The 57671-nt window shown below is 42.0% G+C and carries 42 protein-coding genes, 2 tRNA genes and 1 pseudogene (2 of these 45 only partly in view); 13 read left to right on the forward strand and 32 right to left on the reverse strand.

The genetic code is table 11. The features are described 5' to 3' along the window. Together HXT51_RS02575 and HXT51_RS02580 are read left to right on the forward strand one after the other, a co-directional pair. Positions 1 to 258, forward strand: the final stretch of a protein-coding gene (locus tag HXT51_RS02575) for an ATP-binding cassette domain-containing protein (protein ID WP_103014076.1). Its footprint begins 1344 nt before the window's first position; the window shows 258 of its 1602 coding nt (coding positions 1345-1602); the start codon falls outside the window, past its left edge; the stop codon is at positions 256 to 258. A gap of 227 nt (positions 259 to 485) precedes the next feature. After that, positions 486 to 1058, forward strand: coding sequence for an FMN-binding protein (locus tag HXT51_RS02580; RefSeq protein ID WP_103014077.1), 573 nt, complete (start codon positions 486 to 488; stop codon positions 1056 to 1058). Positions 1059 to 1101: 43 nt separating this feature from the next. Here the strand turns inward: HXT51_RS02580 and HXT51_RS02585 are convergent, their stop codons facing one another. The 18 genes and pseudogenes from HXT51_RS02585 to HXT51_RS02670 form a co-directional block, all read right to left on the reverse strand. After that, complete coding sequence (locus HXT51_RS02585; protein WP_103084939.1) at positions 1102 to 1824, reverse strand: hypothetical protein; 723 nt, start codon at positions 1822 to 1824, stop codon at positions 1102 to 1104. Positions 1825 to 2081: 257 nt separating this feature from the next. Continuing rightward, positions 2082 to 3110 (reverse strand): amidase domain-containing protein, encoded by a 1029-nt coding sequence (locus HXT51_RS02590; RefSeq protein ID WP_103014079.1) that lies wholly within the window; start codon positions 3108 to 3110, stop codon positions 2082 to 2084. Between the two features lie 382 nt (positions 3111 to 3492). Further along, entirely contained in the window at positions 3493 to 3780 is a 288-nt protein-coding gene (locus tag HXT51_RS02595; RefSeq protein WP_004109873.1) for an addiction module antidote protein, read from the reverse strand. Beyond that, positions 3774 to 4037 carry a type II toxin-antitoxin system RelE/ParE family toxin gene (locus HXT51_RS02600; RefSeq protein ID WP_103014080.1) on the reverse strand — a complete coding sequence of 88 codons (264 nt, stop codon included), beginning with the start codon at positions 4035 to 4037 and terminating at the stop codon, positions 3774 to 3776. The genes HXT51_RS02595 and HXT51_RS02600 overlap by 7 nt, the downstream gene beginning before the upstream one ends. A 471-nt stretch (positions 4038 to 4508) precedes the next feature. Beyond that, entirely contained in the window at positions 4509 to 5927 is a 1419-nt protein-coding gene (locus HXT51_RS02605; RefSeq protein WP_421776712.1) for a class I SAM-dependent RNA methyltransferase, read from the reverse strand. A gap of 103 nt (positions 5928 to 6030) precedes the next feature. After that, positions 6031 to 6816: pseudogene (locus HXT51_RS02610) on the reverse strand (DUF3159 domain-containing protein); the annotation flags it as partial. Positions 6817 to 6985: 169 nt separating this feature from the next. Continuing rightward, positions 6986 to 7933 (reverse strand): DUF3710 domain-containing protein, encoded by a 948-nt coding sequence (locus HXT51_RS02615; RefSeq protein WP_103084936.1) that lies wholly within the window; start codon positions 7931 to 7933, stop codon positions 6986 to 6988. Positions 7934 to 8126: 193 nt separating this feature from the next. Beyond that, positions 8127 to 8993 carry an exodeoxyribonuclease III gene (locus tag HXT51_RS02620; protein ID WP_103084935.1) on the reverse strand — a complete coding sequence of 289 codons (867 nt, stop codon included), beginning with the start codon at positions 8991 to 8993 and terminating at the stop codon, positions 8127 to 8129. A 157-nt stretch (positions 8994 to 9150) separates the two neighbouring features. Continuing rightward, positions 9151 to 11175, reverse strand: coding sequence for a dipeptide ABC transporter ATP-binding protein (locus tag HXT51_RS02625; protein ID WP_421776713.1), 2025 nt, complete (start codon positions 11173 to 11175; stop codon positions 9151 to 9153). A 25-nt stretch (positions 11176 to 11200) separates the two neighbouring features. Beyond that, complete coding sequence (locus tag HXT51_RS02630; protein WP_421776714.1) at positions 11201 to 12193, reverse strand: ABC transporter permease; 993 nt, start codon at positions 12191 to 12193, stop codon at positions 11201 to 11203. Positions 12194 to 12206: 13 nt separating this feature from the next. Next, entirely contained in the window at positions 12207 to 13133 is a 927-nt protein-coding gene (locus HXT51_RS02635; RefSeq protein WP_421776715.1) for an ABC transporter permease, read from the reverse strand. A 279-nt stretch (positions 13134 to 13412) separates the two neighbouring features. Then, entirely contained in the window at positions 13413 to 15044 is a 1632-nt protein-coding gene (locus HXT51_RS02640) for a peptide ABC transporter substrate-binding protein (RefSeq protein WP_103084931.1), read from the reverse strand. A gap of 443 nt (positions 15045 to 15487) precedes the next feature. Beyond that, positions 15488 to 16570, reverse strand: coding sequence for a tyrosine recombinase XerC (locus HXT51_RS02645; RefSeq protein ID WP_421776716.1), 1083 nt, complete (start codon positions 16568 to 16570; stop codon positions 15488 to 15490). A 113-nt stretch (positions 16571 to 16683) separates the two neighbouring features. Continuing rightward, positions 16684 to 16989: a DUF6725 family protein gene (locus HXT51_RS02650; RefSeq protein ID WP_421776717.1), complete on the reverse strand. Its 306-nt coding sequence runs from the start codon at positions 16987 to 16989 to the stop codon at positions 16684 to 16686. A gap of 16 nt (positions 16990 to 17005) precedes the next feature. Further along, positions 17006 to 18199, reverse strand: a complete 1194-nt coding sequence (locus HXT51_RS02655) for a prephenate dehydrogenase (protein WP_421776718.1) — start codon at positions 18197 to 18199, stop codon at positions 17006 to 17008. 134 nt (positions 18200 to 18333) lie between these two features. After that, on the reverse strand, positions 18334 to 19125 hold the full coding sequence (locus HXT51_RS02660) for an isoprenyl transferase (RefSeq protein WP_415692528.1): 792 nt from the start codon (positions 19123 to 19125) through the stop codon (positions 18334 to 18336). Between the two features lie 395 nt (positions 19126 to 19520). Beyond that, a complete protein-coding gene (gene recO, locus HXT51_RS02665) occupies positions 19521 to 20246 on the reverse strand; it encodes a DNA repair protein RecO (RefSeq protein WP_421776719.1) in 726 nt (241 codons plus the stop codon). Between the two features lie 141 nt (positions 20247 to 20387). Next, the gene (locus tag HXT51_RS02670; protein WP_421776720.1) at positions 20388 to 21905 is read right to left on the reverse strand and encodes a DivIVA domain-containing protein; all 1518 of its coding nucleotides are present in this window, start codon (positions 21903 to 21905) and stop codon (positions 20388 to 20390) included. A gap of 96 nt (positions 21906 to 22001) precedes the next feature. On the opposite strand from HXT51_RS02670, the gene HXT51_RS02675 reads away from it, so the two are divergent. Next, a complete protein-coding gene (locus HXT51_RS02675) occupies positions 22002 to 22973 on the forward strand; it encodes a PDZ domain-containing protein (protein WP_421776721.1) in 972 nt (323 codons plus the stop codon). Positions 22974 to 23110: 137 nt separating this feature from the next. After that, positions 23111 to 23184: transfer RNA gene (locus HXT51_RS02680), tRNA-Val, on the forward strand. A gap of 23 nt (positions 23185 to 23207) precedes the next feature. Here the strand turns inward: HXT51_RS02680 and HXT51_RS02685 are convergent. Then, entirely contained in the window at positions 23208 to 23930 is a 723-nt protein-coding gene (locus HXT51_RS02685) for a Crp/Fnr family transcriptional regulator (RefSeq protein ID WP_180978614.1), read from the reverse strand. 233 nt (positions 23931 to 24163) lie between these two features. Further along, on the reverse strand, positions 24164 to 25597 hold the full coding sequence (locus HXT51_RS02690) for a sensor histidine kinase (protein ID WP_421776722.1): 1434 nt from the start codon (positions 25595 to 25597) through the stop codon (positions 24164 to 24166). A 158-nt stretch (positions 25598 to 25755) separates the two neighbouring features. On the opposite strand from HXT51_RS02690, the gene phoU reads away from it, so the two are divergent. After that, positions 25756 to 26436: a phosphate signaling complex protein PhoU gene (gene phoU / locus HXT51_RS02695; RefSeq protein WP_421776723.1), complete on the forward strand. Its 681-nt coding sequence runs from the start codon at positions 25756 to 25758 to the stop codon at positions 26434 to 26436. A gap of 191 nt (positions 26437 to 26627) precedes the next feature. Here the strand turns inward: phoU and HXT51_RS02700 are convergent, their stop codons facing one another. The 3 genes from HXT51_RS02700 to lysS form a co-directional block, all read right to left on the reverse strand. Continuing rightward, entirely contained in the window at positions 26628 to 32777 is a 6150-nt protein-coding gene (locus HXT51_RS02700; protein ID WP_421776724.1) for a S8 family serine peptidase, read from the reverse strand. 924 nt (positions 32778 to 33701) lie between these two features. Then, on the reverse strand, positions 33702 to 34442 hold the full coding sequence (locus HXT51_RS02705; RefSeq protein WP_004112459.1) for a phosphoglyceromutase: 741 nt from the start codon (positions 34440 to 34442) through the stop codon (positions 33702 to 33704). 181 nt (positions 34443 to 34623) lie between these two features. Continuing rightward, positions 34624 to 36276 (reverse strand): lysine--tRNA ligase, encoded by a 1653-nt coding sequence (lysS, locus tag HXT51_RS02710; protein WP_374703772.1) that lies wholly within the window; start codon positions 36274 to 36276, stop codon positions 34624 to 34626. 207 nt (positions 36277 to 36483) lie between these two features. On the opposite strand from lysS, the gene HXT51_RS02715 reads away from it, so the two are divergent. The 3 genes from HXT51_RS02715 to HXT51_RS02725 all read left to right on the forward strand — a co-directional run bounded on the left by HXT51_RS02715 (position 36484) and on the right by HXT51_RS02725 (position 39559). Beyond that, a tRNA-Pro gene (locus HXT51_RS02715) sits at positions 36484 to 36557 on the forward strand. A 276-nt stretch (positions 36558 to 36833) separates the two neighbouring features. After that, entirely contained in the window at positions 36834 to 38870 is a 2037-nt protein-coding gene (locus HXT51_RS02720; RefSeq protein ID WP_421776725.1) for a DUF4037 domain-containing protein, read from the forward strand. Further along, positions 38867 to 39559 carry a DUF4125 family protein gene (locus HXT51_RS02725; protein ID WP_421776804.1) on the forward strand — a complete coding sequence of 231 codons (693 nt, stop codon included), beginning with the start codon at positions 38867 to 38869 and terminating at the stop codon, positions 39557 to 39559. The genes HXT51_RS02720 and HXT51_RS02725 overlap by 4 nt, the downstream gene beginning before the upstream one ends. A 338-nt stretch (positions 39560 to 39897) precedes the next feature. Here the strand turns inward: HXT51_RS02725 and HXT51_RS02730 are convergent, their stop codons facing one another. The 5 genes from HXT51_RS02730 to HXT51_RS02750 form a co-directional block, all read right to left on the reverse strand. Then, positions 39898 to 40836 (reverse strand): nucleotidyl transferase AbiEii/AbiGii toxin family protein, encoded by a 939-nt coding sequence (locus tag HXT51_RS02730; protein WP_421776726.1) that lies wholly within the window; start codon positions 40834 to 40836, stop codon positions 39898 to 39900. Beyond that, positions 40829 to 41455, reverse strand: coding sequence for a type IV toxin-antitoxin system AbiEi family antitoxin domain-containing protein (locus HXT51_RS02735; RefSeq protein ID WP_103084896.1), 627 nt, complete (start codon positions 41453 to 41455; stop codon positions 40829 to 40831). Before HXT51_RS02735 ends, HXT51_RS02730 begins: the two co-directional genes overlap by 8 nt. Before the next feature lie 868 nt (positions 41456 to 42323). Further along, positions 42324 to 42872 (reverse strand): low molecular weight protein-tyrosine-phosphatase, encoded by a 549-nt coding sequence (locus HXT51_RS02740; RefSeq protein ID WP_415706301.1) that lies wholly within the window; start codon positions 42870 to 42872, stop codon positions 42324 to 42326. A gap of 106 nt (positions 42873 to 42978) precedes the next feature. Continuing rightward, on the reverse strand, positions 42979 to 43638 hold the full coding sequence (locus HXT51_RS02745; protein ID WP_421776727.1) for a dihydrofolate reductase: 660 nt from the start codon (positions 43636 to 43638) through the stop codon (positions 42979 to 42981). 128 nt (positions 43639 to 43766) lie between these two features. Then, the gene (locus HXT51_RS02750; RefSeq protein ID WP_415706305.1) at positions 43767 to 44639 is read right to left on the reverse strand and encodes a thymidylate synthase; all 873 of its coding nucleotides are present in this window, start codon (positions 44637 to 44639) and stop codon (positions 43767 to 43769) included. Positions 44640 to 45333: 694 nt separating this feature from the next. Between HXT51_RS02750 and HXT51_RS02755 the strand changes: the two genes are divergently transcribed. Further along, complete coding sequence (locus HXT51_RS02755) at positions 45334 to 45753, forward strand: OsmC family protein (protein ID WP_103084892.1); 420 nt, start codon at positions 45334 to 45336, stop codon at positions 45751 to 45753. Between the two features lie 162 nt (positions 45754 to 45915). Beyond that, positions 45916 to 47166, forward strand: a complete 1251-nt coding sequence (locus tag HXT51_RS02760) for a glycosyltransferase (RefSeq protein ID WP_103084912.1) — start codon at positions 45916 to 45918, stop codon at positions 47164 to 47166. A 170-nt stretch (positions 47167 to 47336) separates the two neighbouring features. Here the strand turns inward: HXT51_RS02760 and HXT51_RS02765 are convergent, their stop codons facing one another. The 3 genes from HXT51_RS02765 to HXT51_RS02775 form a co-directional block, all read right to left on the reverse strand. Further along, the gene (locus HXT51_RS02765) at positions 47337 to 48356 is read right to left on the reverse strand and encodes a universal stress protein (protein WP_180978613.1); all 1020 of its coding nucleotides are present in this window, start codon (positions 48354 to 48356) and stop codon (positions 47337 to 47339) included. A 730-nt stretch (positions 48357 to 49086) separates the two neighbouring features. Next, positions 49087 to 49815, reverse strand: coding sequence for a C40 family peptidase (locus HXT51_RS02770; RefSeq protein WP_421776728.1), 729 nt, complete (start codon positions 49813 to 49815; stop codon positions 49087 to 49089). Between the two features lie 209 nt (positions 49816 to 50024). Continuing rightward, a complete protein-coding gene (locus HXT51_RS02775; RefSeq protein ID WP_421776729.1) occupies positions 50025 to 51068 on the reverse strand; it encodes a CHAP domain-containing protein in 1044 nt (347 codons plus the stop codon). A gap of 167 nt (positions 51069 to 51235) precedes the next feature. Here HXT51_RS02775 and HXT51_RS02780 point away from each other — a divergent pair, with 167 nt between their 5' ends. The 3 genes from HXT51_RS02780 (at position 51236) to pgm (ending at position 54478) form a co-directional block, all read left to right on the forward strand. Then, positions 51236 to 51490, forward strand: coding sequence for a DUF2530 domain-containing protein (locus tag HXT51_RS02780; protein ID WP_415706357.1), 255 nt, complete (start codon positions 51236 to 51238; stop codon positions 51488 to 51490). Between the two features lie 159 nt (positions 51491 to 51649). After that, positions 51650 to 52774, forward strand: a complete 1125-nt coding sequence (locus tag HXT51_RS02785) for a diacylglycerol/lipid kinase family protein (RefSeq protein ID WP_421776730.1) — start codon at positions 51650 to 51652, stop codon at positions 52772 to 52774. 30 nt (positions 52775 to 52804) lie between these two features. Then, the gene (gene pgm / locus HXT51_RS02790; RefSeq protein WP_415706312.1) at positions 52805 to 54478 is read left to right on the forward strand and encodes a phosphoglucomutase (alpha-D-glucose-1,6-bisphosphate-dependent); all 1674 of its coding nucleotides are present in this window, start codon (positions 52805 to 52807) and stop codon (positions 54476 to 54478) included. 501 nt (positions 54479 to 54979) lie between these two features. Here pgm and HXT51_RS02795 read toward each other — a convergent pair. Then, positions 54980 to 57671, reverse strand: partial view of a hypothetical protein gene (locus HXT51_RS02795; RefSeq protein ID WP_421776731.1) — the end only. The gene runs 7163 nt beyond the window's last position; only the last 2692 of its 9855 coding nucleotides appear in the window; the start codon falls outside the window, past its right edge; it ends in the stop codon at positions 54980 to 54982.

Consider the following 57671-nt stretch of genomic DNA (forward strand, 5'->3'; position numbering starts at 1 on the left):
GTATCTGAACTCTCGGGTGGCGAGCAGTTTAGACTTTCACTCGCGAAGCTCCTACTAGCTACCCCACCAAAACAACTCATTGTTTTAGATGAACCTACTAATAGTCTAGATATTCAAAGCCTCCGTGAGGTGAGAGATTTGCTGTCGCAGTTTGAAGGCGCTCTGCTAGTAATAAGTCATGATCGCGACTTTTTAGAGAGCCTCTCAATCACAAGATGGCTCGAACTTAGCAGTTCTGGATTATCTGAACTCGCATAATATATGCACCCGTCTTTCTGACAATATTAGATTTATGTGACCGAAGTGAGGTAAGCGATACACTTGCGATCAAAGAATACGTCGTTGAGTCTGCATCACTCAAAACCATGATGAAACTAAAAGAGCCCAAAGCTGGTCTAAGTTCAAACTATTCTCTTGTTCTGTATCTTACCTTTGAAAAAAGGGAAATTGGAGTCGAAATCCTAGCCAGTCGCTAGATATAGGGCATCCACCCTGAAGGATGTCGAATCCAAAAAAGTTGCAAAACTGTTGCTGCGCTTGCTGTTATAGCTGCATCATCTGCTATGTTGTCCGCTTGTGGAGAGCCAAAAGCTGTTCCTATGAACGATGAGTTCGCTGACAATTCTGGTCAAAGCGCGGATGATGGCGGTAATCCTTCAGGGAAGTACGATGCTGGCGCTCAGCAATCTCAGTCTTCTGCGCAAAGTGAAGATTCTGGGGATTCTAAAAACCAGTCTAAAACCGATACTGGCAATTACAAAGATGGCGATTACAAAATCAAAGCTACGTATGGTCCGGTTGCAGAAGATAGTTTTGATGTGCGCTTAAGCGTCGCAAATGGGAATATTAGCGATGTGCAAATGACTCCTCATCCGTTTACGCCGATTTCAAAAAAGCACATGAATGCTTTTGCTGGCGCTATTCCAGGTAAAATAGTTGGAAAGCCGTTGAAAGATTTGCATATTTCAGTTGTTGCTGGAGCAAGTTGGACTAGCGACGCATTCAATAAAGCGCTTGATGTTGCTCGCCAAGAGGCTTCAATTCAATCCGCACAATAATTGCAAGGCACAATCGCGATTATTGCGCAGATTGAATCAGCATCTAATCTTTTTTATTTTGAACGCTATCAACTGATTTTAATCGTACATTTTCCTTATATTTGTGCAACATTAAAGCAAAAGCTGTACAAGTGATTAGGTAGAAATTCCACGTAGTAACAAGAGTGAAAATATGAGGTCCAGGGTATGGATTGATTGAATACCCATACAATAGTTCTGTATCACTTGACCATAGCAATGTACCTAATGTATCAAAAATAATAATTACAATAGGTATTAATGCTTTCCATCGCATTGAATCTTTGCGCAAAGATAACACAGCAATTGCAAAGCAAATTGGCACATAAAATCCAGACAATTGTACTGCCTTATACAATGTTGAATTAACTGCATCATGCAATCCTGTAAACCAAAATCGAAGAAGTAATACAATACTTATAGCATCAATCACTACTAAAATAATCCACAAATATTTTGCACAGAAAGAATGAATATTTTTAAATTTTTTCTCCTCGGGAACAATATTGCAAGATGCACTATTTTCTGATTGTTCTTTCTCGATGAAAGTCTTATAACTATTAAATGCAAGAAGCATAACCAATACACTATGTACGCAAAAATTCAGGCATATAAGAACTGTATTTACTTCAGAGCCGGGATAATATGCATAATTTACCATAGGAACTTGTAATAGCTCTGCTAATGATTGCGCATACATGCAAATAAGCGTAGATATAACGAAAAGCGCTACTAGTGTTATTGACATTATCCAGCGTTTGCGCTCGCGACAAAATGCAATAACGCAAACCAACAATACAAGACTTACTACACTAGTCCATGCAAGACCGTCATATAAAACATACCCATTCGATGTGTTAATAAAATATCTATATGCCAGAGTAAGTAGGCATATAGTGTCAAGTGGAATAAACAATAACCACGCACACTTGCGTTTACAAATATTCTTTAGCAAATTCATTATTTACATTCTTCTTAAATGAAAATGTTACAAAATTTTACTATTTATCGACGTACTCTATAATAAATAGCTTTTCCGTCATGTTTTGGCCATCCACCATCCCACGCTAAATAATTCGTGGAATGTTGTGCAATCTTCAAACCATCGCGACCTTTTTGATACACGAAACCGATATGATCAACTTCTCCATCTTGGTTATAATCAACGCCGATAAAATCACCGTCAGCAACAGAATGAACAAGCTGTTTCCAATGCTTTGTATTGTAGCCACTTCCCATATAATTTTTGAAAGTATTAGCATTAACCCAAGAGATAGAAGTGTCATTCTGTGCCTTCCACCACCAACCTTTAGATGGATTATTATACATATCCATTGATACGCCACCGGCGTACAAAATTTGAGAAGCAAAATTTGTGCAATCTTCATCGCGTTCCCAAATCCACCAGCCTCTTTTTTTATAACCGTATTTTGGATTAGGTTTTACAGCATATTTTGCAGCATATTTTTTCGCGGCAGAAACATTAATCCCTAAACTACGGTCTGCGTAATATGGTTTATCATTATGATTTTCTGGTAATGTTGGCAAAAGTAGATAAGCGTTTTCTATGCCTTCTTCTTTAGATAGAAATCCATTAGAAATTTGTTTATTTATTTTTTCAAGTTCAGCAAGTATTGCATCATTCTCAGATCTATTTTCATACCAATCTAAAAATTCAACAGATTCTGTCGCGTCTGTTCTCAATGTATTTTTTTCATCCTCTTGTGAAAGAATGCTTTTATAAATTGTTGCTGTTTTTTCAGTTAATTCAGGCAATGAATAACTTTTCTTAGCCTTGTTGATAACACTAAAATGTTTAGATAAAAAGTTTTGCTTTGCTGAATTTGGGTCTTGGAATGTATCTAGTAATCTGAAACGCTCACCTTGGAATGCTATATAATTTCGTACTTTTACAAAACTACTTTCTTGAGTTGTAACGCCAGAATTATTATCGGCATATGCTACATTTACTAATCCATTAGCAATCAGTAGACAGGCAAAGCATGTAGCTATCATTTTATAACAAATTTTCATCTTATCTTCTCTCCTAATTAACCATGATGATCAGCAACCGTACTGATAAAAGAAACTAGCAAAGCGCTAGTTGCATGCATCTTTACGGTGCAACTAAACAACACATTAGAAATTCTACTATTGAATTTATATGGATGTCAATAAAATCATAAAACGATGTTTTATGTATATGGAATTGTTGTTCTGTTGCTATAAGTGCCATTTTGTTTCAAATATCAACTAAATATATTTAATATACTAAATGTATTAAAAATGTATGTAATTCTAGTCTTACGCCTTACAATTCAGTCATTGTAATTGTTGCATGACGCTGTAAACAGGACGCACGTTATCGTGGCAGATTTTGCTAGATTTGCGATTTTTGCCACGATAACTGTGTGTGTCACGCATTTGCTGGTTCTATTGCAATGCGTCCACCTAACGCTTGAACAACCTTCGCAATAGTTTGAAAGCTAGGATTGCCATCTCGTCTTAGGCTTTTATAAAGGCTTTCCCTACCAACCTCAGCTTTTTGAGCAATCTCTTTCATTCCTCGAGCTTTTGCAATATCACCTATAGCAGCTTGCAACAAGCGAGGATCGTTAAGTTCTGCTGCAGCATTGAGATATGCAATAACATCATCATCGTCCTCAAGATACTCACTCGCATCCCATTTACTTATATTTACCATTTCTTCTCCTCAATTAACTGTGCAAGAAGTATCTTCGCTTGCTTAATATCTTTACTTTGACTACTTTTATCCCCACCAGCAAGTAATAGCATTAACTTTGAGCCTTTTTGTGCAAAATACACACGATATCCTGGTCCAAAAGCGAAACGCAGTTCACTAATACCATTGCAAACTGGATGTAAATCACCTACTGGCTTACCTGCAATTTCACATAATCTCAGCCTCGCATTAATTCGAGCTTTAGATTGCAAGACCATGAGCCTACTAAGTCTCCTAAATTAGCGGATTTAGCTGATTAGTCGCGCGGGTTTTAAAATATACAAGGTTTGAAGGTGATGATTTTATGATTTCAGATAATATCTTCCATGATTCTTCACATGATAATTTGAAATCTAGCTTCATTACGTGTTGTATACAATGAAGCTTTGCTTTTGAACTCTGAAACTATTGCTCTGTACTCTGAAACTTTGATTTAGAACATCATATTATTTCTTACTATATTATGCTTGTAATACTGTATATCCCCACTTCACCAGCTGGGTGCAAGGTGGGTGCACTTTTTAACGTTATCCATCTTGTGCACTCGACCCTAGAACGTAGACATGTTCCCTCATACAGCCAAAACACACTCAAAAACCGCGAGAACCCAGCTTAAAGCCGCTTCGCATTAAACCTTTTAACGATAGCCCTCGCTAACCCCTGCTACACAAGGGCAAACTTGCACCCACCTAATCAGCCTTTGACATCAATACAACACTCTCGACGTGATGAGTGTTGGGATATATGTCGAACGCGCGCAAAGACTGAACGCTGTAGCCAAGCTCCTTAAACGTGCCAACATCGCGAGCAAGACTAGTCGGATCGCAAGCAACATACACAACGCTTCTTGCTCCAGACTTCGCAATCTGCTTACAAACTTGAGCTTTAGCACCAGCGCGCGGAGGATCTAACACAACAACATCAGGATGCGCAAAGCGTCGCACAATCTTAGACGACTTACTCGCCTTAAACACCTGCGATTCAAGCGTTTGCGCAACATCACCTTCAAGCGCTTCAACAACATCCCTGCTAAGACCCGCGCGCCCAATATTTCGCCTTGCATTCTTTACAGCAATCGGCGCACCCTCAATGCTAAGCACGCGAGCTGGTTCAGCAGCACCAAAAGCGCCAGCAGAACTAGATAAATCTCCGCCAACATTAGCCAAAGTCGAAAGCGGAATCGTAAACAAACCAGATCCAGAATACAAATCCCACAAAACCGTATTCTTACTACGCCCACCAAGCGCAGAACGGACTAATCCCAAAACGTAGCCCACCAAATGCTCTGGAGCTGCGCGATGAATCTGCCAAAAACCGCGCGCGTCAACATCATAATCAAAAGTACGCATACGCGATGAATCACCATCAACCGCAACTCGCACGCGCTCTCGCAACAAAGCCGAGCCTGCAATCAGCTCATCATTTACTATAAGCGCATAATTTTCGCCAATCGCATCAAGAAGCGCAGTCTTGTCACCCGAAACACCAAAATCCAAACCCTCAACCCTAGGCTCTGGAACAGCAAGACGAATTTGCGAATTTGGCTCAAATTCTCGATTCCACAAATCCAAAGAATCCGCAACTGCTAAAACAGCGCGGGATGCAAGTGGCATAGTATCAATCGCAATGCGATCATGCGACTCGCGCTTACGCATAGACAATCGGCCTTCATCATCCGCCACCAGCTCCATGCGCGTGCGCCAATTAAATCCGTTAAGCTCCTCATCCCCCGGCATGCGCTCAACGTTAACATCGCCTTCTTCAACATCCATATGCGCTAAACGCTGGAATTGATTTGCAATCACGGACGCCTTCCAACGAATCTGCCCAGGCAAAGAAACGTGAATTAAATCCGCGCCGCCAACTCCGCCACCCTGAGCCAAAGGACCAGCGAGTTTCCATTGCGGCTCCACGCGATCCGCACTAGGCTCCAAAACTTCTACAACTTCACCGGTGAAAAAGTGCGCTTTTGCACGCATCGGCTCATCCATGCGCACAACAACCAGCTCACCAGGCAGCGCAAATCGCACGAATACAACGCGCCCGTCAAGATGACCTACGCATCTTCCTTGATCCGCATATCTCTCGATTCGCATCGTCACTTGCATGTACTACCCCTTAGTTCTGCTTTTCTTCACTTTGCTTTTCGTTAATCTGTTTTTCTTCGCTAGAATTTACTTCGTTTTGATTTTCTTCAACCTGTTTTTCTTCGCTCTGTTTTTCTTCGCTAGAATTTTCTTCATTCTGCTTCTCGTTAACCTGCTTACCTTCGTCCTGCTTCTCACCAACCTGTTTTTCTTCGTGATTTTTATGATGAAGACGCATAAACGGCGTTGCAATAATCAAGTAAGAAACCCAAATCGCGAGCGCCCAGAACGGCAAACCCATAAGCAATCGAACTGTACCAAGCCACGCAACGTTATTCACCAAATACAGCGGAACTTGCAAAACGAGCCTCAGCACAAAAACAGCAATCCACAATCCTGTTACATACATATACGCTCGCTTAAGCGGCTTATAATCAAGCCATTCGTGAAGCCACGCACCAAAGTTTTCAGTAGGCATTTTACGAATAGACTCAATCACAAGCCCTAAAGCAGGCACTCGCACGATTAGCGATATGGCAAGAAAAACACTGTAAACGGCATTGGTAATAAATCCCAACATGTAATAGTCGCCAGCTTTATGACTCGTCCAAACCCAAATAAGGCATATTGCAATGGAAACAAGTCCGCTAATTACTCCCATAAGCGACTGCTTCTGAATAAGACGAATCACAACTTGCAAAACAGCAAGAGCAGCGGATGCAATAACAGTTGTCTGCAAATTGTTTGTTACAACAAAGCAAATAACAAACAGCAAGCCCGGCAGCATGGATTCGATTATTCCTCGAATACCACCTATGGAATCAATTACAGAAAAGTTGCTTCCATCGGAACCGATAGATGCAAGTGAGGCAAGACCTGAGCGTTTTTTGCTACGCGCACTATTTTCCAAGACGAAATCCTTTGCTGCCTTTTACTATATGGTTTTAACTATATGGTTTAACTAAATGTCTTAACTAAATGGACTTACTATATGGGCTTACTGCCAGCTTTCACAGATTTCACTATCGGCTTTCACTGCCAGCTTTCACAGTTTTCACTACCAGCTTTCACAGATTTCACTATCGAACTTCAGAGAACATCGGTCCGCGAGTGAGAGTTGTTTTTACTTCTACTTGCTGATCATAACCCAACGGCCTATTGTCACGCTTAAGAGCAGACTCCGCAGAATTATCTTCATTCGAATCCGCAGAATTCGAATCCGCAGACGAATCCGCAGACGCATCCGTCTTAGAGCTTTCTGCTCCAGCATTTGCCTCAGAAACTCCTGAAGCATCTTCATTTTCATCACTATTTTTAGCAATTGTCGGCTCATGCATAGGAATAAAATCACGCGGAGCCATTGGTTCTTCACCTCTATCTACAACAATTGAAGCGAACCATTTATTAAGAGCTACTGTTTCATCGCTATCTTTCATTGATGCGTCTGCTGCCGTTCCAGAAAATACTCCGCGAATCATCCAACGAACACCATCCACGCCAACAAATCTGGTTTGTATTGTTTTTCCTTCAATCTGTACAGGCAAAAGCAATTCTTTACCAAAAACACCGTCAGTTTCAGTGATTTCATTATTATTTTCCAATAGTTCTTTACGAACTTCATCCCAAATTCCAGTAGATTTAGGTGCAGCAAATGCTTCTATTTCTACGCTTGAAGATCCGTATGTAGCTATTGCGCCAATTACTTGATTTGTTTCACTGTGCTTTTTTAATCGCAATGAAATACCTTGAAGGAATGGAAGATAGAAAGCACCTAAATCTAAGTAATTGCTATAGTCTGGCACGTTTTCGTCGCTTATATCCCAAGGACCATGATTAATTTCATTCAAACCATTATTTTCATTCGTTGAATTATCAGAATTTTTTAAAGAATCTAAATAATCGTTGATTTTATTAAAATTATCTTCTTCAGGATTTAAATCTTGCTGTTCTTTACGCGATTCCGCCACTTCCTTAGTGGACTTTGCGCTAGCAACATGAGATCCGCGCTTAAAACCAAACCAGCCCATTATTCCTCGTTTCTTATAATTACAACTCAACAATAAGCAATACACTATTGATTATTGTAAATTGCTTAACTTCACTAGAATATCACAAGCAAAGCACTGAAAAATTTGAGCAAACGCTACATACATATACGCATGCGATTACTTAGTTATTTCACATTATGCAGATTAATTCTTACGATTCACACTTAACGCATCACACGTCATACTTTATACTTAACGGAGCGTGATCAGACCATCGCGCATCATAGCTTTCAGCACGATCGATTACAAATCCGCGAGCGCTTTCCGCAATTTCAGGAGTTGCGAACTGGTAGTCTAATCTCCAGCCAACGTTATTATCGAAGGCTTTACCGCGCTGACTCCACCAAGTGTACGGTCCTTGAATATCTCCTGCAAGCATGCGCATAACGTCAACAAACTCGTACTCGTTAATCCAGCGATCGATATACGCGCGTTCCTCTGGTAAGAATCCTGCGCTATTTTCATTAGCCTTAGCATTTTTAATATCTAACGGCGTATGAGCAATATTAAAATCGCCGCACAAAATCGCCTGATTTCCGCCACTTGCCGCAGAGTCTCGAAGCTCCCCCAAACGTATAAGCATTGTGTCTAAGAATCGGAATTTTTGTTGCATTTTTTGCGGATCGTCCACATTCCCAGCATGAACATACACAGAGGCAATAGTGATTTCATACCCTTCAGGGGTACGCACGTCAGTTTCAACCCATCGCCCAGAATCAACATCCTCGCTTAATCCAGGCAAACCGTAGCGTTTTTCAACTACAGGAAGAGACGTAACTAAAGCTACTCCAGCTCGACCTTTTACACGGCAAACTTCATTTGTATAGGTAAAATTATCGTTTTCTATAGGATTTGCGATATTTTCAGACGCGCGATATCCCATTTCAATTTTTGTCATAATTGGGTCGATTGCATCCTGCGGAGCGCGCACTTCTTGCATACACCACACGTCTGGAGTATGCGCATCAGACCAGTCAAGCATACCTTTGCGCTCAGCTGCACGAATACCATTTAAATTCGAAGTCGTAATTGTAATCATGTAATCAACTCTAATATGCGCACAACACAAACAGCACCATTACACAAAAATAAAGGTGCAGAAGTTTTGACTCCTACACCTTCATTTTAAATTTAAATTTATTTTAAATTTATAGTTTATAAGACGCTAGTTTTAAGGCTCATAAAACAACTTGCAACTAGTCCAAGCCAAGCTCCAAGTTTCTACCTGGAATTGCATCGAGCAAATCACGAGTGTATGCCATTCGCGGATGATCAAACACTTCGTCTGTAGTTGCATGTTCAACAAGTCTTCCGTGCTGCATAACAACAACTTCGTCTGCAATCTGACGAACCACAGCCAAATCGTGAGTAATGAACAAATAGCTCAAACCACGCTCGGCTTGCAAGTCGTTAAGCAAACGCAAAACCTGATCCTGCACAAGCACATCCAAAGCGGATACAGCTTCATCGCAAACAATTACGTCAGGATTCAAAGCCATAGCTCGCGCAATTGCAATACGCTGACGCTGACCGCCTGAAAGCTCATTCGGGAAGCGAGTCATAACAGAAGCAGGCATTTGAACCATATCTAAAAGCTCGCGAACTCGATTCTGTCTACTCTTCTTATCGCCAATCTTATGAATTCTCAAAGGCTCTTCAATAGAGCGATAAATAGAATACATTGGGTCAAGAGAACCATAAGGATTCTGGAATACTGGCTGTACGTGACGGCGGAAATTAAGCAAATCCGCACCCTTCAAGTTAGCAATATCCTTGCCCTCGTAAGTCACTGTTCCACTTGTCGGCTTAAGCAAACGCAAAACCATATTTGCAACAGTAGATTTACCGGAACCAGACTCACCCACAATTGCCAAAGTTGTTCCGCGCTTAACGGAGAATGAAACATTATTCACAGCTTTGAACAGTACCTTATTACGCGGAAGCCTAAACTCACGAGTTAAGTTATTCACAGTAATAATATGCTCACTCTTTTCAAGAGTTTGCTCACCTACCACGTGATGCTCAAGCAAGTTATCGACATTACCGCCGCGTTCTTTAACAGAAATAATGCGTTGAGATGCCAAAGATGGAGCTGCGGCAACAAGTCGCTTTGTATAAGGATGCTGAGGATGCTGCAAAACTTCCAAAGATGGACCAGATTCAACAACGCGACCCTTATACATAACCACAACGTGCTGCGCGCGAGCTGCAGCCAAGCCTAAGTCGTGAGTAATAAACAGTACAGAAGTACCGAGCGAATCTGTAAGCGTATGCAAGTGGTCAAGAATACGCTTTTGAACAGTAACATCCAAAGCGGAAGTTGGCTCATCTGCAATAAGCAAATCTGGGCGGCAAGCCAAACCAATAGAAATCAAAGCACGCTGACGCATACCGCCAGAAAACTCGTGTGGGAACTGACGCGCACGAGTTGCTGCATCTGGCAAACCAGCCTCATCAAGCAAACCTGCAATACGATCTTCAATAGTTGCGCCAACAACATACTTTTTGGCAATTTCCCAAGCTTTATCGTCATTCACGCCATACTTGATTAAATCGTCAGCCACACGCCAGCGAGTTTCAGAACCAGGAACCCACTCTTTTTTGTAGTATTCCATGGCTTCTCTGAACTTTGCAGGATTGCTACGACCTTCAAGTCCAACTTCCTTCAAAGCTCCTGCAGCAACTTTCATAAGTTCAGGAAGCTCTTTAGAACCGAGGAATGTTTCGTCATCATTGTTTTTGACTTGAACTGCGTCACCAGCAAGTGCCTCAGCTAATGAGGAACGCTTCTCGTGATTAACATCAACTCCATTTGCAATTAATGCTTCTTTAACTTGTGTACCAATACGCCACACAGGGTTCAAGTTGCTCATAGGATCTTGCGGCACTAAGCCCATAGCATTACCGCGCAAAGCTGCATATTCTTTTGGCTTTAGATTGCTTATTTCTTTGCCCTTAAGCTTTATAGATCCACCAGTAACGTGACCTGTCCCAGGAAGCAAACCAAGAACAGCCATTGCAGAAGTTGACTTTCCTGAACCAGATTCGCCCACGATTGCAACCCACTGCCCTGGATAAACACAGAAGCTTACATCTTGAACGGCGTGAACAGCTTTTTTGGAATCTGTTGTGAAATCAACTTGAAGATTTTTAACTTCCAACAAAGGGCCTTGCTCTAATTGCATGGCGCGAATGTTTACATCTTTACGTGTAGTATTCATGAGTTTCTATTCCTTCACGATGATTTCACGCCTTGCGGCTCTTTGGATCCAATGCATCCTTAACAGCGTCACCCATCATAATGAAAGCGAGTACTGTAATAGCAAGTGCTGCAGATGGATACAACAAAACTTCTGGATTTGTACTAAGAGCGTCATGAGCAGCATCAGAAATATCTCCGCCCCAGCTAACTGTTGTTGTTGGCAAACCTATTCCTAAGAAGCTTAAAGTTGCTTCCAAAACAATGTAAGAGCCAAGCGAAGTTGTACCAACAACAATGATTGGAGCTAGAGAATTTGGAATAATATGACGGAAAAGATTACGCATTGGAGTTGAACCTAAAGCCGTAGAAGCAGTATTAAACTCAAGATTCTTTGACTCCATAACGGCACTTCTTGCAATTCGAGCTACACCAACCCAACCAAAAAGTACCATTACAAGTACTATTTTCCAGATTGACTTAGAAGTACGGAACATTTGCAAAATTACAATAGCTCCGAGAAGCATTGGCAAAGCTAAGAAGATATCGGTGATACGGCTAAGAACTGCATCAATCCATCCGCCAAAGAAACCAGCTAATGCGCCAATTAATGAGCCGACTATTACAACTAAGATTGTTGCTAACAAGCCAACACTTACAGAAGTGCGAGTTCCGTATATAACTCGTGCGTATGTATCACAGCCTTGCGAATTAAATCCAAATATACTGGAGCCAGATGCAGGATCCAAAGCAAGTTCCGTTAAACACTTATTAGGATCAGCTTTAGTGAAAGCGCTTGGGAAAAGCGCAATAACGAAAATAATTGCAATAACAATTGAAGAAATTATAAACAAAGGATTTCTACGCAATGTGCGCCAAGCATCAGCCCACATACTTGTAGCAGGAGCAGATTCATCTACGGAATCAACTTCTTTCAAAGGAGTTTCACTAAGAGGAGCAACGTAATGCTCTTGTCCAGGCAATGTTTCGTATTTTACAGAAGCATTTACAGCCAAATTTTTTTCTAAATTATTTTCCATAATTAATGCTCCACTACTCGTAACGAATTCGCGGATCAAGAGCCGCGTACAATATATCAACTAGCAAATTGCTCACAACAAAAATAAGCATAAGAAGTGTAACTATAGAAACAACAAGATTGCCTTCACCCTTAAAAATGCCATTGAATGTAAGCAATCCAACACCTTGAATGTTAAAGATTCTTTCAGAAATCATTGCGCCGCCCATAAGAGCGCCCAAATCCTGACCGAGGAATGTAACAACAGGGATTAAGGAATTACGAAGAATGTGTCTAATAACAACAACACTTTCTTTTAAGCCTTTAGCGCGAGCAGTACGCACATAATCTAAGGATATATTCGAAGAGATTTCAGACCTTGTAAGTCGAATAATATATGCCATTGAAACAGATCCAAGAACCATTGCTGGAAGAAGCAAATCTAAGAATCCAGGATTGTTACTAGCTGTAACTGGTAATATGCGCCATTTAACACCGAATAAGTATTGCGAAACATAACCTGTAACAAAGGTTGGAACAGAAATAAGAAGAAGCGAGACAACAAGAATTACGCTATCGTACCACTTTCCTTTTTTCAAACCGGAGATAATTCCGAAAGTAATACCGAATAATGTTTCGAAAGCGAATGCCATAATAGCGAGCTTGATCGTAACTGGGAATGCACGACCAATTTCGTCAATTACAGGCTGACCCGAAAAAGTATGACCGAAATCAAGGGTAAGAGCATTCTTTAAGAATATTAAATATTGAATAATAAATGGTTTATCCAAGTTATACTCAGCGCGTATATGCGCAGCAACAGCAGGATTAACTGGTTTTTCGCCGAACATTGCTTTTACCGGGTCTCCTGGCAAAGCAAACACTAAAGCGTAAACCAGTAGAGTTGTGCCGAGAATAACAGGAATCATCTGCAAAATGCGTCGCAGAATGTATTTACCCATTGGTTTCTCCTTACTTATTTTTTAATTAAAACCTTAATTAAAATTTTTAATAAACTTTTGCAGACTACTACGCCCAACTTCACTAATCTGCTTGTACCCCATACTAGAACATACAAAACGCAAATTGCTGTCCCGAATATTCGAATCAATTTCAATATTTCAATATTTCAATATTTCAATTCGAGATCCGGGACAGCCGCACGTTCTACATGCTATTAAATTATGATTTATTTTTTTCTAAGATGTTTGATTTTTATCTTTAATTTTTATCTTAGATTTTTACTTATGAAGCTGGTAGTAGAGTGGCATATTCTGCCAATCCATTACGAATCCTTGCAATGAAGGAACCATCACAGCCTTAGCGTTCGAGTAGAACAATGGGATTGATGGAAGATCCGCAAGAAGGATTTCGTTTGCTTGCTGATAAAGCTTGGTAGCTTCTTCTGGCTTAGCAGATGCAGCCTTGGTAAGCAATTCATCAAACTTTGGATTCTTATAATCGCCTTCGTTTGAACCATTTCCATCAGCAGCAACAGATGCAAATTCCTGAGTCAAGTAATTTTCTGGGCTTGGGTAATCTGGCATCCAGCCTGCACGCCATGCGCCCTTAATCTGACGCTTAGAGCATGCGTTACGGAATTCCTGGAAGGTTGGAATTGGAGTAGTTTCAGCCTTGATTCCAAGATTATTCTTAAGGGCATTCACAACAGCATCGAACACAGACTTAGCATTGCCATCAGCATTGTAAGAGAATGTAAGAGTATCGTTGTACTTGGAAATCTTATCGGCCTTAGCCCAAAGTTCCTTAGCTTTCTTTGCATTGAATTCTACGTTCTCGTGACCCTTAAGATCAGGCTTATAACCTGGAGTCAAAGGAGAAGTGAACTCGTTTGCTGGAGAAGCGGTAGAGCTGAGGATCTTCTTTACGATAAGAGCACGATCGATAGCCATAGAAAGTGCCTGACGACGCAAGCGGCCTTCTTCAGTCTTAACATCGAAGTGTGGAAGGCTGGAAGGAATTGTGAACTGCTGGATTACAGAGCCAGGACGGTTGTAAGCCTTAACAGTAGTATCCTTCTCAAAAGTCCTAGTTTGGGTATCTGGAATGTTATCAGTCATATCGAGGTTACCAGCCTGAACATCGCGATATGCTGCGGTTCCATCAGTGTAAACCTTGAAGGTAACACCATCATTCTGAGCCTTACGTGGGCCATCGTAATCTGGGTTCTTCACAACTTCAATCTGCTTGTTGTGGTCCCAAGACTTGAACAAGTATGGACCAGAAGAAACTGGCTTTTCGCCATAAGCCTTTGGATCCTTGTAGAAGGATTCTGGAAGTGGAGCGAACGCCAAGTAACCAACCTTAATTGGGAACACTGAATCTGACTGCTTCAAATCAACGGTGAAGGTGTTCTTATCAACAACCTTTAAACCGGAAAGCTGTTCGTCACCCTTGGTGTCGCCCTTTTGCAAGTCATCATAACCCTTAATGGTTTGGAAGAATGAAGCGCACTTCTGAGCGTTCTTAGCATTTGCAACGAAGCTCCAGGCTTTGGTGAAGCTTTCAGCGGTAATAGGAGTACCATCGCTGAACTTCTTGCCTTCCTTCAATTTCACAGTGTACTGAGTAGCATCATTATTTGGAGTAATGCTTTCAGCATCTTCGTTTACTGCATTGCCCTTTTCATCAAAAGTGACCAATGTGGAATTGACTAACATGGCAGGACGTGCGCCAGCATTTTCGTTAATGTTGCCAGGCACTAATTCGTTCTGTGGCTCAGAATTAGAAACGGTAATAATAACCTTACCACCGTTTGTCTGTGCAGTCTTCGAATCAGAGGAGCCGCAGCCACCAAGTAACATGGCCAGCGAGCAGGCTGCAGCGGCAAAAGCCAAAGCCTTATTCTTCATATTTATTCTCCTAACGTGTGGTAGGCAATTTTTGGGACAAAACCCAAATTTTATTAATAAACGAAAAGTCGAGTTACAAGCGTTAACAAAAAATCCACCTAGTATTTATTGCCAGATGGATAAATTGCAAAGCCAATAAGGGGCCTCTTCGTTGATTAAAATTAAATGGTACGTGTTTTTACGAACAATGCAAGTACATGCAGAAAATATAAAATTTTCGGTTTACTACAAAATTATCGACGAACAAAATATTATTTTCGAATAAGAAAAGAAAATATTCCGCTATTATCTATAGTTTTTTGCGGCTTCTTACACGAATTAACATATTACAAAAATGTAAATTAATAATTTGATAGTGTAAAAAACATGTTAATTCAGAAGTTTTTTATGATCTAAAATGATTCCAAACAAATTTGGAAGTCACTACAAAAGCTAAAAATAATCTATGCACGAGGAAAAGCTTGCGAATATCGCTGTTTCAAAGCCTCAATAGAAACATGAGTATATCTTTGAGTAGTTGTAAGCGAAGAATGTCCTAGCATTTCCTGCACTTCTCGCAAATCAGCTCCGCCGTTAAGCATATGAGTTGCAGCACTGTGACGCAAAGCATGAGGAGAAATATCTGGCACATTCGCGCGAGCAGCCGCATCATGCACAATCTGCCTTACTAAACGTTGATCAATTCGCTTACCACGAGATCCAACGAATAGCGCAATTTCAGCAGGATTTTGCAATAAAATTGCCCGACCATCCTTAGAAATCCAAGCCAATAATGCTTTATAAGCAGGAATCCCAAAAGGAACAACGCGCTGCTTATTGCCTTTACCAGTAACTTTCATAGTATGAGATTCAAAATTAATATCCTTAAAATTTAATCCAGTAAGCTCTCCTACACGAATTCCAGTTGCATATAAAAGCTCTAATATTGCTGCATTTCGCAAATCAATTGCCACTTTTTTAGGCGAATAAGAAGATGCATTATCGCTAGCATCATCACAAGAGCCACCACAAGCATCATCACAAGCAATATCCCTCGCGCCATCAGCATAATCAGCAGAATCAGCAGAATCAGCAGAATCAGCAGAATTATTTTTAGAATAATATTCGCTTATATTTTTATAAGATTTACTCGCCTGTTCATCAACACTATTCATTAGCTTTTCTGCCTGCAACTCGTCTAATACAGTTGGCAGAACATTGGCGATTTTTGGAGTTGCAAGTATTTCTGAAGGATTAGATTTTATATGATTTTCATGCACGCACCAATCAAAAAATCCACGAATAGCAACTACTTTCCTAGCTAAACTAGAACGCGCAACCTTTGACGACTCATAAGCCATCCATAATCTCAAGTCATCTGTAACGATTTTATTTAAGTCATTAAATCCATGACTTTCACACCATTCAAGAAACTGTTCTATATCTACACAATATGACTTAACAGTATTCGCGCTTAAACCTTTATTGTTAGAAATATACGCACAATAATCGTCAACAAACGTGCAGAAACGCTGATTATTTTCCATAGTTCTCACCGTTGATTAACTCTACTATTTTCGACTTATTCAACCAATTACTCAACTTATTATTCAACAACTTACTCAACTATTGTTCAATCGATTATTAATGTAAGAATATACTACTTAATTGGTTTTTGAAAACGTCTTTCAGGAATCGGTTTCCAACGAACTATATCAGACACATTTATATACATTTCCTGAGCACCCCTGGAACCATTCGCAGCCGGATCGCGCATTATATGAAGCGTAATTCCATCAAAGTCAATTACATGCCCAATAACATCAAAATATTCAAATTTGCCATAATTAGTATTCTCTGAAGTTTTTTTGACTTTACAAGTTCTTACCACAATGCGAGATCCTGCAGGAATCTTATTCGGAATGGGCACTTCAGCAATAGGAAAACGCCTAGTAGGAACACTCATAGATGTAGCTTCCACCTTAGATTCTGCCCATGAATTTCATCATAATATTATTTTTCTTCAAGCGTAGATCATAAGAATATTCATTGTCAGAAGAAAAATCGACATTTTCATAATCTAAATTAGATGAAATCCCAATGATTTCTTCGCCATTTTTCGCCGAATCTAAAAGTTTTTCACGCCAATTTGATACAGAATCACACTCAAGCGAATCACACTCGCTATTTTTCAAAGGCGACAAACTACCTGAATCCCCAGAATCCCCAGAATCAGCCAAAGTCCCGGAATCAACCAAAGCCCCAGAATCAGACAAAGCCCCAGAAGATTCTTTATTCCTAACAGCATACTTATATTCTCGCCACGGCTGAGCTTTCGCAAAGAATTCTTTTTCAGCACTATCAGCATCCTCAGCAGAATCCTCTAACATAGTTGCAGCTTTATCTAACTCTTTAATAAGCGAGCGCAATAATATTGCAACATTATGTCTATCTTCACTTACCATTGCACGCGTGCGATTAGGATCCGTTAAAGATACGCGCGTCATATCTCTCCAAGATCCAGCAGAAAGTTGAATTGCAATATTGCGGTATTGATTATCACACAATACGTTCGCGAGCGCAGTAGATACAACATGAGGCATGTGGGAAATCAGCGCTGCAGACTTGTCGTGAATATCGTCATTAATTACTATTGCTCTATTTTTGCAAACATTCGTTATCATATGTAAAACGTTTGCTACACGCCATAGCTTTGTGTTTGAATCAACAGTTAATGCCCACAAAGCGTTATCAAGCAACTCAGCATAAGAAGATTTCCATCCAGTGAACTCACTTCCGGCCATTGGATGCGCGCCGACGTAACATTCTCCAAGATTTGCAGCTTTAACTTGATTTCGAACTATATCTTTTACGCTGCCAACGTCGCTTAGAGTTGTAACAGATTGGTCAATATTGTTTTCTAATTGTTTTAAAACACTTGGCATAGACGCTAGCGAATTACATAAAATTAATACATTAGGTTTTTTTAACGCTAGATCTTTAACACTATCTACGCATATAATTCCAGCTTCTCGCGCTTGACTATATATGTCAGTATGTCTGTTATAAGCGTAAACAGTGCAATTTTGTTTAACCAATCTTTTTGCTAAAGATCCGCCAATAAGCCCTAATCCCACAATTCCTACTGTAAATTTTGTGCTATAAGCATTTAACATATCGACTCTCAGTCCAACAAATCAACAAAACAACAAGACAATCAATTAATCAATTAACAAATTAATCAATCCACAAATAACTTAGCAACTCAACAACTCAAAGAATCAGCAAATTAGCAAATCAACAAATCACATTAATTTGCGACTCCACCGAATCTTCTATCGCGATGCGCATAACGGTCAATAGAACGCCACAATGCTTCACGATTAAAATCTGGGAATAATTCAGGCACAAAATCAAGCTCTGCATAAGATGCTTCCCAAGGCAAGAAGTTACTCGTGCGCTGCTCGCCAGATGTGCGAATCATTAAATCACAATCAGGAACATCCGGATTATACAAGTGATCAGCAATCATCTTTTCTGTAACTCGATCACCTTTTATTTTGCCTTCGCGTACTTCTTTAAGAATTGCTGAACAAGCATCTGCAATTTCTGCTCTACCGCCATAATTAATGCAAAACACTACGTCGATAGTGGAATTATTCTTCGTATATTCTTGAGCTGATTCTAATTCGTCTATTACAGACTTCCACAATCGTGGGCGCCTACCCGACCAACGAACTCTAACGCCCCAATCATTCATTTGTTTAACGCGCCTACGAATAATATCTCGCGAAAATCCCATAAGAAAATGGACTTCTTGCGGAGAACGCTTCCAGTTTTCAGTAGAAAACGTATACAAGCTTAAATATCTAACCCCAGCTTCTATAGCTCCGGCAATAATATCGAATACAACAGGCTCTGCAGCTCTATGACCTTCTGTGCGAACCATTCCTCGCTCTTGTGCCCAGCGACCATTACCATCCATAATAACGCCAATATGACGTGGCACACTGTTTTTAGGGAAAACAGGTATGCGAGAAGTGTCACTAAAAGGAGCAGCAGGAATCTCCAGAGAAGCGTAATCAACATTTTCAAAAGCCATAATTATTAATTCAACAACTCCATAGAACTAACTACACACTAGAAACAATGCATTATAAGCATTATTAAAAGATGTACGCAATATTATCATCGAAACTATTATTCACCTAAATTTTGCTCTGACAATCACCAATACCATTATTTACATCACTCACAGCAAACCTCCAAACCTAACACTTACAGTTAAAATATTGCTATCAACTATCACACATAAACAATCAGCCAGCACAATAAGCCAGCACAACTGACTACGCGATAGCCGACATAAATTGTTTAACGAACCTGTCAGATATTATACGTAAGCAAAGCATAAATTAATTCACACAAAAATACGTAAATTTATGCCATACAAAACTTTTAACATGCGAAAACACTACTTATTACTTACTATTTTCGCTAAAAACTATCTGAAAAATTCATAGAACGAATAGGACGCTCGAGATAATATTCACACCAACATTTCACACAATTAACAACTTCGTCGTCTAAAACACTGCCGTCAAGATTATTCCAGTCACCTTGAATTAGAGCACGAATTTTACAACGAGACTCATCGCTACAGCGCAAAGATTCAGCAGAACAATCAGCCACGCACGTAATACCGCCTAAAGCTGGGCTAAAATACTTAAGATTTTCATTCGTTCCGCAAACTGCGCAAGAAGTAATACGAGGCGACCAACCTGCAATACATAATGCACGCATTACATATGACAATCCTATTTCTTCAGGAGAATGCACGCCTCTAGAAAGCGCAGACAAGGCAGCTATAAGCAAAGAATATTGCGAAGACGTATCTTGATAAGAATCATTAACAATATAGTCAATAACTTCAACCATTAAATTTGCGTATTTATAAGAATCGTAATTAGCGCAAATCGACGCCGCGTAAGTAGATAAAGAAACAGCTTGAGAAATCACATCAAGAGACTTACCTTTAGCAATCAGCATATTTACTCGCATAAAAGGCTCAAGTCTTCCACCAAAACGCGATTTTAAGCGGCGAACTCCTTTGGCAACAGCTCTAACTTTCCCATGATTGCGCGTAAGCATAACCACAATACGATCTGCCTCACCAAGAGGAAAAGTGCGAAGAACTACAGCTTCATCATTATATAATGGCATATTTTCTGCTTACTTCTTAAGTAACGCTTTATCTTAAGTAATACTTTTTATCTTAAGTACGCTTTATCTTAAATAACGCTTTCAATTACTATTAGGAAACTATATGAATCTATACCAATCTATATGAATTCTTTAATCCTATCAGTTCTCGCTATCTGAATCAGAATCATCAGAAGAATCGTCAAATGATCCAAGCTTATTCATTATCGGGAACGACAAGTCAGGAATATCTAAATTCAGACTTTGACTTTGGTTAAAATCAAAGGAATTCCTAACAGGAATATCAGGCAATCCATCAGAAGCAGAAGACGCATCCTTAGAAGCATCCGCCTTAGAAGCAGAAACAGCACCTAAAGCAGAACCAGCAGTGAAACTTGTAGGAAACTCAGGAGGCAAAGCTGCAGCAGAATCTGAATTTCTATTAACAGTTTTCTCATCAATATTATGCGAAACTGAACTCCTCTTAGGAGCTGGAGGGAATGCTGGAGGCAACGGAGCAGACGCTTTATGAAGATTAGACAACACGGTTGCGCTCTGAATCATGTCATCACCAGTATCAGAAGAATCGTCATCATCATGTTTGACTGGAGCAAAAATACTTTGCTTTTCAGGAGAAGCAGATTCAGAAGCACTGGAAGAACGCGCAAAACTGCTCAACAAATCTGAACCAGAATTATTTTCTTTAGACAAGTCGGATTCAGAATCACCAAAAAGCGCAGAAGTACCGAGAATAGTAGGCTCAGCATGACCCTTACTTTCGTCACTTTCGTTACTTTCCTTACTTTCAGCACTTTGAGTAGCGGCGAACGATGGTAAATCTGAATTATTTGAATTAGCTTTATTTAAATCAGAATCTAAATCAGAATTTAAAGAATCTAAATCAGAAGAATTATTTTTCTTTACTAAAGAAGATAAATCAAACGAAGACTGCGGTTTTTCTTCAGAATCAGACGCGCTGTAGGAATCAGACGCGCTGTAGGAACCAGAATCACTACGCAAATCAGAAGCGCTAATATCAAAATCTTTAGAAATACGCTCATATGATTCAATCTTGCTTAATACTCTAATGCAAGAATTCAAATAATAGTCAACCTGACGCTCATCATATCCACGCTTGCCAACACGCTGAGTGAAAACAACATCTGAAACAAAATCATCTGTGATTTCTTTAAGAATATCCTCGTCAGTATCCCACGAAGCACGATGACCTAATGAAATAGCAATCTTATCTAAGATTTGATTAACTAATTCATCTACCTGAATGCGATCATAAGAAGGATGCTTTGGTTCGCCTGGGGCAAAACGTTGACGCTCTGCGCGCTTAGCATGCTTAAGCAAAGTCCTATAAATATCTTCAATCTCAGCTTTCCATACGACTCTGCCGCGATGCATAATATCGTATTCTGTAGCTTTATCGACTACTGCATTTTCCAAGCGAGATAAAGTTGCGTCTACTTGCGAAATAACATAACCATCTCGTTCTAAATCAAAAGATACTTCTTGAATATCTTTCTGAGTCAAGTCCATATTGTCGCTCACGTACAATTTGTGAGCACGCTCAAGAAATTCATTAACTTGAGATACGTTATAACCAAACTTACGCTTTCCAACTCGTTCCATACCTGAAACCTTACGAGCGGTGTTGGGTTTCTGAGCCATCGACGATTGACCTCCTGCGTAAATAATCCTATCTGCTATACTTTACGCGATTGTTTCGACGCGCGCCACAACACACAGTCGGCTATTATTGTATTCATGGCTCAATTTCCATCTTTCGCAAATATTTTTAAACGCGCAACGCAAAAAAGCATAATAATTGCTAAATCATGCATTACATCAATTTCGCAATATATTTTTCAACATTCAATTAGATATTTTGCTGGAATAATTGCTGTAGCAGTCGCAATACTCGCTCTTATGCTTCCTAGCGCGTACGTTATTGAAGAACCTGGCCCAACTCAAGACGTTTTAAGCGATATTAATGGATTAAAAATTATAGATATAGAAAATTCAGAAACAAAAAAGTCAGAAATCAAAGATTCCAAAAAATCAGATTCCCAAAAGTCTGATATCAAAAATTCCTATATCAAAGATTCCAAAAAAACTGGAAAATTATTACTTGTAACAGTTGGAACTTCAGGAGTGCCTGGATACGAAACAACAACTTTCAACGCAATAAAAGCATGGCTGAATCCAGAACGAACACTTGATCCTAGAGAAGCAATAGTCCCAATCGGTCAAACAGAAGATCAATATGAAAAAGAATCAAATGAAGAAATGACTTCATCTCAAGATTCCGCAATAAAAGCTGCAAAAATCGAGGCGAAAAAACTAGGACTTTCAACTACTAATAAGAAAATATCCTTACATATTGAAGACATTGGCGGACCTTCAGCAGGAATGATATACAGTCTCGGAATACTAAATAAAATAAACAAATACGACATAACAGGCGGAAAAACAATTGCTGGAACTGGAACAATTGACGAAAAAGGAAATGTTGGAGCAATAGGCGGAATCCAATTAAAAATGTTGGGAGCAAAACGAGACGGTGCGACTTGGTTCTTGGCTCCAGAATCTAATTGCGACGAAGTTGAAGGACATATCCCCTCTGGATTAAAAGTTGTGAAAGTAGCAACACTTGATGATGCGTGGAAAGCTCTCGAAGCTATAAGATCTGGGAAAAATGTGAAAAATCTTCCATCCTGCAGCTCAAAAATTAGGTAATAAATAAAAATAGAAACCGAAATATAGCTAAAAACAAAAAATATAGCTAAAAATAAAACTAAAAACAAAACACGAAATAAAAATATTTCGACACCAGCTTGACTCTAGTACATACCCTCATGTATCTTATTTCAAGCGGGCGATTAGCTCAGCTGGCTAGAGCGCCACCTTTACACGGTGGATGTCGGGGGTTCGAGTCCCTCATCGCCCACTTTCCGCTTTCATTGAATTTCTCTAACGTTCAGCTCGACGAATCAACATTCCAGGCTCATAAATTATGATTGACCTGCCTTTGCGTTTAATCCATCCTCTGTTAACAAAATCCATCAATGCTTTATTAACAGTTTCACGAGATGATCCAACTAATTGAGCTAATTCTTCTTGAGTTAAATCGTAAGGAACTAACAAGCCTTCACGAACAGGCTTTCCAAAGCGAGAAGCCAAATTTAGTATAGTTTTAGCTAAACGTGCAGGAACATCCATAAAAACTAAATCTGAAATATGCTCATTATTAGCGCGAAGTCTTGCTGCCAAAACCTGCAACATACTCACAGCAACCTTAGGATGCTTGCCAAGCCAATCAAAAAGCACATCGTGTTCCACCCACAATACGCGCGTATTATCCACTAAAGCAATAGCTGAGGCAGTTCTAGGACCTCCAGCAGGATCAAAAACCGGGATTTCACCAATAATTTCGCCATTAGTATGAATGCTCAATAACTGGACACGACTATCGCGAGAATGTCTGACTAGCTTAACACGACCTCGCTCAAGCAAGTACATTCTGTGATCTTTATCTCCCTCGCTAAAAATCACTTCGCCTTTTTCATAAATAGATTGCCTCAAATTTTCGAACAACTCACGAGCTTCATCCAAAGGAACATGCTTAAACAAAGTGGTATGAGACAAAGGCAAATCTTCCGACGCGATATTAAGATCCGTGCTATCAAATGCCACAATCACCCTCCTAACTTTTAAGCAGCTACCACCATTGGGCTACCTAACCATTGGGTCCCCTAATCATTGGACTACCGCATCATTGGACTATCTGTTAAAGATATAGCGTAGCAAATAAAAAACATACACGCCAACTTGCCTGAGCTAAATGATACTAACTGCTTGGGCAGCACCCACGAATTACTTGCGACAACTTGCCTGAGCTTACTTTTTTGAATTAAGCTCAATCTCACTCATCGCGAATACAAAGGCAGAGCAAGGCTCACAGTAGTCCCCTGCCCAGGTCTACTCCATAAAGTGATGCTACCGTTATGAGTTAAAGCTACATGCTTTGCAATCGCCAAACCTAAGCCAACTCCTTCTTGACTACGATTATTTTGATTATTAGATCTATAAAAACGTTCGAAAATACGCGATTGATTCTCTAAAGGAATACCAGCTCCGCAATCAACAACTCTAATAACAGCATAGTTTCCATCGCTAGATTTCTTTGCAGAAACAGAAACAACACTATTTTCGCGAGAATAAATAATCGCATTCTCAACTAATTTACGGATAGCGGCACAAATTTGATCAGCATAACCTGAAACTTTCAAAGAAGAATCAGATTCTATCTTCACTTTTACATTGCAATCTAAGGCCAAAGGTGAAACTTGCTTTTGAACTTCATTCAACTCGTTTTCAATAGACAAAACATTGGAATCATCTGGATTTATAGGATTCTGCGCTCGCATTAAGAGCAGTAAATCTTCCAGCATATGCTCAAGTCTCTTAGAAGATTTACCAGTAGAACGAGCGATATCCTTTATTTTTTCTGTACTAACATTTTCATTTTGTAAAACATTAGTCAGATTAGAAAGCGTGCGCGTTGAACTAATAAGCTGCTGGGAAACATTCTCAATGAAATCTTCGCGTGTTTGCGCAAAACGATGTGCTGCACTCGTATCTTCAATAATTACGACTACAATACCTTTGCCGACCGCGCCAACAGTAACAGTAAGCCAATTAGGTCTTGTGATTGTGGCAGCGCTAGTTTTTAAGGAGTTTGCTGTATTTAAAGAGGAATTGGTGTTAGAAAGATTTGCGCTAGAAGGATCGACGTTAGAAGGATTGGCAGTTCCATTTGGAAAATCAGCATTAGACGAATTAGACGTATTAGACGTATTAGACAAGAAAGCAGAAGTCGGATCTTCCTCAATCGTAATATATTTAGCAGGAGTAGAAGTGACAATCGAAAAACGCTCACTTCCGCCTTTCTTACGTACAACGCTTATTGCATCAAGAACGCGCGGCTGTACGATAGCATCATCAACCACAACTCCAAGAGTATAGGCTTGGGAGCTAGCGCGAATAACTTCATCATCTGAATCAACAACAATTGTCGCAGTATGCAACATAGCGAGAACAAATTGCGCATCATTACTCACATCATCTGAAACATTATCGCGATCAGATAATTTAGTGCGCCTAACTGATATAAATCTAAATAAATTATTAAATCTTATATTCTGCACATTAATTTTGGAGAATTTGCAAAAAATCCAACGAAAAATGCCACGGAAAATGCCAGCAACGTAATCTGCCATCAGCATAAAAAGCCCAAGCAGCACGCATAAAGCAAGCACTGCGAATGCTATGAAAACCAATGTAGAAGAATCAATAGGCATAATATAATAATCTCATATTTCTTTTCATATTGCTATTGATTAATTATCACTTGCTGCGTTGTTGCACGTTCTTTCACGTCGCATATTGCAAGCTTAGTTTATAATGAATAAGTACGTCTGCATATAAGGATGTTTGCAAACCAAAGAAAGGACTAACCATGCGAGTGATTTTCAACGAAGAGATGAAAGCAGTAGCTACAAACCTCGAACAAATGGCTGAGCTTGTGTCGCGTGCTATGAATGATGCCGGAAGCGCGTTAGTCAATGAAGATTTGGACGCCGCGCAAACCGTAATAGACAGGGATGCAGATTTAGACGCTTTGGAAGCAAACACTATTGACCAATGCCTGGTTTTGCTAGCAAGACAGAACCCAGTTGCAACAGATTTACGAGAAGTCGTGGCTACTATGCGATTGGCGGCGACATTTGAACGCATGGGTGATTTAACGAGTCACATAGCACAAATTGCAAGACGAACATGGCCAGATTCTGCAATCTCAGAAGAATCGCGCGAAACAATAGTAGAGATGATTGACTTTTTGAAAGAGCTTTCCGTACGCTTAACAACCATGATTTCTAAGCGCGATGTGAAAATAGCGGAGTCAATTATTGCAGGCGATGACAAGCTTGATAAATTACATGAAAAGATTTTTGAACTCGTAGAAAGCAAAAATTGGAGCGGCACACGCAGACAGCTAATTGACGTTGTACTGCTTAGTCGATTTATTGAGCGAATTGGCGACCATTGCGTGGCAGCTGCGCGACAGGTCGTGTTTATTGTTTCAGGATTTGACCCAACGAAAAAGCCGGAGCCAGATAAAGACACTGTTGTTTCGTGAGCTTGTTGTAACACGCGAGCTTATCCGCGAGCGATACATTTTGTTTACTTAGGCGCGCTCTGACCAAGCGTGAAATTATTGGGATTTCAGACTCAGTCAAAGCGGAAACCAAAATGCTCCCCACTTTCAATCGAAAATGAGGAGCATTTTAGTTTATTAAATTATCTGATTAACTGTTCATACCCATTTGATTACTTCTCGCTACTGGCATGAATCTTCACGCGGCGGGAAATCGCAGCAACTGCACTAGCAGCAAACAACGCTACAACAAGCATGCACACTGGAATCAAATCAACACCAGTCTTGCCCATCGCAGAATTATTAGCGCTCTTAGCAGCAGCAGACTTACCACCATCAGAAGAGTTCGCGTCAGCACCATTTGCGGCAGCACCATTCGCGTTAGCACCATTCGCGGCACTTGCGTTGCCATTCGCGTCAGCGGAACCGTCATCTTCATTCAATTCCTTATCAGAATCATCCTTTGAGGACGACTTCGAATTATTACTTGAATTGCCGCCAGCAGTGAAGGATCTTCCGCCACGATTGCCAGCATTGTTAGCACTGCGGTTAGAGCTGTGGCTGCCACCGTTGTTACCTCCGCGGCTATTGCCGTTGGCACTACCGCTAGCATTACCACTAGTGCTGCCGCCGCTCTTTCCACTACCATTACCGTGACCTGTGCCGCCTTCGTTATTACCAGCGTTACCAGCGCTACCAGTATTACCGGAATTACCGTTATTACCAGCGTTACCGCTACCATTCTGGTTCTGATTATTCTGATTATTCTGATTATTCTGATTATCAGAATCAGTTTGGCTGCCACTATCAGAAGAAGTAGAGGAAGATACAGATACCTCTCCAGAAGCAATCTGGTTACCATTTGCATCCATAAGTAAGATTGTGTGCTTACCTGAATATCCGCTAGGAATCAAAGCCTTGAAATAGTACTTACCATTCTCATTAGTATGCACTGTCACATATTCATGACCATCTTCACCCTTAAGATCCTTAGGATCAGAGTAAATGAACGCATACATGCGAGCATCGGCTTTGGCTTTCTTCAAAGCTTCAGGCTGTCCAGAAACATAAACATTTACTTCCTTTCCAGCTGTAACATTCTTGGTTTCTAAGCCAGCAATAGACTTTGAGATCTTCTCTGTAGAAGCTGGAGGAATTGGGGCAGAATCAGTTTGAGTTGATTCATCCTTGGTTCCTGGATTCTTTGGCTTAGATGGATCCTCGCCAGGCTTCTTTGGATTCTCGCCAGGCTTCTTTGGATCTTGACCAGGATTAGACGGGTTCTCACCAGGCTTCACGCCATTCTTCACCGTGAATGTATATGCAGTAGCTCCCTTTGCATTATCACTTGTGGCGCTTGCTGTATTACCGGCAAAATCGGTCGCCTCAATAGTAATAGTGTGAGTACCATCAGCCAACTTATTAGTAGGAATCTTCAACGTTAATGTTGTAGAACCCGGCTTATCTGGAGTTGGATTATCGTTAACCTTAGAAACATCCACTAATGTGTTCTCTACTGCTGTAGTTGGAAGATAATTTTCTGTATACGCTACTGGACTACCATCAACCATAACGCGCAAAGACTTCAAATTATCATCTTTTGCTTTAACAGTAATTTCGTGACCATCAGCAATTTCTTCACCTTCAGCCAAACCTGCTTCAACAGTAGGATCAACTTCGTCGAGAACAACTGGAATCACACCGAACACATGAGATTCCAGTTGGTCACTCAAATGCAATAGAACTTTATCACCATTGTTTACTGGAATGTCAGTTGAGAATTGGCGACGAGTTGTTTCTTTACCATTCGTATTCAAAGTGTAGAAATCACCAACGGAATCGTTGTTAATTCGCAAACTTTGACCGAAAGCATCATCTGATACATTTCCACTGAAAGTCACAGTGTCACGATTGGTGAACAACGTGTGACCATACAGTTTTGGAGTATCGAAATGTGCTGTTGGAGGCGTAACGTCGAAGTAGAATGCTGCAGGAGTATCGATTACATTCGTTTCATCGTCTTCATCAGCATCTTCGTCAGTTGGTTTAGTGTTCACCTGCAAGCGGAAATCATTTATACCCGGATGCATTGGAAGCTTCACACTAAACTTTCCGTTCTTAATCTCAGCACGTAATTGGTTTGGAGTTACAAGCTTCTTAGTTGCAGCATCAAAACGCGAAGCTGGAGTAAACACCACGCTAGTCACCTTGGAACTCACATCACCTTGAGCAACAAAGTAATCAGAGCCAATAACGTCTGGGCCATAATTCTTCTTACGAATTAACCACGCATAAGAACCCATAGGTCCAGCATTAGTAAGCACGAAATCTTTTGTTGCAGCTGCAGGTTTAGCGTCAGGAGTTGAACGACCAGCGAGAGCCAAACCTATAGTTGTAGTGTTTTCAGCAGAATCAGTAGCTACAAGAGTTACCATAACAGCTTTAGCGGCAGGAGTAATAACTGTGCTAAATTTACCATCTGAACCAATCTTAACTTCTTCTTTTACTTGCTTACTAGTTGAAGAAGCATTTGCATTCTCCACATTAGTACTAATACTATTCTGAGAAGTTGTATTAGCACCAGAAACAGCTTTAGCAGTAGAACCAGAAGCAGAGCCAGAAGCGCGATTGTTTACAGAACCAGCAACCGCATTAGCTGGAGTAGTGTTGTCAGCAGCCTTTTGATAATTAAGCGTTAGCTTTACAGTATCTCCAGGAGTGTCAGTTACTTTACCAGCAATTGTTACTTTACCATCTGCGGCTACAGGCAAATTACCCTTGTTGTCAAGACCATCAACAGTAATCTTAGGCGTTTGCGCATTGAACGTTAGCTTAAGTTTCTTATTGCCAATACGGTCATCTTTACTATTAAAAGCTTTAAGCATCACAGTATTTTCGCCATTTTTCAGTGGCACAAACGCGTAGAAAGTATTCTCACCCTTGCGCTTTTTAGCTAATTTGACTTCCTGCCTCTGACCATCTTTAGGAGTCACAAAAGCTTTTATAGAAGCAACATCTTCAGTGAGATATCCTTCAAGATAGAACTTACCATTAATATCTGGATTAGTCTTACTTTCTTCTAACTGATCTGCTTTAATTTGCTTAGAAGTAAGTTTTTGTTCGTTTGGAATAATAAACTTCTTGTTCTTCTCAGCTTTTCCTGAACCATTCGGGACATATGTGTCGAATACCTTCTTAACCTCAGTTGGATTCATAGCATTGTCTCGAACAAGCACATCTATGTATTGAGCTTCATTACCAATGTGAATAGAGCTGCACACTCGCGTACGAGTTGCTTCATTCAACGGGCATTGAGTGTCTTCATCACCATAGTTCAAAGCATCCTTTACACCAGGAAGATGAATAGTTGGCACGCCAGGATCAGGACTCAATTCATCACTAATAACAATCTTCACATTGCCTTTATCATCACGATCAGATACTGTGACCTTAGGTCCATGATTATCGATTGCTACCTTCATATCGTAAGTTTGCCAATCAAACTTATCTCCTAAGCGAGCTTGAATACGATACGTGTACCATCCATCAGGAAGAATGTCAAACCTACTTGTTTTTGGATTCCACACAGTTCCGTCAAAATTTCCAGCTAAGCCATCGGTTGCTCCAGCATTAGAAATAGTAGAACGATTCACGTTGTGTTCTGTTCCAAGAACAATCTTAGTTTTATTATGAGAATCCAATACAGAATACTTTATGTCAGATGCACCGCGGAATATAGCCATAGATGGAACAACATAATCCATCCAACCATCTTTATTTGCAGGTGAAAATTCGCCAAGTACATAAGGCTTCGTTTCATTATTAACCGGAAGTTTACCCATAAAACCAGCTTCAGAAAGCAATGATGTCGTAAGATCACTATGTTTTGCATTATAGCTTTCTCCCGGTTTTACCATTATAGGTTCATCATTCCAGTCGCCAACAAAACCAAGATATGGCACAGAAACATCTGGCTGAGTATCAGTAAGCGATTCAAATCGCACCCAACCTTCAATATAATGATTGCCTTTAGAACGATCTGGGCTTAACGTAAACTTAACATCAGCGGTTTTGCCAGGCTTTACCGTAACTCCACGCGTTTTTGACTGCAAGGTTTCAGTATTACTAATAGAGGTTACTGTATCTTTATTGGCCTCATTAGACTCATTTACAACTTCCTGATCTGGGACAGCAAATTTTACTGGCTTCTTACCATAATTATGTAAAGTAACCGTAAACTCGCGATTAGAATTCACGTTTTTAAGAGCCACATACGAATTGCCGTTTACTGTTGCAATCACGTCAGTAGCAACAGCTTTATCTACCTGAGCTAAGCCAGCACCGATTTGACGAGGAGCGTAAGGAATTTTCTTACTACCTGCAGAATCTTTATGTCCAATAATACTTGCTGTATTCATTAATGCTTGGCTTACACGGGTAGCCATTTCAGACTTTTTAAGCTTAGGGAAACGATTCTTATAGCTTTCCATCACCAACGCTGAAAGACCGGAAACGTTTGGAGCAGCCATGGAAGTACCAGACATGCTGGTGTACTTATTTCCGTTCTGCGTAGACCAAACATTACCACCGATACCAGCAATTTGAGGCTTAAAATCAAATTCTGGAGTTGGACCCCAAGAAGTAAAGCTAGAAGGCTTTCCATCATCCGGATTGGCGATAGTAACGAATTTTTCAGTGAAAGCTATCTTTACTTTCTCACCCTTATCTAATGCTGCTTTGATTTCCAATGCATAAGAACGAGGAATAGACGCACCGAAGCAATTCTTGATTTTTTCCAATCCACCCATTCCTATGAATAAGGATGAATCCTTGTCGTGATTGTAAACAATCACACCTTTAGCACCTTTAGAAATCGCATTCTTAAACTTTTCCGTAAAAGTAATGCCACCACGTTCTACAAGAGCATACTTATCTTTAAGATCAAGATCTTTAACATCAGTTGTAGTAGCTTTTTTAGCATCCACAAGTTCATGCTGAGATATTGCATCTGTTAAAGAACCAATAGAATAGCTGTACGGCAGAGTATGTGATTTGCCATCATTTCCAACCCAATTTGCAGACTGCTGAGTAATGTTGGAATTTTCTACAGAAGCAACGCTGAAAGCAGAAGGATAAGAAGATGGAGAACCAATAGTTGCATCATCCCACTTGCCTAAACTATCGTCTATGCCACCACTTTCAGAGAAGTTCAAGCCGGAATTTCCTGCAGAAATAACTGGAAGCGCGCCAGCTTCGCGAGCTTTCTTTAACGCGACACTAGTAGCACTTGACGTTCCGCCGAAACCGTTATCTGAGCCAAGAGACATGTTAATAACGTCTGCACCAAGCTTTACAGAATCTTCGATTGCAGCAACAATATCAACATCACGAGCTCCCTTCGAACCCGGCACGTTTGAGAAGACTTTCATAGCGAGCAGCTGAGCGTTTGGAGCTATGCCATCAACACGATGATTTTCAGATGCGGGAGCACCATTCTCATCGCCGTTAGCAGCCACAATACCGGCAACGTGCATACCGTGCTGTTCACCTTTAGCGTCTGTGAAATTAGTATTTTCATCAGCGTAATTGTAACCTGCAGGAACTTTGTCTGTTGTATTTCCTTGACCAGTTGGCTTCAAGCGAAGATTCTTTTTTGCTGAAGCGTCAAGCTTCATATCTTTATGAGTTGGATCGATGCCCGTATCGATAATAGAAACAAGCATTCCGGTTCCATCGAGGTGATGCTTTTTAAACACCGTCTGCACGCCTTGTAAATCGCGAGCATAATTTTCCATTGGATGATATAAACGTTCTTTTGCAACAGAAACTACACCTGGCTCACGCAGCAAATCTTGAACGTGCTTTTCAGGAAGAGTAGCTTCAAAAGCGCTCATCAAATAACCAACTTGGCGACGAACAGTCATATCGTACTTTGACTTTACGCGATTAATTAAAACATTCTGCTCATGAATGTTGGCTTTTTCGTTAGCATCCGTGAGTTGCGTATGATTATTTCTCAACGTAACAACAACAGTCACTTGAGCATTTGAATTTTTATTAAATTGATCTTTTTTACTGTAATTCTCAAAAGCTTTAGCAAGAGTTGGATTAACATGGCGTAAATCTTTTATAGACTTAATCTCGCTATTTGCCTTTAAAGATGAATCAAGCATCTTAGAAACAGGTGCGTTGTCATCTTTTTTAGTCGCATCTTTAGCATTTGCCGCATAAGCCGATGATCCAGCAAGCGGTACCATAAGCGTCGCCGCAGCCACGCTTAATGCTGCTAAACGAGTCAGATATGACGTTCGTTTGAACTTCATAGCAATCTCCTCTCGAATGGGTATGAACATATTTTCATAACGAAATGCTGGCTAACTCTTGGCTAGCTGGCACTGGCTTAATCAGTTAGTGCTGGCTTAATCAGCTAGTGCCGGCTAATGCTGGCTTATTTGCTAAATCAGCTAAACCGGAAAACCGGCGAAACCAGCGAAAGTGTTGCAAACAATTTCGCATTACTCGTACAAAACCTAAACAACACTTCGAAAGTCGCACCCACATCAGTTATGAAAATATATTTTCGGAACAATAGCACCAATCTTTAAGAAGAAAATTTTCTAGTCCAATATTTGGTCATTGCAAAAATATCATTAAACGGGATTTATTACTTCAAAATGGCGTATTTTAGCCAATTTCTACTAACATGTATGTAATTAAGAAATGATTAAAAAATACTTTGTTAACATTTAATTTACTTAATATACGAAAAAAATTCCATTATTTGGATACTTATTACCGTTGAAACAATGAGGTAAAGACAGTATAATATTACAAAATAGTCTTATATGACCCAAAAAACGCTACATACTTTACAAAAAATATTACTTTCTCAAAAATAACAATAATCGTAAAAATTCCTTTACCAATGCCCTGTAAATCGGCTTACAAAACACGCTACCTAAGTAAACAAAACCAAGAACACCACCCCGAGTTTGTTTACCAACACGCACTGTAAGTAAACAAAACCAAGCAACCCTTCTTGCTTTTATTTACTTACGCTCGCTTGTTAGCTCTCAACGTACCAATGAAAATAAAACGTAAACAAAAAAATAGGCCTGCAAATTAATTGCAGACCTACTTTTACTTTAAAAGCTAACTTAAGCAGCTAAAAGCTAACTTAAGCAGCTAAAAGCTAACTTAAGCGCTCCAAATCCAGCTTAATCGCCAAATCCAGCTTAATCAGAATCTCACTTCTGACCCTGAGCAGCCACGGCAGCAGCACCAGCAGCAGCAGCTTCTGGATCCAAATACTCACCGCGAGGCTTAATCGGCTTGAAGTTCTCATCCAACTCGTAAAGCAGAGGAATAGCGGTTGGAATATTCACCTTGGAAATCTCCTCCTCGCTCAAGTTGTCAAGCATCTTAACGATTGCGCGCAAGCTGTTGCCGTGAGCAGCAATCATCACAGTCTTGCCAGACTTAAGCTCTGGAATAATATCCGATTCCCAGTAAGGAGTTACGCGAGTCACAACGTTTGCCAAAGCTTCAGTTTCTGGAACTGGGTCGCCTGCGTAACGAGGATCATTCGTCTGAGAATACTCGTCGTTTGGATCAATCTCAGGAGGTGGAGTTGCGTAAGAACGACGCCAAATCATGAACTTCTCATCGCCATATTCCTGACGAATCTCAGACTTGTTCTTGCCTTGCAAAGCACCGTAATGACGCTCGTTCAAACGCCAGCTACGACGAACTGGAATCCACAAGCGGTCGGCTGCATCAAGCGCGTAATTCGCGGTATTGATAGCGCGACGAAGCAAAGAAGTGAACACGATGTCTGGAAGAACGTTCTTCTCTTTAAGAAGCTCGCCACCATGCTTAGCTTCCTCGACACCTTGCTCAGTCAGCGGTACATCAACCCAACCAGTGAACTGATTGGTCTTATTCCATGCGCTCTGACCATGTCGGAGCAATACTAATTTATATGTCATAATTACCTAGTCTATTCGTTTCGTACGACTACTTACAAAAAGTAAACAAACACGAAAAATTTAATCAAAAAAGTCGCCGAACACTAAAATAGCATTCAACGACTTTTAAGAACTTTTAAGATTAATTCAACTGATTATAACTAATACAACTAGCGATAATCACAACTAGCGATAATCACAACTAGCGAAGTGGCTTCACGAGTGGGAACGTAATCGTCTCGCGAATGGTTGCGCCCGTAAGAGCGATTAGCAAGCGATCAATACCCATTCCCATGCCGCCAGCAGGAGGCATACCGACGCCGAGAGCCTCAATGAAGTCCTCGTCAATATCCATTGCCTCAACGTCTCCAGCCAAAGCATCCTTAGCTTGAGCCACAAAGCGCTCGCGCTGCACAACAGGATCGTTAAGCTCGGAGTAGCCGGTTGCAAGCTCAAATCCGCGCACGTACAAATCCCACTTTTCAACCATTCCAGGCTTAGTGCGGTGACCCTTAACAAGAGGGCTAGTCTCCACTGGGAAGTCGCGCACAAACGTTGGCTCGTAAAGCTTATCCTCGTAGAAGTGCTCCCACAAGTGCTCAACCAACTTGCCGTGATTTTCCACGTCATCGCGCTCAACGCCAAGCTTGTCTGCAATCGCACCCAAATGCTCAACAGAAGTTTCCGGCGTAATCTCCTCGCCCAAAGCCTCAGAAAGCGAGCCGTACATGGTAATCTGCTTCCATTCGCCGCCAAAATCGTACTCTTCGCCGTTAAGCAAAGTCACCTTAGTGGAGCCGAAAGCGTCTACAGCAGCCTTCTGAATCAGCTCTTTAGTAAGAGCAGCAATCGTATCGTAAGTACCGTAAGCCTGGTAAGCCTCGAGCATTGTAAACTCTGGAGCGTGAGTTGCATCCACGCCTTCGTTTCTAAAATCGCGGTTGATTTCGAACACGCGCTCAATGCCACCAACCAAGCAACGCTTCAAGAAAAGCTCCGGAGCGATGCGCAAATAAAGATCAATGTCGAAAGCGTTCATATGAGTCGTGAATGGACGAGCTGCAGCACCGCCGTGAACCGTTTGCAACATTGGAGTTTCAACTTCCAAGAAGTCGTGGCTGTCAAATGTGCGACGAAGAGAAGCCACAGCGCGCGAACGTCTGCGAACCATATCGCGAATCTTCTCGTCTGCAATCATGCCAATATATGGCTTGCGCGTACGAGTATCGTCGCTTAATTCCTTGTGCAAAGCTGGAAGCGGCTGCAATGCTTTAGCTGCAATCGCCCACTCAGTTGCAAATACGGAAAGCTCGCCTGTCTTAGAGGAAATCACGCGACCGCGAACGTACAAGTGGTCGCCCAAATCCACCATCTGCTTGAAATTCTTAATGGATTCTTCGCCAATTTCCTTCTTGGAAACCATCGCCTGAATCGTAGTGCCGTCACCAGCAGAAAGCTTAACGAAGCACAATCCACCAGCATTACGCAAGAAAAGCACGCGACCTGCAATACCAACCTCGGTATCGGTTTCTTCGCCAGCTTCAAGCTTGCCATCGAACTGCTTACGAACCTGCTCGATAGTATCCGTAACGTTAAGGTGCACAGGATAAGGCTGCACGCCCTCCTTAAGCATCATCGCGCGCTTAGCAACGCGCATCTGTACCTGCTCCGGATGAGCCTGCGGACCAAACTCTTTATTACTTGGGTCGATTGCTTCATCCAGAGTTGCGCCTTCGTTTACGCGCTTGGCGATCGCCTCGTCTTGCGCGAGTAGCATTTCGGCATGCTCAACAGTGTCAATTTCATTGACGGTATCTGTTGCTTCGTTTTCTGCGGCATTTTGCGCGGCAGACATTGCAGTATTGGTGTCAGTCATAAACGCTAATTGTAACCAGTAGGGAATACAGGTTTTATACGCGACTTTCGTATATGAGACTTTCTTATATAACAAGACTTTTTATACGCGACTTTCACACGCTTTAAAACAATTTGTATTAGCCAACCTGTAACATTACGGACGTTGCCGGAACTTTTATGCGCATTTTTACGCAAGTTTCAGCATCGGGCTGTAGCGCAGTTTGGTAGCGCGCTTCGTTCGGGACGAAGAGGCCGCGGGTTCAAATCCCGCCAGCCCGACTTTTGATTTTTGGCGTATTTATGCCGATTATTGCGATTATGCAGAACATGTCGCTTTACTGCTTATTCCTACTATGCGCTTACGAAAAATATGTCGCTTTGCCAATTGCTTTACCAATTTGCAGCTTTGCCAATTCGCCAATTTACCGATCTGCCAATTTGCCAATTTCGCTTATGCACTTATTCCGCCTATGCCACTTACGCGCAAGTTTTTCGTTACAAGACTGTAAAGTTAAAGTCGGTTTGGAGCGCAAAAGTAGCAGCAAAGGGGCTTTGATGGAGAACGCGACGCAATTTTATAGCGAGCTTGACGAAATGTTCGCAAATCACGCGAGCGCAGACGCAATCGAATCGTACCTTTTGCATAAACTTGCCGAATCGCAAGAAAAAACACTTAAAGCATTGCAACTATCTGTTTTAAACGAACTCATGGGCTTTTACCGTTCTCGAGGAGAATACGCGAAAAATCAGCCGATTATCAATCACGCTTTAAATCTTGCAAACGAAATGCAACTAGCTGGCAGTGAAGCCGGCACAACAACACTTATTAACGCTGCTACTAGCCTTCGCGCGGCCGGCAACTACGATCGCGCTGAAAAAATTTACACTCAGGCTCTTAGCGAATCCGCCACGACTCTTGGTGCCAAAAATCGCAAGCTCGCCGCGCTTCACAACAATCTTTCGATGCTTTACAGCGAAACCGGTCGCACGCATGATGCAATTGAGGAGCTTAATCAGGCGCTTGAAATTTTGCAAAATACAAGCACGGATCCTGAGCGCGATATCGATATTGCCGCTACGCACACGAATCTTGCGCTTGCGATGCTGCAGGAATGTTCACAGGAGTTACAACAAAAATGCTCGCAGGAGTGCCAACAAAAGTTCGTGCGGCCTAACGAAAACACAAACAGCAAATCTGCAACTCTTAACTCTGCTTTTGAACACGCTTCAACCAGCGTTCGAATGTATATCGCGGGAAATAACGAAAATCAGCCGCATTACGCTTCTGCTTTGGCTGGTTTTGCGCAGGTTCAGTGCGCGCGCGGCGAGTATTCCGATGCTGTAAAAGCATACAGTAAGGCTCTAGATTTAATAGCAGAATGCTACGGAAAAGATAGCGAATCATATACGATTACGTTGGAAAATTTGCAGCAAACGCGCGAGTTAGCAGAAAACGTTACGGAAACATCCGAAAAAGTGTCTGCAATCCAACAAATAGAAAACCAACACATAACAGCCAGGAACACAGCAAGTCAATCCTCGCCCACTCCACACATAAAAAACGGCATGCAATTATCGCAATCATATTGGCAAACTTACGGAAAGCCGTTACTTGATCAGCCAAAATTTGCGAAATACAAAAATCGCATTGCAGCCGGATTAGTTGGTCACGGATCGGAATGTTACGGTTTTGACGACGAGATTTCGCGCGACCACGATTTTGGACCAGGCTTTTGCTTATGGCTTACTGACGAAGATTACGCGGAAATTGGCGCGGATTTGCAGGCTGCTTACGACGTACTTCCTCAGAGATACGCCGGTTTTGGCTCTCGCGAAGAAACTCCACGCGCAAAATCATGCGAAAGCAGCAAGCGAGTCGGAGTATTTAGCACAGCTAAGTTTTTCGAAAACATAACCGGCTTCCCTACTGCCCCAAGCCAAAACGAGCCGCATTTATGGCTGTCCTTAGACGAGTCAACGCTTGCAGCAGCAACGAATGGCAAAATTTTCGCGGACCCACTTGGAGAGTTCTCAAAGGCGCGCCAAAGCTTCAAACTCATGCCGGACGACGTGCGAATCTCACTAATCTCGCGCAGACTCGGCATGATTTCCCAAGCGGGCCAGTACAATTTCCCACGCATGATTGCGCGCAAAGACGCATCCGCAGCGTGGCTTTCTATAAACGAATTCGTGCGCGCGACCGCTTCAATCGTGTTTTTGCTAAATAACCCAATAAGTGCAGGATATTTGCCATATTATAAGTGGCAATTTGCAGCTTTACGCAAACTCAGCGCGCGCATGGCGTCTAGGCTTCCGGAAGTATGCGGCAAACTTGAGTCATTAATGCGACTTTCTTCCGCGGCGTGCTTTGGTGGCGACGGTTCCGGTGGAGACGGATTTGGCGAAGGCGGAAAAGGAGCCGGAATTGCGCAAAAACAAGTTACGCAAATAATTGCCAGCATTTGCGAAGATATTGTGCGAGAGTTGCAATATCAAGGATTGAGCGATTGCGGCGAAACTTTTTTGGAATGGCAGAGGCCGTACGTTGAAGCGCATATTCACTCGCGCGCAGCATGTTTGAGGAGCTTATGATGTGCGATTTATCAACAAATCTGCAAACGCAAAATCAGAAAGCGCAAAATCTTGCAAACGAAGAAAAGCTGCAAGCGCAAAATCTTGCGGAAGAAATCACTAAACTCGAGTGGGATCAGTTCCAGCTTACGGAAAACGAAGGCGGACGCGCAAATTGCCAAGGAAACTGGCCAACTTTCCACATTATGCGCATGAGTCAGTTTTTGGCATGGCCGCTTGATTTGCAGGAGTCTTATAAGCAAGATCTTGAGTGCGCGAATCAAATCGGCCGCAATTTGATAACAGAAAAATATGCGCGAATGATGGAGTCTACTGCCCCGGAAATTTTTGAGCGCACGATTAAGCCTTATATTAAGCCGATTTTGGAGCCTAGAAAAAGCGCTCAGGAGCAGATTATTTTAACGCAAGTTAAGTGGGCTTCAGATTTTCGCGATCGATACCCTAACTTAGGTCTTGCGATGCGAGTGCTTAAAACTAGCGAAGATACGGCAGAAAATACGTCTTTTGAAACGTATTTGCGAGGCGAATTAAGCACGTATTCTGACGCAACTTTCGCTAAATACCAGCGTTTTGTAGATAACTTGCGCGCAAAAAATCTGAATCTTACGCAAATGATTATTACGAATACCGTGCACATGTATGGCTATGACTCACTCGATTCGGCGGAGAGAGAACAACGACCCGCCTAAGCACATTGCCTGAGCCTAATAATTGCATAACACATTTCAAGCTCCTTCAAAATGCCTGACAGTTACAGCGACACAAACTACAGTATGTTGCTAACGTTATTTTAATTTGATACAATTTTAGGCAATCCCTCGAATAGCCACCCGCTGGTGTGCGTTTCTTTACATAACGTAATGAATAGAGGGGCTATAATTTTTCATCAACCTATCAAAAATTGGGTTATTCCAAAGAGAATTATCATTTTATAGATAATAAATGCTTATAAAAAAAACTTGCTTTTGTGCTTTATTATTATACAAATAACGCACAAAAACAAGTTACAAAAATCAAAGCTAAAAACCTAATCAAGCATAAGATTTATTAGTTCTGAGATAGCGGAAATAACATCTTCAAAATTTACACTTTTCGCGTACTGATGCTTCTTAGCGTATCTATTCCATCTATCGATTACAGCACTATCGCGTGAGATGCATTCAAGTATTTCACGTGCTTTTACCTTTGAAAAATACGTATTTCTATGCTTGCAAGTAAGCGACATAGCAACTTTTAATACACTAAAATCAATACTTTCATTAATTTGATGTACAAACTCACAATCGGCTAAATACGCAATAGCAACTCCACAATTCCCATTATTAGACACATTCAGCGAGTTCATAATTGCGTAAATATCGTAAAAGTCTTTGCTTCTTGTATTACTTTCTGCCTTAGAGAGAATAGTTTGCAATTTTTCAGCCAATACTGATTCAAGTGGATACATTTTCAAATCTATATCATCTCCAAGAACAGTAGAATATTTTCCCACTTTAACTTCTGGATACATTGGATCTCCAGTAGCTATATCAACCGAAAAAGGAAACCTAATTTTATCTAAATGCCCAGTTATATGAAAACGATATCCGCCATATTCATCTTCAGGCCTAATAGAATCAATAGAATCGTTGATTTCAAACCACACGCCATCATGATTTTCTTCATGAGCTGTAACACTTTTAATAACATTAAATAAATAAGAATCCTCCATTTTTAAACCATGAATCAAAAAATCAATATCTTGGGTTGATCTATTATTAATTCCAAGCACAAAACTCAGAAGCATTCCACCTTTCAAGACGAAATTATTTTTATACTCACTTTTTGCAAGCAACTTCAAAAACTCATCAAAGAAATATCTACTTAACAAAGTGTTGTAATCTAAGCTAAGTTCTTGCGACTTGTTACGCAAACGCTGCGTAACACTATCTCTAATTGCAATACTTTTATTACTACTGTTATTCATCGAGAATCTCCAAAATATCGTCAACTTGCCGAAGAATACCAAATTTTTTGGCATATTCGCGCAATCTATGTACATTTTTCTTAGGATTTCTCACATACGCACGCAAAGCCTTACCAAATATCTCTGAATCCTGACGCCTACGATTCCTAACCAAATCGCAGATAGTGCGCTCCATATCATAAACCATCACATAATTACCAATAACCGTACGCACTTGAGTGATACCAATTTTATACCATTCTTTTTTAATTTGATGCACTTCAACATCATTTTTTATGCGCCACGTGTTATATCCCTGACATACCGTAACTTCGTTTATAAACGGCATGCGATCTGTAAGATTATGCAAATACAAGGCAGTTTGGTAAGAACATATGCAAGCTTTATTACGAAGCTGGAAAAAATAAAGTTCATCATAATTATTTGAATTGCTATCGAAATACACGCCGCGCGCAACTCTTTCCAAATCATTATTTTTGACCATGCTAGTTAGATACCAAGAGTCAATTCCTGCGGAAGAAACTTCTTTTGCCGTGATAATACCGTTATTTTTCTTAACAATTCTTTTAATTTCACTAATATTTGTTCTCTTTTTATCCGACTTTACTTTCACCGTCACATACCAACCTATTAAAGAATTATCATTTTAGAGATAATAAACGCTTATAAAAAAAAACTTGCTTTTGTGCTTTATTATTATACAAATAACGCACAATTGCAAGTAAAAAATGTATCCAAAAATTGTATCTAAAGAATTGCAACTGAAGGATTACTAAGAATTACTAAAACTTACTATGACTTGCTAAGACTTACTAAGACTTACTAAAACTTGCTAAGATCTGCAAATAATATAAGACTTGCATAAAAGCGCTTATAAATCGGCTTCAGAACCAGTCAATTTACTTATTTGCAATACTAGTTAATTAACAAAATATGTAGATTAATTTTTTACACATAGTTCTAAAATACTTACGCTTTGCTGTTATTAGGCAGAGATTTGAGATTTTTCGCAGTGAACGAGGCGAGCCTCAGCGTCGCCAGATGGTGACTCGTCGAGAGAGCAAGAAAAATTGAAAAATCTCGGTGATTAACCGAAGATTAAAAGACTAAACATGCCAAGAGCTGTCGGAGTTTCTCTTAGAGCAATGTAAAAATCTTGCGATGAGAGATCTTTAGTACCACTTTTCATCGCGTTCGCAGTAACAGCTCAACGCTTCGCTGGCGAGGAAGTCCACTGGACTTCCTCTCTGTGCCAGCTCACTCATCGAAGGAGCTTAAAGTGCACTATGCTGCTTTAAGCTCGGTCGATTCGCAACTCAGCAACAGTACATAGGAAAATTATGACCTTGTATAAAAATCTTGTACCCCGTAAAAGCGCAATGCACAGGAATTAAAACTATTATTCCGCACCAAAAATTGTCTTAGCAAATCAATACAAACTTAGTACTCAATTTGCCAAAACCATTAAGGATGCTTACTAGTCGTTATTAGTCGCGCGAAATTCTACTTTCAACCCAATCGACTATGTACGGCGCGCACTCCTCAATCTGATTCATGGCAATTTCGAACTCTCGCGGCCCACCATACCACGGATCCGCCAAATCTAAAGTGGACTCGCATCCAGCAGAAGGCTTTGGCAACGAAGGATCAAACGAGCGATACATATGAACGAACGCGCGCTTTTGCGGAGGAAGCAGACGAACGAGCGAGCGCATATGAGAAGCCGTCATAGGCAAAAACAGGTTCGTTTCCGCAATCTCGTCCGCTTCAATTCGATGTGCAAAATGCGATACTGGAAGGTGGTATCCGCGTTTAGTTAATTCCCTTTGCGCGCGGCGATCAATCGGATTCCCATACTCCTCGTCGCTGACTCCACTGGAACGCACTGCAACGACGTCGCTTAATCCCCTAAGCGCAAACTCATTACGTAGCACGATTTCCGCCATTGGCGAGCGGCAAATATTCCCCGTGCAAACCGTCATAACAGTGTATGGGTGACGCGCGTCAACCTTGATTTTGCTTGATTCTTCAGTCATATTTCCTCGTTTACTTTGTGATTTAGTATGATCTAACGTCTTACTGTTACTGCGTGATTGAACTGCTTATTGCGTGATTTATCAGCTTACTTCATGATTGAACAGCTTACTGCGCAGGACTATATACCATGAACCGGTATCGTGCAGGATTGCTTTCGCTACCAACCTTCAGCGGCGCTTCCTGCCACTCGCCTTCTCGCGCAACGCACCATTTTCCGACATCCACAAGATTCTGAATATCGGGAGCAAACGTGTCTGCATCAACTTTCGCTTCGATTTGCGTTACATAAGCTGCGTCCGCGTGATAATTTGCAAGCATCTCGCGCAAAATCGCGGCTCCGCCGATAACCCAGATTGCGCGTCCATCTTTAGGCGCATCTTGAGATGCGCTTTCCTGATTTACATAATCTTCCCTATTTTCCAGATTTGCCTGATTTTCCAGCGCTTCCCTATTTTCCAGCCATTCTCGCGCGTAATCCAAAGCTGCGTCAATGCTAGTGAAACTACGCGCACCATCCGCCACAAAATCCGGATTTCGCGTAACAACAATATTTTCGCGCCCAGGCAGCGGACGGAATTTCGGCGGCATCGCATCCCACGTGCCTCGACCCATAATCACAGGGCAGCCGATTGTCATCGCCTTAAAATAGCGCAAATCCGGGGAAAGTCGCCACGGCATGCCACCGTTCACACCCATCGCACCGGACCTTCCGTCAGTTCCGTACGCTTGTCCCCAAATCAGACGCACAGGAAAATTATTCGACATACTAACGCCACTTTCTACTAACGCTATTTTCTACTAACGCATATAAAATCTAGCGAAATAACTCGCGCAAATCTCACCGCAACAAATCTCACCGCAACCGATCACACGCAATCAATCAAACGCAAATCTCACACAGCAACCGGCGCTTTAATCGTCGGATGATGCTTATAATCAACCACTTCAAAATCGCTGTAATCGTAGTCAAAAATCGAATCTGCCTTACGAATCTTAAGCTGCGGATACGGGTATGGTTCGCGCGAAAGCTGCTCGAGCACCTGCTCAACGTGATTGTCGTAAATATGGCAATCGCCGCCAGTCCACACAAACTCACCCGGTTCAAGTCCTGCCTGCTGAGCCATCATCATCGTCAAAAGCGAGTAAGACGCAATGTTAAACGGCACGCCGAGGAACATATCGCAAGAACGCTGGTAAAGCTGGCACGAGAGCTTGCCGTCGGCCACATAGAATTGGAAAAGCGAATGGCAAGGCGGCAAGGCCATGTTTTCAACTTCCGCAGGATTCCAAGCGCTAACAATCATTCGACGAGAATCTGGATGATTCTTCATAAGGTCCAGCACGTTCGCGATTTGATCGATTGTGCGATTTGGATTTTCCTCTGTCGGCGCCGGCCAACTCCTCCATTGCACGCCGTAAACAGGGCCTAAATCGCCATTTTCATCCGCCCACTCGTCCCAGATATGAACGCCATTTTCTTGCAACCAGCGCACATTGCTCGAGCCTTTAAGGAACCAAAGCAACTCGTACGCGAGTCCTTTGAAAAACACGGTTTTCGTGGTGATAAGCGGGAAGTATTTGCTAATATCGAAGCGGATTTGCTGGCCGAAAAGCGAAATTGTACCTGTGCCAGTGCGATCTGATTTTAGAGTGCCTTCCGTAAGGATTTTTCGCACTAAATCCTCGTAAGGAGTAGGAATATTAGACGCTGGTTTTTGTGGTACGCGCGCGCGAATTGCCGCAAGTTCTTCTTCTGTTAAAGCCATACTGCCATGTTAACAAAGCGACAATAAATTTAAAGAATCGCGCTCGTAAAACATATGTCTACCGCGCAAAACGCTATCTTCACTTCGACAATCTAGCGTTACGCATCGTAACAGCTCCCCCAACTTTGTTTACTTCTCCCCGACTTTGTTTACCAACACGCACTCGAAGTACACAAAACCAAGAACCCTCCCCCAACTTTGTTTACCAACACGCACTCGAAGTACACAAAACCAAGAACCCTCCCCCAACTTTGTTTACTTCTCCCCGACTTTGTTTACCAACACGCACTCGAAGTACACAAAACCAAGAACCCTCCCCCAACTTTGTTTACCAACACACCACATAAGTAAACAAAAGTAAGCGCGACGACCTGCTTGAGCGCTGCGATATAGCGCGCGAAGGCAACTCGGAGCGCCGAGCTTGCTCAAAGTTGAAAGTCCAGTGGACTTTCAACGCAAGCGAGGTCTGCCTTCGTCAACAAAAACGAAGGCAGGGTGATTTATTTGATATCACATTGCGAGTTTCGTAAGCGAGCGCGTAATCCGCGCGAACGCCAACTGCACCAGCGTCCCAAAACAAGCAAAATCAGACACTCGCGCAGAACGACGACTGCATTATCACGACGACCGAAAGCATAGTTACGATCCTTACGATAACATGAAAAATACGATTACAGCAAAGGAGCAAAGCAAAATGTCTAGAAGATTATGCGTGGAGCGCAAAGATGACGGCACTTGGGAGGCTTCAAGCGACGACGGCGCGCGATTGTCTTTCGGAAAAGGCGAAGGAATGTTCACGCCCGTTGAACTAATGCAAATAGCGTTAGCAGGATGCACAGCCCTAAGTAGCCAGTACGCAATAGAGCATTCTCTTGGCGAATCCGCCAGCGCACGCGTCGTTGTAAGCGGAAGATACGACCCAGAAGAAGGAACTTACACGCAGTTTAACGAAGATGTTACCGTTGACGCGACTTCTGCCAATCCCCCTCTTAGCGATGAAGCTACTTCTGAACTGAAAGCACGTATGGAACGCCATATAAGCAAAGGTTGCACTGTGAAGCACACTCTTGAATCAGCCGCGCCGGTTCGAGTTATGGTGACTATTCGCAGATAAAGCGTAAAAGCGCCAACCCTAAACCAACAACCCCAAGCCAACAACACCCTAACGCAAACACCACAACAGCCCCAAACAAACCAACAACACCCAACACATCGCGTGGACTATTCCAAAAAACATAATATACTGTATATGTTGTTTATGTACTGGGAGGAAATTTTGAAAATAGCTATTTTTACGGAAACTTATCCACCATACATAAATGGCGTCGCAACCCAATCGTACATGCTGAAAAAAATGTACGAGGAAATGGGTCACGAAGTATTAGTAGTGACAGTTGGATCCGAAAAGCAGTATAAAACAAAGCTCGTTGATGGAGTTGTTTACGTACCTGGGTTCATGCTTAAAAAGCTTTACAAGTATCGCGTGGCAATACCTATCGGCTATATGCGTAAGAAATTCCCTATTAATTTCAAGCCGGATGTGATTCATATTCAAAACGAGTTTGGCATTGGCGAAATCGGCTTGGAGGTTGCCAAAAAAGAGCATATTCCTGTTATTTATACTCTTCACACGGAATACGATAAGTTCTTGTTCTACATCGGCCTTAAGCATTTTACAGAATTCTCTCGCAATATTTCTTCCAAATATTTTATGCGTTTTTCGAAAAATGCCACAATTATTACGAGTATGTCTGCTAAGGCTCAAGCGTATATCGATCGCCAAAAGGTGAATAAAAAGGTTATTGTTTTAAGCAATGCCGTGGAATATAAGAAGTTCTTGCCAACTCCTGAGCGACTTGCTTTTAGAGAAGAATTCCGTAAAAAATACGAAATTTCAGATTCAACTAAATCTTTTGTGTTTGTTGGCAGAATAGGCGCGGAGAAGAATATTCGCGAGCTTATAGATAACTTTATTTATTGCGATTTTCCTCGGGAAAAAGCACGCTTGTTTGTGATTGGCGGCGGACCGGATTTGGAAGATTTACGCAAACACGTTTCCGAAGAAGGATTTGACGATAGAATTTATCTTCTAGGACCTATTTCGCACACTGAAATTCCGAAATATTTGCATGCGATGGACTACTACACTACTGCGTCTCTTTCTGAAATGCATTCGCTTTCTATGCTTGAGGCGATGGCTTCTGGATTGTTTGCTCTAGTTAAGCACGATAAGCCTAATGAGGATCAGATTATTAGCGGACAGAACGGCTATCAGTGGGATACTCGCGAAGATTTCAAGGCTGTTTTTAGCAAAGTTTTAAATATGAGCGATTCTGAGCAGGCACAGCTTAAGGCTAATGTTCTTGAGTATTCGAAGAATAATGATTTTAAGACGCAGGCGCAAGAATTAATTAAGATTTATAAGCGCGCTATTGAGATGAATAAAGAACAGCTTGCTGAAAAGAAAGCTAAGCGTGATGCTAGACGAGCGCGTTTTATGCTAAAAAAGAGCGATAATAACGAGTAGCGATAGTAACGAGTAGAATTCGAGTAAAAACAAATAAAAGTATCGCTAAGATAAAAGAAAATAGCGCTAAATAGCTTTATAAATAGCCATAATAGCGCTAAATATCTTTTAACACATTCGCATACGAGTGCCGTTCACCAATAACAGCACTCACGCACTTAGTGTAACGCCTAGTGCAGCGGATCGATTGTCTTCTCAATCTCCTTGGCCGCTTCTGCACCAGCTTTCGGCACTTCCACCTCGTGAACTCCGTTAATATCGTCTACAGGAATCGACTTAGTGTTGATAGCAGATTCTTTCGCAGCATCCGACTCAACGTATTTGCGTGGAACAACGTACACAGGCCTGGAGGAATGCTGAAGCAATCCTTGGCTTATAGAACCAAGCAATAGTCCTGTAAATCCGCCACGACCGCGAGATCCCACTACAACAAGGTCATGCGTCAAACTCGCTTGTGTTAAAGCCGTAACTGCAGATCCTGGAACAACTGAGCAATTAATACGCAAATCCGGATTTTTATCCAAAATTGGCTTCACACGAGACTGCAAATCGTCCATATACGATCCCATAACTGCAGTATCCCCCTCCGCGCCTTGCACGCTAGGAACCGCAGAAATGACGTCTAACTCAGCATTCCAGCTGTACGCCAAATCGGAAGCAATCTCCAAAGCTTTCAAGCCCCACTTAGATTCATCCGACCCGACCGCAATCTTTTCAATCGTATTATTCAAATGAATACGCTGGCCGTCATCGTCAGTATACGGAACTACAACTATTGGGCAATACGCGTATGCAGGAAGCGAAGAGCTAGTCGTGCCGAGCAATCTTTCAGCAAGACCGCCCTTTCCGCGATTTCCAATCACGATAAGCTTATAATTCCTGGAAAGCTCAATAAATACTGAAGAAGGATCGCCTGTAACTATAAGCGTTGTGGCATCCACGCCTTGTTCTTTAGCAACTGCTTTTGCTTTCGAAAGTATTTCTTGAGCATCGCGATGAGCTAAATTGTCGTCTCCTATAGCGGAATATGTTGCGTCAAATGAAACCGCGGCATAGCTTGGCAAGGAGTATGCGCATACGATTTGCAATTGCAATCCAGCGTGTTTAGCGTAATTCGCCGCCCACCAAGCGGCTTTATAGCTTGCATGAGAACCATCGACACCAACAAGAACAGCTTTATCGTTCATAATTCACCCTCCAAACTTCATAGCACAACAGCACCGTTTTGCTTAATTTTATTACTTAGAATAAGAATAGCGCGTTTCTATCTAAGCCGCCATCTCGACACAAAAATATTGGATACGCGACGACCTGCCTGAGCGCAGCATTTCGCGTGTTGGTAAACAAAATCAGGGAAGGATTCTTGGTTTTGTTTACTTATGCGGTGTGTAAGTAAACAAATTAGGGGCGCGACGACCTGCCTGAGCACTGCGATATAGCGTGCGAAGGCAACTCGGAGCGCCGAGCTTGCTCAAAGTTGAAAGCACAGTGCGCTTTCAACGCAAGCGAGGTCTGCCTGAGTCAGTAAAGACGAAGGCAGGGTGATTTATTTGGTATTGCATTGCGAGTTTCGTAAGCGAGCTAACTAGCGAGCTTCTTCTTGATTTCGTGGACTTATGGGGCGTGTTGGTAAACAAAATCGGGGTAGAGTTCTTGGTTTTGTTTACTTATGCGGTGTGTAAGTAAACAAATTAGGGGCGCGACGACCTGCCTGAGCACTGCGATATAGCGTGCGAAGGCAACTCGGAGCGCCGAGCTTGCTCAAAGTTGAAAGCACAGTGCGCTTTCAACGCAAGCGAGGTCTGCCTGAGTCAGTAAAGACGAAGGCAGGGTGATTTATTTGGTATTGCATTGCGAGTTTCGTAAGCGAGCTAACTAACGAGCTTCTTCTTGGTTTTGTTTACTTAGAGTATACAAAGTCTAGAAAATACGGCGAATAGAATAAGGTGCCGTAAAAACATACCTGATTGGGCTATATTGCGTGCCGCCGTTTTGAGCATTAACGACCATTCCATTGCCGACGTAGATCGCCGCATGCTGGCCGTTTGCAATAATATCCCCCGGATGAGCTTCTGCAAGACTTGGAACAGCCCTTCCAACTCCGGCTTGCGCGCCCGAAGTACGCGGAAGACTCACGCCCATCTGACCGTAAACGTATACAACGAATCCAGAGCAATCCCAACCAGCAGGAGTGGTTCCTCCCCAAACGTATGGCACTTTGCCAACGAATTGAGCCGCAAAATTCAACAATCCATCGACTGAATTCTCATTTGGAGGCGTAACTGTAAAGGTTTGATTTGCATCAAAACCGCCACGAGAAGCATCACGGCTAACAGTGGCATTATAACCATTTTGAGCATCTCTTAAATGCCTACGAATAAGCTCTTGACGGCGTTCAGCGGCGCTTTTAGTCTGAGGCACATTTAAAGTCTCGATGCCGCCCCATTTTGAGTTAGCGTCCACGTCTGTGTAAACAGCTTCTGTAAACAAATCACGCTTTACGCTTGTAACCTTTGGGAATGAGCGCGTAGCTGTAATAGCAGAATTGTTATTATTTGCAGCAATAGCGGTGATTGGAATCATGGCAAGAGAAAGCGCGCCAGCAACAACCGCGGCGAAAATACGTGAATAGAAGCTATTTTTTACCATCAAACGAAGGATACCACACGCTTTATACATGTTATACATGATTTTTTATAAAGATATTTGGCGCGACAAAGTATAAAACGAATACGCAAAAATCAGATTATTTCGCAAAAACCAGCAGCAGTTAAACCTATCATCAGCAGTCAAACCTACCAGCAACAGTTAAACTTACCAGCAACGAATCAGCAACGAATCAGCAACAGATAAATTTATCAGTAATGAATAAACTTAAAATTCTTAAGATCCTTAGCTGCAAACTTGCGCGAAATAGTGCGCCCGTTTAATTCAACACTGCATTCGGAAGTCTCAATAGAACCATCAGGGTTAATTTTTTCAACAATCGCCACGTGACCATACACAATATTGGAACCGGCCTGGCCAGGGGCAAATACCATAATATCGCCCTTATGTCGAGCGGAATTATCAACCCAATACCCAAGTCGACTTGCCGAATAAGCCCACATAGCACCATCGCCCATGCGCGAGCCAACCGGCAAACCTAATTGGTGACGACGGATATAAACCCACCACGTGCATTGACTGAACTCATAAGCATTGCCAACGTCTCCGCTGTCATGATTAGGATTAAAACCTTTAGGCAATTTGCCTGCATCATCATCCATAAACAAAGCGACTTGCGGATTACGCGCAATAGATCGAGACAACTCAGAAACATCGAAATCGTCTGTAGAATCAAGATTCCACTTGGATTGGTGTGAGGATGCCGTAGAAAGACTTTCGACAGCGACTGCATGCTTGTCGGCATTAGAATTCGGATTTTGATAATTATTATTCAACGCCGAGCGATCATAAGAACGCGAAACTGCAACAGGATCCGAATATTTACTTGCATTTGCATTCGAAGCATTCGAAGCATTTTCAGCGTTGTTCTCATATGTCGAATTTAAATCTTGCGATTTTGCGAAAGAGCTATATGACGAATCGTTGGCGTACATAATAGCAACAACAGAAGCAAACATCGCGGCTACGGTCGCAGAAACCACTAGTCTTTTATGACGAACAGAAGCAAGATGAGCTAAACGAATTTCTCGACGAGTAAGCGGAAAAGCGCCCTGAATTTCACTAGCTACAGAACTAGCTAAAGCACCAACAGCACTACCACCAACAGCACTACCATCTACAGAGCCAACAGCAGAACGTGACTTTCCATGAGAGCCAGTACTAGTGGCAAAAAGCGACAACAGCGAATCATTTTGCCGTTTAGCTTTCTTAGCACCATGCGCAGCATGTCTCATAGACCAACCACTCCTGACAATCCGTTAAAACTAGGAACTGTAAAGGTGTAAAAACACCATATACGAATCTCTCCAATACGCAAGAATACAACGTGCCTCGGATGACTATACACGCCTGATTTTATAGGCAAAAACATAAGACTTTGGCACGATGTATCATGATTTTCATGAAGATTGCACCTATTATTAATCCAGATGCGCGCAAAGATACACCGAAAGCTTTACGCGTAGATTTGCGGAAGGCATTTTCTGTAGGTACGATTATCTGGCTTGTTTTGTCTATTTTGACTGCAATTTTCACTTTTTTGCATATCTGCGAATTATTCACAGCGCTTATTTGCTTTATGGGATTTCTAGTAGGCATAGCTTTGCTTATTTGGGAGCATTTCGACAGATGGGATTATCGCCGCTTAGGAAAATAACCCACAAGCACAACCCCACCAAGCAAACACAGCAGCACGAACATAGCAACACATAAAAGCAGCACGAACACAGCATCACAAATGTGTAAAAAACGTAAATATTTTCATTATTCTGAAAAATATCGCATTTTCTAAAAATATTGTGCAAAAATAATAAGTATGCCTCTTGAAGCCACGATAATACTCATGGTGATTGTATTTGCACTTGTATGTGCTCCGTTCGTCATCATGATTATTTCGCGTGCCTTAAAACGGCACCATATGAGCGAAACAGTGTCAGCGCGAACAGGCGATTGCGTTCATTACGCCTTTATATTAAATCCTTCTAAACCACAAGCTGAACAATACAGAGCGACCATTAAAGCGTATTGCAAATCGCATAAATTACAATACGAAATCATCGACACCTTGCTAAATAAAGACGGCAGAGCGTGCGCATTAGAAGCACTTAAACACGGCGCAGACGTTGTCGTGGCAGTTGGCGGAGATGGCACTGTTAGAACGGTAGCGAGCGCTATGTCTGGCACCGAACACGCAATGGGCATAATCCCAATTGGTACAGGTAATTTGTTCGCAAGGAATATGGGTATACCTGTTGATAACGCTTATGCAGCTCTTGCTGTTGCTACTTCGCATGGATCGCAGCGCGTGGATATGGGGCGCGTAACTATTTTGGATAAGCCTTATGAAGATCATGGTCATGCGTTCCTAATTATTGCAGGTATGGGATTTGACGCATTGATGATCGACGACACAAATCCTAAATTAAAGAAAAATATAAGTTGGCTGGCATATTTCGAATCTGGTATTAGACATCTTTTCGCGCCAAAATATCACGCTAAAATAATTTTTACTCAGGAAGATAATTCTAAGCGCGTTATAAACGATGTTACTTTCCGTACTTTTATGACTGGCAATTGCGGCCAAATACCTATGTTTTCGCTTATGCCTGAAGCTAATTATCACGATGGACTTCTTGATTTTGAGATTATTGACACAACTGGCGGAATAATTGGATGGGCAAATTTGTTTGGTGATGTTATTCATCAAACTGTTACAGGTAAAGCTCAGCAAAGTCCGCTTTCAACTAATTCAATGATTGATCAATCGCAAGGATTGTCTGCAGAAGTATTTCTAACGCGTCAGGCTCCAGTACAAGCGGATGGAGATATTTTGGGATACACTAAGCATGTGCGTTTCACCGTTGAAAAACAAGCATTATGCGTGCGCGTTCCTGAAAGTTTAGAGTCTTCTTTGACTCAAAATACCACCGACTTACGTTAAAATACCACCACCGTGGCAAAATAAAAAATTATGGTAGCAAAAAATGCGGGAATGCCCGCCACCCCAGAAGATCTAGTCGACGTCGACGCTTTGGTTGGCGCTTACTATGATGAAGTTCCAAATTCCAACATTCCAGAACAGCGCGTGATTTTCGGCACGTCCGGTCACCGTGGTTCTGCTTTGAAAACTTCGTTTAACGAAGCTCATATTGTGGCTATTACGCAAGCTATTGCTGAATATCGCAAGAAAGCTGGCGTAACTGGCCCTCTTTATATTGGTCGCGATACGCACGCTCTTTCTGAGCCTGCTCAAAAAACCGCTATTGAGGTTTTGGTTGCTAACGGAGTTCACGTTCGCGTGGATTCTCGCGGCGATTTCGTACCAACTCCTGTTGTTTCTCAGGCTATTTTGACTCATAATCGCGCAGCCGACGGCACTCAGCGTTTTAGCGGAGATGGCTTGGCTGATGGTATTGTCGTCACTCCTTCGCACAATCCTCCAACCGACGGTGGTTTTAAGTACGATCCTGTAACAGGCGGTCCTGCACCTGCAGAAGTAACTAATGCTATTGCAAACCGCGCAAACGAATTGCTCGACAATTACAAGTCAGTTAAGCGCGTGCCTTTCGAGGAAGCAATCAAGTCTGATTTGGTTGAAGGTTTCGATTACCGCGAACACTACGTTAGCGATTTAGCAAACGTTATTGATTTCGATGTGATTCGTTCCAGCGGCGTGCGTTTGGGAATTGACCCACTCGGCGGCGCAAGCGTAAACTACTGGCCACTTATGAACGAAAAGTATGGCTTGAACATTGGCGTTGTGCGTCCAGAAGTTGACCCAACTTGGCGATTCATGACTATTGACCACGATGGCAAGATTCGCATGGATCCAAGCTCCCCTTACGCAATGAAGGGCTTAGTTGATCAGCTTAACGCTGGCGCTTGGGATAAGTACGATTTGGTTGGCGGCACCGATCCAGATGCTGACCGTCACGGTATTGTGTGCCCGAACTGGGGCGTTATGAACCCGAACCACTACATTGCAGTGTGCGTGGAGTACTTGTTCGGCGGCGCTCGCCCGGATTGGCCAAAGAATACTGCTATTGGTAAGACGCTCGTGTCTTCTTCTTTGATTGACCGCGTGGCTGCTTCTATTAACGCAAAGCTTGTGGAAGTTCCTGTTGGTTTCAAGTGGTTCGTTGACCCACTCTTTAGCGGCGAAGTTGCTTTCGGCGGCGAGGAAAGCTCCGGCATGAGCTTCTTGCGCAAGGATGGCCGCGTGTGGACCACCGATAAGGATGGTTTGATTCCTGATTTGCTTGCTGCGGAAATTACTGCGAAGACTGGTAAGAACCCTGCTCAGCTTCATCAGGATCAGGTTGCTCGCTTTGGCGAAAGCTGGTATAAGCGTGTCGACACGCCGACAACTCTTGAGCAAAAGCAGAAGTTTGCAGCTTTGAGTGGTGACGACGTTGAAGCAACTAAACTTGCTGGCGAAGATATTACTGCAAAGCTCACTGAAGCCCCTGGAAATGGCGCGAAAATTGGCGGTTTGAAGGTGACGACTAAGAACAATTGGTTCGCTGCTCGCCCATCTGGTACCGAAAATATTTACAAGGTTTACGCTGAGTCATTCGTTTCTCCAGAAGCACTTGACAAGGTTCTTGAGGAAGCTACTGCTGTAGTTGACAAGGCTTTGTTGTAGAATGTAAGCGTATACGTCAAAAACGTTACAACAACGTGTCAAAATGTATAAAACTTGCGTTAAGATGAGAAATCATTTTAGCGCAAGTTTTATTTTTACGCTCTGAAATCTGTTTAATCTGTATTTTGCTGTGTATTTGGCTATATTTGGCTGATTGACGATATTTTTGAGAATTAACCCGTATTCCGTCACACTTAAGCTCTTCACGCTGTTTGACTATCTCACTACAAAATAAAGCACGCACATACTACGAGAGATACGTGCGTGCTATAAAACTAGGCGAAAAGCCCTAGCGCAGAACACAAACTGCACCAGTGTCTCAAAACCACCAAAATGAGACACTCACGCAGAAAGCGTACTGCGCGAGTGTCCCAAAACAAGCAAAATCAGACACTAACGCAGAACACAAACTGCGAGAGTGTCCGAAGAATGGCCAGCGAGCGCAAAAGGTGACTTACATACCACTCAAGTAACGCTCGCTTATTCATCACAGCTTACGCATCACAGCCGGAGCCGCTTGAACATTAACTTGAGTTTGAAGAGCAGATTGCCGCTTCGAAGCGCTTCAGCCGAAGCATCGCAATGCTTGCTGTCAGTTAATCCGCCAAATCCGTTGCCGCTAAGCACCGAACTAAGCCATCCGCGCCTACCGAATGCGCCGGATGCCAAGAACAGCGCCAACAGCACGCCGAACATGAAGCTGAACCATATTGCAGCTTGGCCGCCGCTGTAAGGCAGCGCAACCGGACGCACCAAGTATCCGAAGCTGAAGTATCCGACTAAGTGGCCCTTACCGTCGTTATCACTAAAGCCGTCGCTTTCATTATCGGACTTATCTTTTGCACGTCCGTACAAAGCGTACTCAACTCCACTGCCGTTATCCTTTAACGTCTTAAACGCCTTAGCGTCAAAGGAGCCATTGCTACTCATTATCGACGTACAGTTCTTAAAATCAGTTGAACCTCCAGCCTTATTGACTTTGCACGCGTACAAGCTAAGGTCACTGAGTCTAGAGAAGCTATCGTAGTCGTCGTGAACATCCGCAAACAGAGTCTTATTTTTATCCTTGCTTTCCGACTTCGAAACTTTTCCGTCATTGTCGTATTCCAAAGGATTACCCTCAACCGTGAGCTTAGAGTAGTCATTCTCATCCATTGCTACAACGTAAGGATTCTTAGCATCCGTGTGCCCACTTAGAAGCGATCCTGCAGTTGCAGCAACAGTTGGCTTAACGTTATCAACAGGAACTAGATACACAGGCATTACGAATTCGTAGTTGGCATCTTTATCCCAACCGCCTTCTTTGCCTCGCGTTTTATGAGTATCTCCAACCCAGCTATCGCCATATGTCATAATAACTGACAAACGATTACTTGGATTTTCGAAAATCTTATGATTGATTAAGTTCTTATCAATCGCACCAGACCTACCCCATGCACCAACACCATCGAAGTTGGTAAGCGAAAGACCAGTATTGCTACTTTCAGACGTTACACCAGCGCTATTAGGAATAGAATATGAACCGCCGCCACCGACCTTTGGAATCATATCTATGACGTTTACATACCAAGTTTCTGCAGCAGCAGCAGAGCCACCATTGTCGTTACTAGAGCCGTTAGCACCAGACCTATGATCTGCAGACGGATCATACGTATAGAAATGATTAGTCCCATCAAAGCTGAAGCCGTTTTGGTTATGCTCACCATCAACCTTATCGCTACCTCTTACTTCCGGCAGCAAGGATGGCTGGCAATCAGCAAAGTCCCACTTATTTCCATCAACATATGTTCCACACTCGGTTGCTGGGTGCAAAGCACCGTTACGCTTAAGCTTCAACGCAGATTGCAAATCATTAAGCGTAAAGTTGCGCTTAGTTGAAGCATTGTACAGATACAGAAGAGACTTCTTATCTTTCGAAAGAATGAATCCTGGATCATCCGGACGATCCTTTACGCGCAGAGCTTTATCACTCTTAATTTCATCGAAGCTAGTAGGCGCATCAGCCAAGTAGTCTGCAGCATAATCTTTACCGTCAGATTTGTTATCATGACCTGGCCTGTTATCTTGACCTGTTGTATTATCACGAACACTCTCAGCGCGCAATCGAACAAATCGCGTAATCTTATTTTTTTGCGGATTTGGAACGAGCACGCGGCTTCTCCAGCCTCTAGTCAGAACAGCAACGTCTTGCTTATTTCCTACTTGGCGGCCATCATAATTAGGCAGATGCAAAGGCTTATGGTCATTGTCCATAGCACTATAGTCATACTGCCTGAACGTCACCATAGTTCTACCAGGTCCAAGCCTTGGATCCTCATTCGTAACGATTTCGCTATCACTTGGAAGCCAAATTCCCCTCCTTGGCTCGTTTGCAAAGTTGTTTTCGCTACGCAAATCCATTCGTATTGCGCGCTCCTCGTGACCGCTTAGCAACATTGGGTGTATTTGCACTATTTGACGCTTCATCGTAACGTCGAAGTACACGCAGTCAGACGGCTTAAGTTGACCTTCCCAATCGCTTGCCCTCGAGTAATCCGGACGGCATACTTCGCTAGGCTTTTCTTTTGCGTAAGCCATTGGCAGCACGTCAAGAGTATCTTCTGAACTAGCGTCGTCTCGGTAAGAGCTTTTACCTTTTGCAGCACGGCCTTTTGCATTTTTATCTTTTGCAGCACGCGTACTTCCACGGTTTCCGCCGTTTCTTGCAGTCTTGTTTCCGTCTCTATTACCCGAGTCATCGGCAAGATCTTCAGGGCTTCTAACACCAGGCATACTACTCCATGGACCAACATCCTTGCGATCACGCGCTCGAACAACGCTTCCTGGAGCTAAGAAACCGCTAGGGAATGTTAGAACACCTTTCAATCCTTTATCAGTGCTAACATTTTCAAGCTTCACATCATCCGGCTTGGAAGTACCAGGGCAGACTTCCCAATGACCATTTTTTATCAATCCTTTACGTTCTATCCAGCAGATGGAAATTGTTTTGCCGATACTGTTTTCTACGTCAGGCTCATTCTGGTTTCCAGTAGATGCACTAGATCCATAAACAGCATTAGAAGCAGCTTGCTTAGCTTTTTCAAGCTCCGAAGCAGGGTGATAGTAAACTACCATTTTAGTTGCACTAAAACCTGCTGTAACTACAACCTTATAGTCGCGTTTTTGTGAGTTATTATTAAGCCATTTATCTTCT

Source organism: Gardnerella sp. KA00255 (assembly GCF_049244095.1).
GTDB classification, from domain to species: domain Bacteria; phylum Actinomycetota; class Actinomycetes; order Actinomycetales; family Bifidobacteriaceae; genus Bifidobacterium; species Bifidobacterium vaginale_F.

Excerpts from the sequence above, each read along its gene's own strand:
- HXT51_RS02630 (WP_421776714.1), bottom strand. The coding sequence starts at position 12,193 with ATGGAAAATAATTTAGAAAAAAATTTGGCTGTAAATGCTTCTGTAAAA.
- HXT51_RS02595 (WP_004109873.1), bottom strand. The coding sequence starts at position 3,780 with ATGGTAAATATAAGTAAATGGGATGCGAGTGAGTATCTTGAGGACGAT.
- HXT51_RS02675 (WP_421776721.1), top strand. The coding sequence starts at position 22,002 with ATGGCTCAATTTCCATCTTTCGCAAATATTTTTAAACGCGCAACGCAA.
- HXT51_RS02705 (WP_004112459.1), bottom strand. The coding sequence starts at position 34,442 with ATGACATATAAATTAGTATTGCTCCGACATGGTCAGAGCGCATGGAAT.
- lysS (WP_374703772.1), bottom strand. The coding sequence starts at position 36,276 with ATGTCTGCCGCGCAAAATGCCGCAGAAAACGAAGCAACAGATACCGTC.
- HXT51_RS02590 (WP_103014079.1), bottom strand. The coding sequence starts at position 3,110 with ATGAAAATTTGTTATAAAATGATAGCTACATGCTTTGCCTGTCTACTG.
- HXT51_RS02700 (WP_421776724.1), bottom strand. The coding sequence starts at position 32,777 with ATGAAGTTCAAACGAACGTCATATCTGACTCGTTTAGCAGCATTAAGC.
- HXT51_RS02725 (WP_421776804.1), top strand. The coding sequence starts at position 38,867 with ATGATGTGCGATTTATCAACAAATCTGCAAACGCAAAATCAGAAAGCG.
- HXT51_RS02600 (WP_103014080.1), bottom strand. The coding sequence starts at position 4,037 with ATGGTCTTGCAATCTAAAGCTCGAATTAATGCGAGGCTGAGATTATGT.
- HXT51_RS02655 (WP_421776718.1), bottom strand. The coding sequence starts at position 18,199 with ATGTTAAATGCTTATAGCACAAAATTTACAGTAGGAATTGTGGGATTA.
- HXT51_RS02660 (WP_415692528.1), bottom strand. The coding sequence starts at position 19,125 with ATGGCTTTTGAAAATGTTGATTACGCTTCTCTGGAGATTCCTGCTGCT.
- HXT51_RS02615 (WP_103084936.1), bottom strand. The coding sequence starts at position 7,933 with ATGGGCTGGTTTGGTTTTAAGCGCGGATCTCATGTTGCTAGCGCAAAG.
- HXT51_RS02635 (WP_421776715.1), bottom strand. The coding sequence starts at position 13,133 with ATGGGTAAATACATTCTGCGACGCATTTTGCAGATGATTCCTGTTATT.
- HXT51_RS02605 (WP_421776712.1), bottom strand. The coding sequence starts at position 5,927 with ATGCAAGTGACGATGCGAATCGAGAGATATGCGGATCAAGGAAGATGC.
- HXT51_RS02730 (WP_421776726.1), bottom strand. The coding sequence starts at position 40,836 with ATGAATAACAGTAGTAATAAAAGTATTGCAATTAGAGATAGTGTTACG.
- phoU (WP_421776723.1), top strand. The coding sequence starts at position 25,756 with ATGCGAGTGATTTTCAACGAAGAGATGAAAGCAGTAGCTACAAACCTC.
- HXT51_RS02620 (WP_103084935.1), bottom strand. The coding sequence starts at position 8,993 with ATGATTACAATTACGACTTCGAATTTAAATGGTATTCGTGCAGCTGAG.
- HXT51_RS02640 (WP_103084931.1), bottom strand. The coding sequence starts at position 15,044 with ATGAAGAATAAGGCTTTGGCTTTTGCCGCTGCAGCCTGCTCGCTGGCC.
- HXT51_RS02720 (WP_421776725.1), top strand. The coding sequence starts at position 36,834 with ATGGAGAACGCGACGCAATTTTATAGCGAGCTTGACGAAATGTTCGCA.
- HXT51_RS02585 (WP_103084939.1), bottom strand. The coding sequence starts at position 1,824 with ATGTCAATAACACTAGTAGCGCTTTTCGTTATATCTACGCTTATTTGC.
- HXT51_RS02755 (WP_103084892.1), top strand. The coding sequence starts at position 45,334 with ATGTCTAGAAGATTATGCGTGGAGCGCAAAGATGACGGCACTTGGGAG.
- HXT51_RS02750 (WP_415706305.1), bottom strand. The coding sequence starts at position 44,639 with ATGGCTTTAACAGAAGAAGAACTTGCGGCAATTCGCGCGCGCGTACCA.
- HXT51_RS02650 (WP_421776717.1), bottom strand. The coding sequence starts at position 16,989 with ATGAGTGTTCCTACTAGGCGTTTTCCTATTGCTGAAGTGCCCATTCCG.
- HXT51_RS02780 (WP_415706357.1), top strand. The coding sequence starts at position 51,236 with ATGAAGATTGCACCTATTATTAATCCAGATGCGCGCAAAGATACACCG.
- HXT51_RS02745 (WP_421776727.1), bottom strand. The coding sequence starts at position 43,638 with ATGTCGAATAATTTTCCTGTGCGTCTGATTTGGGGACAAGCGTACGGA.
- HXT51_RS02770 (WP_421776728.1), bottom strand. The coding sequence starts at position 49,815 with ATGGTAAAAAATAGCTTCTATTCACGTATTTTCGCCGCGGTTGTTGCT.
- HXT51_RS02740 (WP_415706301.1), bottom strand. The coding sequence starts at position 42,872 with ATGACTGAAGAATCAAGCAAAATCAAGGTTGACGCGCGTCACCCATAC.
- pgm (WP_415706312.1), top strand. The coding sequence starts at position 52,805 with ATGGTAGCAAAAAATGCGGGAATGCCCGCCACCCCAGAAGATCTAGTC.
- recO (WP_421776719.1), bottom strand. The coding sequence starts at position 20,246 with ATGCCATTATATAATGATGAAGCTGTAGTTCTTCGCACTTTTCCTCTT.
- HXT51_RS02775 (WP_421776729.1), bottom strand. The coding sequence starts at position 51,068 with ATGAGACATGCTGCGCATGGTGCTAAGAAAGCTAAACGGCAAAATGAT.
- HXT51_RS02670 (WP_421776720.1), bottom strand. The coding sequence starts at position 21,905 with ATGGCTCAGAAACCCAACACCGCTCGTAAGGTTTCAGGTATGGAACGA.
- HXT51_RS02625 (WP_421776713.1), bottom strand. The coding sequence starts at position 11,175 with ATGAATACTACACGTAAAGATGTAAACATTCGCGCCATGCAATTAGAG.
- HXT51_RS02645 (WP_421776716.1), bottom strand. The coding sequence starts at position 16,570 with ATGGAAAATAATCAGCGTTTCTGCACGTTTGTTGACGATTATTGTGCG.
- HXT51_RS02690 (WP_421776722.1), bottom strand. The coding sequence starts at position 25,597 with ATGCCTATTGATTCTTCTACATTGGTTTTCATAGCATTCGCAGTGCTT.
- HXT51_RS02785 (WP_421776730.1), top strand. The coding sequence starts at position 51,650 with ATGCCTCTTGAAGCCACGATAATACTCATGGTGATTGTATTTGCACTT.